At 71.5% G+C, this 57671-nt stretch carries 54 protein-coding genes and 1 riboswitch (1 of these 55 running past the window's edge); of the genes, 39 read left to right on the top strand and 15 right to left on the bottom strand.

The annotated features are described in order from the left end of the window. The first annotated feature begins 57 nt into the window (after nt 1-57). Genes D7044_RS14845 through D7044_RS14855 form a run of 3 tightly spaced genes read left to right on the top strand, consistent with a single transcriptional unit; the run spans nt 58 to nt 3079 of the window. Nucleotides 58-1518, top strand: coding sequence for a menaquinone biosynthesis decarboxylase (locus tag D7044_RS14845; protein WP_120689300.1), 1461 nt, complete (start codon nt 58-60; stop codon nt 1516-1518). Then, complete coding sequence (gene mqnP / locus D7044_RS14850) at nt 1518-2429, top strand: menaquinone biosynthesis prenyltransferase MqnP (protein ID WP_120673755.1); 912 nt, start codon at nt 1518-1520, stop codon at nt 2427-2429. Before D7044_RS14845 ends, mqnP begins: the two co-directional genes overlap by 1 nt. Before the next feature lie 5 nt (nt 2430-2434). Further along, on the top strand, nt 2435-3079 hold the full coding sequence (locus D7044_RS14855; RefSeq protein ID WP_120673989.1) for a UbiX family flavin prenyltransferase: 645 nt from the start codon (nt 2435-2437) through the stop codon (nt 3077-3079). Between the two features lie 81 nt (nt 3080-3160). Here D7044_RS14855 and D7044_RS14860 read toward each other — a convergent pair whose 3' ends face one another. After that, the gene (locus D7044_RS14860) at nt 3161-3427 is read right to left on the bottom strand and encodes a BldC family transcriptional regulator (RefSeq protein ID WP_120673754.1); all 267 of its coding nucleotides are present in this window, start codon (nt 3425-3427) and stop codon (nt 3161-3163) included. Nucleotides 3428-3695: 268 nt separating this feature from the next. Between D7044_RS14860 and D7044_RS14865 the strand changes: the two genes are divergently transcribed. Further along, nucleotides 3696-4154: an Lrp/AsnC family transcriptional regulator gene (locus tag D7044_RS14865; protein WP_120673753.1), complete on the top strand. Its 459-nt coding sequence runs from the start codon at nt 3696-3698 to the stop codon at nt 4152-4154. Nucleotides 4155-4272: 118 nt separating this feature from the next. On the opposite strand, the gene D7044_RS14875 is transcribed toward D7044_RS14865, so the two are convergent. The 4 genes from D7044_RS14875 to D7044_RS14895 form a co-directional block, all read right to left on the bottom strand. Continuing rightward, nucleotides 4273-4902: a putative glycolipid-binding domain-containing protein gene (locus tag D7044_RS14875; RefSeq protein WP_233562887.1), complete on the bottom strand. Its 630-nt coding sequence runs from the start codon at nt 4900-4902 to the stop codon at nt 4273-4275. A gap of 127 nt (nt 4903-5029) precedes the next feature. Beyond that, on the bottom strand, nt 5030-6793 hold the full coding sequence (locus D7044_RS14880; RefSeq protein WP_120689301.1) for a DEAD/DEAH box helicase: 1764 nt from the start codon (nt 6791-6793) through the stop codon (nt 5030-5032). A gap of 259 nt (nt 6794-7052) precedes the next feature. Further along, nucleotides 7053-8297: a hypothetical protein gene (locus tag D7044_RS32995; protein WP_158610009.1), complete on the bottom strand. Its 1245-nt coding sequence runs from the start codon at nt 8295-8297 to the stop codon at nt 7053-7055. A 163-nt stretch (nt 8298-8460) separates the two neighbouring features. Further along, nucleotides 8461-10008, bottom strand: coding sequence for a C40 family peptidase (locus D7044_RS14895; RefSeq protein WP_120673987.1), 1548 nt, complete (start codon nt 10006-10008; stop codon nt 8461-8463). Nucleotides 10009-10339: 331 nt separating this feature from the next. On the opposite strand from D7044_RS14895, the gene mqnE reads away from it, so the two are divergent. The 4 genes from mqnE to D7044_RS14915 all read left to right on the top strand — a co-directional run bounded on the left by mqnE (nt 10340) and on the right by D7044_RS14915 (nt 12866). Further along, nucleotides 10340-11509: an aminofutalosine synthase MqnE gene (mqnE, locus tag D7044_RS14900; protein WP_120673751.1), complete on the top strand. Its 1170-nt coding sequence runs from the start codon at nt 10340-10342 to the stop codon at nt 11507-11509. 24 nt (nt 11510-11533) lie between these two features. After that, nucleotides 11534-11956: a hypothetical protein gene (locus D7044_RS14905; RefSeq protein WP_120673750.1), complete on the top strand. Its 423-nt coding sequence runs from the start codon at nt 11534-11536 to the stop codon at nt 11954-11956. A 64-nt stretch (nt 11957-12020) separates the two neighbouring features. After that, a complete protein-coding gene (locus D7044_RS14910) occupies nt 12021-12305 on the top strand; it encodes a DUF4229 domain-containing protein (protein WP_120673986.1) in 285 nt (94 codons plus the stop codon). A 78-nt stretch (nt 12306-12383) separates the two neighbouring features. Then, nucleotides 12384-12866, top strand: coding sequence for a hypothetical protein (locus tag D7044_RS14915; RefSeq protein ID WP_120673749.1), 483 nt, complete (start codon nt 12384-12386; stop codon nt 12864-12866). A gap of 54 nt (nt 12867-12920) precedes the next feature. On the opposite strand, the gene D7044_RS14920 is transcribed toward D7044_RS14915, so the two are convergent. Further along, on the bottom strand, nt 12921-14282 hold the full coding sequence (locus tag D7044_RS14920; RefSeq protein WP_120689303.1) for a C39 family peptidase: 1362 nt from the start codon (nt 14280-14282) through the stop codon (nt 12921-12923). A gap of 212 nt (nt 14283-14494) precedes the next feature. Between D7044_RS14920 and D7044_RS14925 the strand changes: the two genes are divergently transcribed. From D7044_RS14925 to D7044_RS14940, 4 genes are all read left to right on the top strand, one after another. Beyond that, a complete protein-coding gene (locus D7044_RS14925; RefSeq protein ID WP_120689304.1) occupies nt 14495-16369 on the top strand; it encodes a M14 family zinc carboxypeptidase in 1875 nt (624 codons plus the stop codon). A 141-nt stretch (nt 16370-16510) separates the two neighbouring features. After that, nucleotides 16511-16649: riboswitch (cobalamin riboswitch) on the top strand. 81 nt (nt 16650-16730) lie between these two features. Next, the gene (locus D7044_RS14930; protein WP_120689305.1) at nt 16731-17669 is read left to right on the top strand and encodes an ABC transporter substrate-binding protein; all 939 of its coding nucleotides are present in this window, start codon (nt 16731-16733) and stop codon (nt 17667-17669) included. Between the two features lie 52 nt (nt 17670-17721). Next, a complete protein-coding gene (locus tag D7044_RS14935; protein WP_120689451.1) occupies nt 17722-18798 on the top strand; it encodes a FecCD family ABC transporter permease in 1077 nt (358 codons plus the stop codon). Between the two features lie 41 nt (nt 18799-18839). After that, entirely contained in the window at nt 18840-19577 is a 738-nt protein-coding gene (locus D7044_RS14940) for an ABC transporter ATP-binding protein (protein WP_120673984.1), read from the top strand. A gap of 140 nt (nt 19578-19717) precedes the next feature. Here D7044_RS14940 and D7044_RS14945 read toward each other — a convergent pair whose 3' ends face one another. From D7044_RS14945 to D7044_RS14965, 5 genes are all read right to left on the bottom strand, one after another. Continuing rightward, nucleotides 19718-20485, bottom strand: coding sequence for a VOC family protein (locus tag D7044_RS14945; RefSeq protein ID WP_120673745.1), 768 nt, complete (start codon nt 20483-20485; stop codon nt 19718-19720). Nucleotides 20486-20578: 93 nt separating this feature from the next. Beyond that, nucleotides 20579-21316, bottom strand: a complete 738-nt coding sequence (locus tag D7044_RS14950; protein WP_120673744.1) for an ABC transporter permease — start codon at nt 21314-21316, stop codon at nt 20579-20581. A 28-nt stretch (nt 21317-21344) separates the two neighbouring features. Then, nucleotides 21345-22253, bottom strand: coding sequence for an ABC transporter ATP-binding protein (locus D7044_RS14955; RefSeq protein WP_120689306.1), 909 nt, complete (start codon nt 22251-22253; stop codon nt 21345-21347). Nucleotides 22254-22380: 127 nt separating this feature from the next. After that, on the bottom strand, nt 22381-24462 hold the full coding sequence (locus D7044_RS14960) for a HelD family protein (RefSeq protein WP_120689307.1): 2082 nt from the start codon (nt 24460-24462) through the stop codon (nt 22381-22383). A gap of 207 nt (nt 24463-24669) precedes the next feature. Further along, on the bottom strand, nt 24670-25470 hold the full coding sequence (locus tag D7044_RS14965; protein WP_120689308.1) for a carbon-nitrogen hydrolase family protein: 801 nt from the start codon (nt 25468-25470) through the stop codon (nt 24670-24672). Between the two features lie 124 nt (nt 25471-25594). Between D7044_RS14965 and D7044_RS14970 the strand changes: the two genes are divergently transcribed. Genes D7044_RS14970 through D7044_RS14980 form a run of 3 tightly spaced genes read left to right on the top strand, consistent with a single transcriptional unit; the run spans nt 25595 to nt 28421 of the window. After that, on the top strand, nt 25595-26176 hold the full coding sequence (locus tag D7044_RS14970) for an ArsR/SmtB family transcription factor (protein WP_120673740.1): 582 nt from the start codon (nt 25595-25597) through the stop codon (nt 26174-26176). A 43-nt stretch (nt 26177-26219) separates the two neighbouring features. After that, nucleotides 26220-27536, top strand: a complete 1317-nt coding sequence (locus tag D7044_RS14975; protein WP_120689309.1) for an MFS transporter — start codon at nt 26220-26222, stop codon at nt 27534-27536. Between the two features lie 33 nt (nt 27537-27569). Continuing rightward, nucleotides 27570-28421 (top strand): menaquinone biosynthetic enzyme MqnA/MqnD family protein, encoded by an 852-nt coding sequence (locus D7044_RS14980; protein WP_120673738.1) that lies wholly within the window; start codon nt 27570-27572, stop codon nt 28419-28421. 103 nt (nt 28422-28524) lie between these two features. Here D7044_RS14980 and D7044_RS14985 read toward each other — a convergent pair whose 3' ends face one another. Further along, nucleotides 28525-29460 carry a serine hydrolase gene (locus D7044_RS14985; RefSeq protein ID WP_120689310.1) on the bottom strand — a complete coding sequence of 312 codons (936 nt, stop codon included), beginning with the start codon at nt 29458-29460 and terminating at the stop codon, nt 28525-28527. After that, nucleotides 29460-30449 carry a hypothetical protein gene (locus D7044_RS14990; protein WP_120673736.1) on the bottom strand — a complete coding sequence of 330 codons (990 nt, stop codon included), beginning with the start codon at nt 30447-30449 and terminating at the stop codon, nt 29460-29462. Before D7044_RS14990 ends, D7044_RS14985 begins: the two co-directional genes overlap by 1 nt. 382 nt (nt 30450-30831) lie before the next feature. Here D7044_RS14990 and paaA point away from each other — a divergent pair, with 382 nt between their 5' ends. The 5 genes from paaA to paaE all read left to right on the top strand — a co-directional run bounded on the left by paaA (nt 30832) and on the right by paaE (nt 34611). After that, nucleotides 30832-31902, top strand: a complete 1071-nt coding sequence (gene paaA / locus D7044_RS14995; protein WP_120689311.1) for a 1,2-phenylacetyl-CoA epoxidase subunit PaaA — start codon at nt 30832-30834, stop codon at nt 31900-31902. After that, the gene (paaB, locus tag D7044_RS15000) at nt 31899-32183 is read left to right on the top strand and encodes a 1,2-phenylacetyl-CoA epoxidase subunit PaaB (protein ID WP_120673734.1); all 285 of its coding nucleotides are present in this window, start codon (nt 31899-31901) and stop codon (nt 32181-32183) included. Before paaA ends, paaB begins: the two co-directional genes overlap by 4 nt. A gap of 76 nt (nt 32184-32259) precedes the next feature. Beyond that, a complete protein-coding gene (gene paaC / locus D7044_RS15005) occupies nt 32260-32985 on the top strand; it encodes a 1,2-phenylacetyl-CoA epoxidase subunit PaaC (RefSeq protein WP_120689312.1) in 726 nt (241 codons plus the stop codon). A 46-nt stretch (nt 32986-33031) separates the two neighbouring features. Continuing rightward, the gene (gene paaD / locus D7044_RS15010) at nt 33032-33505 is read left to right on the top strand and encodes a 1,2-phenylacetyl-CoA epoxidase subunit PaaD (RefSeq protein WP_120673732.1); all 474 of its coding nucleotides are present in this window, start codon (nt 33032-33034) and stop codon (nt 33503-33505) included. Further along, a complete protein-coding gene (paaE, locus tag D7044_RS15015) occupies nt 33502-34611 on the top strand; it encodes a 1,2-phenylacetyl-CoA epoxidase subunit PaaE (protein ID WP_120673731.1) in 1110 nt (369 codons plus the stop codon). Before paaD ends, paaE begins: the two co-directional genes overlap by 4 nt. Nucleotides 34612-34735: 124 nt before the next feature. Here the strand turns inward: paaE and D7044_RS15020 are convergent, their stop codons facing one another. Further along, nucleotides 34736-35263: a hypothetical protein gene (locus D7044_RS15020; RefSeq protein ID WP_147434671.1), complete on the bottom strand. Its 528-nt coding sequence runs from the start codon at nt 35261-35263 to the stop codon at nt 34736-34738. A 38-nt stretch (nt 35264-35301) separates the two neighbouring features. Further along, on the bottom strand, nt 35302-35697 hold the full coding sequence (locus tag D7044_RS15025; RefSeq protein ID WP_120689314.1) for a hypothetical protein: 396 nt from the start codon (nt 35695-35697) through the stop codon (nt 35302-35304). A 187-nt stretch (nt 35698-35884) separates the two neighbouring features. Here D7044_RS15025 and mqnC point away from each other — a divergent pair, with 187 nt between their 5' ends. The 19 genes from mqnC to D7044_RS15120 form a co-directional block, all read left to right on the top strand. Then, on the top strand, nt 35885-37075 hold the full coding sequence (mqnC, locus tag D7044_RS15030; protein WP_120689315.1) for a cyclic dehypoxanthinyl futalosine synthase: 1191 nt from the start codon (nt 35885-35887) through the stop codon (nt 37073-37075). A 267-nt stretch (nt 37076-37342) separates the two neighbouring features. Beyond that, the gene (locus D7044_RS15035; RefSeq protein ID WP_120689316.1) at nt 37343-38551 is read left to right on the top strand and encodes a hypothetical protein; all 1209 of its coding nucleotides are present in this window, start codon (nt 37343-37345) and stop codon (nt 38549-38551) included. Nucleotides 38552-38768: 217 nt separating this feature from the next. After that, nucleotides 38769-39992: an LPXTG cell wall anchor domain-containing protein gene (locus tag D7044_RS15040; protein WP_120689317.1), complete on the top strand. Its 1224-nt coding sequence runs from the start codon at nt 38769-38771 to the stop codon at nt 39990-39992. A 102-nt stretch (nt 39993-40094) separates the two neighbouring features. Continuing rightward, complete coding sequence (locus D7044_RS15045) at nt 40095-40802, top strand: demethylmenaquinone methyltransferase (protein WP_120673724.1); 708 nt, start codon at nt 40095-40097, stop codon at nt 40800-40802. A 76-nt stretch (nt 40803-40878) separates the two neighbouring features. Continuing rightward, on the top strand, nt 40879-41103 hold the full coding sequence (locus D7044_RS15050) for a hypothetical protein (RefSeq protein ID WP_120673723.1): 225 nt from the start codon (nt 40879-40881) through the stop codon (nt 41101-41103). Between the two features lie 206 nt (nt 41104-41309). Next, nucleotides 41310-42587, top strand: a complete 1278-nt coding sequence (locus D7044_RS15055; RefSeq protein WP_120689318.1) for a geranylgeranyl reductase family protein — start codon at nt 41310-41312, stop codon at nt 42585-42587. A gap of 133 nt (nt 42588-42720) precedes the next feature. Beyond that, nucleotides 42721-43086 (top strand): NADH-quinone oxidoreductase subunit A, encoded by a 366-nt coding sequence (locus D7044_RS15060; protein WP_076469129.1) that lies wholly within the window; start codon nt 42721-42723, stop codon nt 43084-43086. A gap of 14 nt (nt 43087-43100) precedes the next feature. After that, the gene (locus D7044_RS15065) at nt 43101-43781 is read left to right on the top strand and encodes a NuoB/complex I 20 kDa subunit family protein (RefSeq protein ID WP_120673721.1); all 681 of its coding nucleotides are present in this window, start codon (nt 43101-43103) and stop codon (nt 43779-43781) included. Further along, a complete protein-coding gene (locus tag D7044_RS15070; RefSeq protein WP_120673720.1) occupies nt 43778-44515 on the top strand; it encodes an NADH-quinone oxidoreductase subunit C in 738 nt (245 codons plus the stop codon). Before D7044_RS15065 ends, D7044_RS15070 begins: the two co-directional genes overlap by 4 nt. A gap of 55 nt (nt 44516-44570) precedes the next feature. Then, entirely contained in the window at nt 44571-45899 is a 1329-nt protein-coding gene (locus D7044_RS15075; RefSeq protein WP_120673719.1) for an NADH-quinone oxidoreductase subunit D, read from the top strand. A gap of 109 nt (nt 45900-46008) precedes the next feature. Next, nucleotides 46009-47175: an NADH-quinone oxidoreductase subunit NuoE gene (nuoE, locus tag D7044_RS15080; RefSeq protein ID WP_120673718.1), complete on the top strand. Its 1167-nt coding sequence runs from the start codon at nt 46009-46011 to the stop codon at nt 47173-47175. Continuing rightward, nucleotides 47172-48488, top strand: a complete 1317-nt coding sequence (nuoF, locus tag D7044_RS15085) for an NADH-quinone oxidoreductase subunit NuoF (RefSeq protein WP_120673717.1) — start codon at nt 47172-47174, stop codon at nt 48486-48488. The genes nuoE and nuoF overlap by 4 nt, the downstream gene beginning before the upstream one ends. Nucleotides 48489-48545: 57 nt before the next feature. Continuing rightward, a complete protein-coding gene (locus D7044_RS15090; RefSeq protein ID WP_120689319.1) occupies nt 48546-51053 on the top strand; it encodes an NADH-quinone oxidoreductase subunit G in 2508 nt (835 codons plus the stop codon). A 52-nt stretch (nt 51054-51105) separates the two neighbouring features. Next, entirely contained in the window at nt 51106-52458 is a 1353-nt protein-coding gene (gene nuoH / locus D7044_RS15095; RefSeq protein WP_120673715.1) for an NADH-quinone oxidoreductase subunit NuoH, read from the top strand. 1 nt (nt 52459) lies between these two features. Next, entirely contained in the window at nt 52460-53101 is a 642-nt protein-coding gene (gene nuoI, locus D7044_RS15100; protein WP_120673714.1) for an NADH-quinone oxidoreductase subunit NuoI, read from the top strand. Further along, nucleotides 53098-53868: an NADH-quinone oxidoreductase subunit J gene (locus D7044_RS15105; RefSeq protein WP_120673713.1), complete on the top strand. Its 771-nt coding sequence runs from the start codon at nt 53098-53100 to the stop codon at nt 53866-53868. The genes nuoI and D7044_RS15105 overlap by 4 nt, the downstream gene beginning before the upstream one ends. After that, nucleotides 53865-54164, top strand: coding sequence for an NADH-quinone oxidoreductase subunit NuoK (nuoK, locus tag D7044_RS15110; protein ID WP_120689320.1), 300 nt, complete (start codon nt 53865-53867; stop codon nt 54162-54164). The genes D7044_RS15105 and nuoK overlap by 4 nt, the downstream gene beginning before the upstream one ends. A gap of 11 nt (nt 54165-54175) precedes the next feature. Further along, nucleotides 54176-56134, top strand: a complete 1959-nt coding sequence (nuoL, locus tag D7044_RS15115) for an NADH-quinone oxidoreductase subunit L (RefSeq protein ID WP_120689321.1) — start codon at nt 54176-54178, stop codon at nt 56132-56134. Between the two features lie 64 nt (nt 56135-56198). After that, nucleotides 56199-57671, top strand: the 5' portion of a protein-coding gene (locus D7044_RS15120; protein WP_120673711.1) for an NADH-quinone oxidoreductase subunit M. 63 nt of this gene lie beyond the right edge of the window; the window shows 1473 of its 1536 coding nt (coding positions 1-1473); it begins with the start codon at nt 56199-56201; its stop codon lies beyond the right edge, outside the window.

Raw genomic sequence — 57671 nt, forward strand, 5'->3', positions numbered from 1 at the left:
GCGACATCACCGACCCGGTGGCGGCGGTCGGAGCGCCGGTGCGGGAGACTGGCGGGCATGGCGGCTCGTGGCTTCCCGTACACCGACCTCAAGGACTTCCTCGCGGCGCTGGAGCGCGCGGGCGAACTACGGCGGGTGAGCGTCCCGGTCGACCCGACCCTGGAGATCAGCGAGGTCGTCACCCGGACGGTACGTGAGGGCGGGCCGGCGCTGCTCTTCGAACGCCCGACGCGCGGTGAGATGCCGGTGGCGATCAACCTCTTCGGCACCGAGAAGCGGATGGCGATGGCGCTGGGCGTCGAGTCGCTCGACGAGGTCGGCGCCCGCATCGGCGAGCTGATCAGGCCGGAGCTGCCGGTCGGCTGGTCGGGCATCCGCGAAGGGCTCGGCAAGGTCATGCAGCTCAAGTCGCTGCCGCCGCGCAAGGTGAAGACCGCGCCGTGCCAGCAGGTGGTCTACCGCGGCGACGACGTCGACCTGAACCGGCTCCCCGGCCTCCAGGTCTGGCCCGGCGACGGCGGGATATTCCACAACTTCGGGTTGACCCACACGAAGCACCCGGAGACCGGCAAGCGCAACCTGGGCCTCTACCGGCTCCAGCAGCACTCGCGCAACACGCTCGGCATGCACTGGCAGATCCACAAGGACTCCACCGCGCACCACGCGGTCGCGGAGCGGCTCGGCCAGCGCCTGCCCGTCGCGGTCGCGATCGGCTGTGACCCGGTGGTGTCGTACGCGGCCTCGGCGCCGCTCCCCAGTGACATCGACGAGTACCTGTTCGCCGGCTTCCTGAGCGGCGAGCGGGTCGAGATGGTCGACTGCCTCACCGTCCCGCTCCAGGTGCCGGCGAACGCGCAGGTGGTGCTGGAGGGCTACCTGGAGCCCGGCGAGCGGCTGCCGGAGGGCCCGTTCGGCGACCACACCGGTTTCTACACCCCGGTCGAGCCGTTCCCCGTGCTGCACATCGAGGCGATGACCATGCAGCGCGACCCGGTCTACCACTCGATCGTCACGTCGAAGCCGCCCCAGGAGGACCACGGCCTGGGCAAGGCCACCGAGCGGATCTTCCAGCCGCTGCTCAAGCTGCTGATCCCGGACATCGTCGACTACGACCTGCCGGCCGCCGGCGTCTTCCACAACTGTGCGATCGTGTCGATCCGCAAGCGCTACCCGAAGCACGCGCAGAAGGTGATGAACGCGATCTGGGGAGCGCACCTGATGTCGCTGACCAAGCTGATCGTGATCGTCGACGAGGACTGCGACGTGCACGACTACAACGAGGTGGCGTTCCGCGCCTTCGGCAATGTCGACTACGCTCGCGACCTGCTGCTCACCGAGGGCCCGGTGGACCACCTCGACCACTCGTCGTACCAGCAGTTCTGGGGCGGCAAGGCGGGCGTCGACGCGACGCGGAAACTGCCCGAGGAGGGCTACAGCCGGGGCTGGCCGGAGGAGATGCGGATGTCGCCCGAGGTGGTCTCCCTGGTCGACAAGCGCTGGAAGGAGTACGGGATCTGATGGCGGTTCTCGACGCGCCGGTGGAACGCCCGGGTCGGGTCAAGTCGTTCCTGCGCCTGGTCACCATCGAACACTCGGTCTTCGCGCTGCCCTTCGGGTACCTCTCCGCGCTCACCGCCATGCAGGTGAACGGCGGGCGGGTGCGCTGGCTCGACCTGCTGCTGATCACCGTCGCGATGGTCGGGGCGCGGACGTTCGCGATGGCCGCCAACCGGATCCTCGACCGGCGCATCGACGGGCGGAACCCGCGTACGGCCCGGCGGGAGCTGGTCACCGGTGCGGTGAGCGTACGGACGGCCTGGACCGGCGCCGCCGTCGCGCTCGTGGTCTTCCTGGCCGCCGCAGCGCTGCTCAACCCGCTCTGCCTGGCGCTCGCCCCGCTCGCGGTGGTGCCGCTGGTCGTCTACCCGTACGGCAAGCGGTTCACCAACTGGCCGCACGCCATCCTGGGGATCGCCCAGGCGGTCGGGCCGGTCGGTGCGTGGCTCGCCGTCACCGGCACCTTCGCCGGCTCCGGGCCGGCCTGGCTGCTCGGCGCGGCAGTCGGCCTCTGGATCGGCGGCTTCGACCTGATCTACGCCTGCCAGGACATCGAGATCGACCGGCAGATCGGGGTGCACAGCGTCCCCGCCCGGTACGGCGCACGCTTCGCGCTGCACGCCTCGACCGTCGCGCACGTGGTGACGTTCGCGCTCTTCCTGTGGTTCGGTGCGCTCGTCGGCTTCGGTTGGCTCTGGTGGATCGGCCTGGCGCTGACCGCGGTCGCCTTCGCGTACCAGCACGTGGTGGTCAGCCCGACCGACCTCAGCAAGGTCAACCGGGCGTTCTTCACGGCGAACGGGTTCGTCGGTATCGCGCTCTTCGTCTTCGCCCTGCTCGACCTGGTGGTCCGGCTCGGCCTGCGGCCGTGACCGGGGTGCGGCGCGACGGCGTACGCGAGCCCTGGGTTGTCGGTGTCTCCGGCGCGTCCGGGACGCCCTACGCGGCCGCCGTCATCTCCGGGCTGCTCGACGCGGGTGAGCCGGTCGACCTGATCGTGTCCCGGGCCGCCCGGCTCACGCTGCTCGACGAGACCGGGCGACCGTTCCGCGACGCGCACTGGGTCGACGACCTCGCCGGCTGGCTCGGCCGGGACCTCGGCGACGCCGACGTGCGGCACTGGCCCGCGGGGGACCTGGCGGCCGGGCCGAGCAGTGGCTCGTACCGGGTGCGCGGGATGGCGGTGGTGCCGGCGAGCACCGCGGCGTGCGCGGGCATCGCGATCGGCCTGTCGAAGGATCTGCTGCAACGGTCGGCGGAGGTGAACCTCAAGGAACGCCGTCCGGTGGTGGTGGTGCCCCGGGAGACCCCGGTGACCCGTAGCCACCTCGAGCACCTGATCTCGTTGCACGACGCCGGTGCGGTGGTGCTGCCCGCCAGCCCTGGCTTCTACGGGGCCGGGGCGTCCGCCTCGGCGCAGCAGCTCGTCGACTTCATCGCGGGAAAGGTGCTGGACGCCCTGGGCGTGCCGCACACGCTGTTCCGCCGCTGGTCGGGTGAGCTCGGCGCGGCCCGGGACTGACGTCGCCGGCCACCGGGCCGCGGGTGGTACGCGAACCGGGCACCGTCGGGCCCCGGCTCACGTTGTGACCTCGCACCAAACTCAGTACATGCCGGCGTTCGCCGGACCGGGACCGGTCGCGGCAGCCGGGCCGGTGTTGCGTGGCTTGCCCGCCTCGTCGGTCTCCTCCAGCATGCCCTCCCCTTCAAGCAGGGCCCGCACCTCGGATTCCCGAAACCGGCGATGCCCGCCTGGAGTCCGGATGCTGCCGATCCGGCCCGCCGCCGCCCATCTCGTCACAGTTTTCGGGTCTACCCGAAACAGCGCGGCGACCTCACCCGGTGTCAGCAGGCGATCTCCAGTGTCCACAGCCCCCTCCTCGCGTCGACGAAGCCCCCGGCTGAACACACTGCCCCCGGCTGGTGCGAGCCCAGAGCCGTCATGAGGGACGTATGGCAATTACAGCACCAGCGACCTGGCCTGTCCGCCAAACGCGAAAAACGCACTGAGTGGGAAGTTAGTCAATGGTACCGGCGATGCGCTCCTTTAACCCTGCGTACGTGAACTGTTACCTACTGTCATGTCCAACGGATGCCGAAGTCCTCGCGTTACGCCCGACGAGCTAGGGTCACCTTCCGTGGACGCGATCGACCTCAACCTCGTGGACCTGCTGCGCACCAACGCCCGGCTCTCGTACGCCGAACTCGCGCGCCAGGTCGGCCTCTCCGCGCCGGCCGTACACGAGCGGGTCGGCAAGCTGGAGACCAGCGGTGTGTTGCGGGGCTACCGGGCCGACGTCGAGCCGGAGGCGGTCGGGCTGGGCGTGACCGCGCTCATCGGCATCGTGGAGGACTCCGGCGCCGACACGGACGACGTGCTGGCGGCGTTCCGGAAGATGCCCGAGATCGAGTCCTGCTACTTCATGGCCGGCGTCGAGTCGTTCCTGCTCAAGGCGCGGGTCGGCACCATCGCCGAGCTGGAGCAGCTGATCGTGCGGCTGAACCGGACACCCGGCGTGGCCTCCACCCGGACCGGCATCGCGCTCTCCACGAAGTGGGAGAACCGCCCCCGGCCGGTCAGCCCGCCCGCCGCCTGACCCCGCCCCGCCCGAACCCGTCTCGCCTGACCCCGCCCCGCCCGAACCCGTCTCGCCCGACCCCGCCCAGCGGGAACCGCCGGGGACGCCGGCCCCGCCGGGGAGCGCCGCGCCCGCCTCAGCGCGGGTCGATCCGCTCGGCGAGCCCCGGGTAACGCAGCACGTACCCCTCGCCGTCGAGCTCCACCTCGGCGCTGTAGGTGTCGCTCGCGAACCGGACCCGTCCCGGCCCGAGCGAGGTGTAGACCTGCTCGGCGGCGACCACCATCAGGCTCGGCACCAGCACCCAGGCGACCGTGATCCGGTGCGACCGGTCGGCGGGTGCGCCGGCCAGCCCGAGCCGGTGCACCGGCAGCGCGTTGAAGAGCGGGGAGCCGCCGAGGTCGACGTCGAGCGCGTCGGCCAGCCGGTCCGGGTCGTCGGTGCCGGGCAGCCCGGCCGGGGCGTACCCGGCCGCCGCCAGCGCCCCGTCCAGGTCACCCTGCTCGGCGGTGGTCACGCGCCACCTGTCGGCCGCCCGTTCCAGCCGTACGCTGCGCAGCCAGCCGGTGCCCTCCACCTCGACCTCGACCCGGGTGGTGGCCCACGCCGGATCGGTGCTGACCTGGTAGCGGCCGGTCCACGGGACGGGGTCGACGGCGAGCATCGTGCCCCTGGCCGCCAGCCCCTGACCGTCGTCGAAGAGGGCGTGCTCGGCCCCGGCTGTGTCCGTCCGGGTCCAGAAGAGCGACTTCGGCATGCTCGGCATGAGCCGACGTTACGCGACCGGACCGTCACCGGCAGCGCATGCGCGAACGCCGCCGCGGAGCGGAAACTCCACGGCGGCGTTCGGGTGCGTCGATGCCGGCGGTGAATCCCGTCCGGCTCGACGACGTTCAGTGGGTGCGGGCCGGTGCCCGGTCGCCGTAGCCACGGTCGTCACGACCCCGGCCCTCCGTCCGGAAAGCACCCCGGCGCTCACCCCGGGCGTCACCGGCGCGGTCGGCGTACCGGCGCTCGCCGTACGGGCGGTCGCCCTGTGGCCGGTCGCCGAAGCGCCGTTCGTCGCGCTCGCCCTGCGGCCGGTCGCCGTGACGACGCTCGCCGTATCCGCGGTCGCCCTGCGGCCGGTCGCCGTGACGCCGCTCGCCGTACCCGCGGTCGCCCTGCGGCCGGTCACCGTAGCGCCGTTCGTCGCGAGGCCCGTCCGTCGTGCGGTACCCCGCCCGGTCGTCGGAGCGGCGCTCACCGCGCGGGCGGTCGCCGTAGCGCCGCTCACCGCCGCGCTCGCCGAAGCGGCGCTCCGGACGGTCACCGAAGCGGCGCTGGCCACCGGAGCGAGCACCCGGACGGCGCGGCTCCTCCGGCTCCTCGCGCACCGGTACCCCGCTCGGCTCCCGCGCGCCCGTCAGCTCGGCGAGCGTGGCGTCACCGGCCCGGACCCGGGTCTCCGCCGGCTCGACGCCGGCCTTCTCCAGCATCGCGAGGGTGGTCCGGCGCTGCTTCGGCAGCACCAGCGTGGCGACCGCGCCGGACTCACCCGCGCGGGCGGTGCGGCCCGCCCGGTGCAGGTAGTCCTTCGGGTCCTTCGGCGGGTCGACGTGCAGCACCAGGGAGACCCCGTCGACGTGGATGCCGCGGGCGGCCACGTCGGTCGCGACCAGCACGTTCGTCCGACCCTCGCGGAACTCGGCGAGGGTGCGCGTACGCATCCGCTGGGTCTTGCCGCCGTGCAGGCCACCGGCGCGTACGCCCACGGCGGCGAGCTGGCCGACCAGCCGGTCCACCCCGAGCTGGGTACGGGCGAAGACCATGGTCCGGCCCTTGCGGGCGGCGATCGACGCCACCACCGGGAACTTGTCCTGCGGCGGGATGAGCAGCACGTGGTGGTCCATGGTGGAGACCGCGGCGGTCGGCGGGGCGGTGGAGTGGGTGACCGGGTCGGTCATGAACCGCTTGACCAGCGTGTCCACGTCGCCGTCGAGGGTGGCCGAGAAGAGCAGCCGCTGTCCGCCCGCCGGAGTCTTCGCGAGCAGCTCGGTGACCTCGGGCAGGAAGCCCATGTCGGCCATCTGGTCGGCCTCGTCGAGCACGGTGGTCTCGACGTCGTCGAGCCGGCAGACCCCCCGCTCGATCAGGTCGCCGAGCCGGCCCGGGGTGGCGACGATGATCTCCACCCCGCGACGCAGCGCGTCGATCTGCCGGTCGTACGGCACACCGCCGACAGCGGTCTTGAGGAAGACGCCGACCGCCTTGCCCAGGGGCAGCAGGGCGTCGTTGACCTGCATGGCCAGTTCCCGGGTCGGAACCAGGACGAGGGCGCGCGGGTGCAGCGGCCGGGCCCGGTCCCCGGCGGCGACCCGGGCGAGCAGCGGCAGGCCGAAGGCGAGGGTCTTGCCGGAGCCGGTCTGCCCACGGCCGAGCACGTCCCGGCCGGCGAGCGCGTCCGGGACGGTGGCGCGTTGGATCTCGAACGGGGTGGTGATGCCCTGCCGGGCGAGCGCGCGGACCAGCGGCTGAGGCAGACCGAGCGCGGCGAAGTCCGGCACGGCGGTGGCCGGGGCGGTCTGCTCCGCGGTCTCCTCGCGGCTGGGCTGGTCGTCGACGGGTGGGGCGGTGAAAGCGGACGGAAACGTGCTGGGATCAGCAAACGTGGACAAGAAGTGCCTTTCGAGCGGGGCGCATCTTCGCGATGGCCCGCCGCAGCTCTACGCCGCGCGAATCGCCCGCAAGACCGCCCATGGGGTGCGCAGTGCGCGCACCGGGTGAATGAACCCAACAAGTGTACGGCGACCACGGCGAGTCGCCACCCGTGCGGAAACCGCAGTGGGCGGACTCACCGTCCGGCCGCCCCGGCCCGGGCTCATCGATCAGGGGTTCGGCGCACGCCCGTCGCGCACCGGCGGAGAGCCGGGGCGGTCAGCTGTTGAGCACGTTGCCGATGAGACCGTCGACCGCGTCGCCGGCGACCAGTACGACCAGCACGCTGATCAGCACGAGCAGGCCGAGGGCGGTGGCGAGCACCACCACCACGCGGGTGTTGCGGGACCGTTCGGTCGGGGTCTCCGCCCAGCCCTGGGCCAGGATGTGCCCGGTCAACGAGCCCGAGTTCTCGACCGCGTTGTTCGGCAGCGCGACCGTGGTGAAGCCGGCGCCCTCGGTGGCGTTGCCGCCGTAGACCGTGCCGGCCAGGTCCGGCCCGCCGTCGTACCGCCCGGCGTGGGTCGTGCCCGTACCGCCGCTTCCCGGGGCGCGGCCGGTGCGACTGCCCGAGCCGGGCTGCGCCGGAGCCGGTGTGGCGGACGTCGTCGGCCACGAGGTCGACGGGGGCGGGGGGAACGGCGGTGCCGGCGTGGGGCCGGGTGGCGGCGGTGGCGGAGGGACGGGCGGCCCCGGCGGCGGGGCGGGCGGTCCCGGCACAGGTGGCACCGGTCCGGGCGGCACCGGTCCGGGCGGCGGCCCGGGGCGCGGCCCCGGGGGGTAGGGGCCCGGCGTCGGCGGGGCCGGCGTCGGCACCGGCGGGTTGGGTGACGGCGGGGTCGGCCCGGGCAGCGGAGGGGTGGGCGCGGGTGCCGGCTCCGGTTCCGGGATCGGTGGCTTCGGCGGCTGTGCGGGCTGGGGCGGCTGCGCCGGCGCGGGTGGCTCCGGCTCGACCGGTCCGGACCGGTACACCGCCGCTGCGCCGGAGCGGGCCCCGCCGGCGGCCTGCGCCTCCGACGCCGTCACCCGGCCGGTCGCGGGCACGGCGGCACTGGCTCGGGCGGCCGCCGACTCGTCGGTCGTGGCCCGCACGGTCGGTACGGCGGCGCTGGCCCGGGCGGCCGGCGCCGCGTCGGCGGTGGCCCGGGTCGGCTCCGGGACGGTGGCGTCGGCCCGGGCGGTCTCGCCCGAGCTGTCCCGCTGGCTTGGCAGCTCCCCGGCCGGGCCGGAGGGGGTCGCCGTCGGCGTGGCGGAGCTCGTCGCCCGGTAGGTCGTGCCGGGGCCCGGGTTCGCCACCGGCGTTCCGCCCGAGGTCGGCGCGGCAGCACCGGCGACGCTGGCCCGCGCCCGAACCGGGCTCGCCACAGGAGCGGAGTCGCGCTGCTCACCCGGCGGGCTGCCGGCCCGGTCGACGGGCGCTGTCTCGGGCTCCGCCACCTCCGCCGGATCGTTCTGCTCGGCCATCTCCGCCCCTCCGCCCCCACGCCTGCGCACCCGCACCCGGCCGGGACCGGGTTTCTGGGTGTCACGGTGCCACATCACACCCGGGTGGGACACCCGGAGTCCGGGCTTGCGGTTCAGAGACTGTCGAGAAACCCTGCTCGCCCCGGGGTTTCCCGACAGTCTCTCAGCCGATGCTGCTCGGGCTCTTCGAACCGCTCGCGGACGGGCTGCCGCTCGTCTCCGAGCTGCGGCTGGGTGAGGGGGAGTTCGAGGCCGAGGAGCTCGGCGTCGGACTGGTGGACGGTGTGGTATCCGGCGTCTCGCTCGGGCTCGGGTCCGTGGAGGGCGTCGGGCTCGTCGTGGGCGAACCGGTGGGCGTCGGCGTCGTGGACCCGGTCGGCGTCGGCGAGCCGGTCGGCTTGGGTGAGCCGGTGGGCTTTGGCGAACCGGTGGGCTTCGGCGTGGTCGACGGGGTGGGCGTCGGCGTCGTCGGCGGCCGGGGGGTCGTCGGGGGAGTCGGCACAGCGCCGATCACCCGGGTCGCCGCGTAGAGCCGGGACCAGGAGACCGTGGAGATCTTGACGACGTCGCCGGTGGTCGGCGCCTGCACCATCTTGCCGTTGCCGATGTACATCGCGACGTGGTGGATCGTCGTCCAGCTGCTGCCGGAGGCGAAGAAGAGCAGGTCGCCCGGGAGCAGCGCGTTGCGCGACACAGTGCGGCCGCGGGTCGCGTAGTACTGGTCGCGGGAGACGCGGGGCAGGTCGAAGTAGTCGGCGCCCTTCGACCGGTACGCCGCCCACATCAGACCCGAGCAGTCGAACCGGTCCGGTCCCTCCGCGGCCCAGACGTACGGGTCGCCGAGCTGGGCGAGCGCGTAGCGCACGGCGGCCAGGGCGCGCGGGTGGGCGGTCAGCCCGTTGGCGCTCTGGCCGTCCAGGTACTGGGCGCCGAGCTGCTGCTCGCTCGCCTCCTGCTGGCGTTCGAGCTGGAGGAGCTGCGCCTCGTTGTTCTTGCGCAGCGTGAGGAGCTTCGTCTCGGCGGTGCGCAGGGCCGTCTCGCCGGTGCTGAACTCCGTGGCCACGCCGCGCAGCTGCGCCTCGGCCGTCGTGTAGGCCTGGTAGGCCGCCTGCTCGGCGGCCTGCGCCCGGGCCAGCTCACCGGTCGCCGCGGTGGTCGAGCCCTCGACCTTCTCGCCGCGGGTGATCCGCTGGAGCCGGCTCAGCCCGTCGAGCTCCTCGGCGAACTCGGCGGACGGCAGCGCCGCGGCGGCCTTGAACGCGTCGGCGGCCGCCTGGTCGGCGGTCACCTGCGCCTGGGCCAGTGCGTCGCGGGCGAGCTTCAGCTCCCGGTCGGCGGTGGTGAGCTGCGTCTGCGCTTCGGTGCGTTTCTGTCGTACTTGGAGCAGGTTCTCGCCGAGCGTGCCGACCTGGGTCTCGGCGGCGTAGATCTGACTGGCCAACGGGCCGTTGCCGAGGTTGCCGCCCGGTACGCCGGTCGTCGGGGGAGTCGTGCCGGACGTGCCCGGAGGCAGTTGAAGGGTGCCGGTGACGGTGGGGCGGGCCCCGGAGTCCGGCACGGCGGCGGGCGGTGCGGGGTCGGCGTAGACCGGGGTGGCCAGCACCGCGGCGGCTATCGCGCCCAGTAGCGCGGCCCAGAGCCGTGGCCGCAGTACCGGCGAGACCACCGGGCTCCGTCGCCGTCGCCGTCGCCCATGCCCGCTGTCGACCATGCCGCTCCCCATCTGCCGTGCAGTCACCGCGCCGGGGTAGGCGCGGCCGTGGGGACGCTACCAGTGGACCCTGGGCGGCCGTGGCCGCGCGTTGTCCACGCCCCGGAGCCTCCTCCCGCGGCCACGATGGACCGATCGGGGTGAGCAAGGGTGCGGTGTGTCCCTCCCCACCCTGTCTTACCTCAGTCGGCGCAGCCTTGTCGATGTGTGGTCGGGTTACGGATGGCTGAGAATGCGGTTAACCGGTCGTCCTGCTCGTGACCGTGCCGGCGGAGTCGTCGGCCGCCCGACGTACGCTCGATCGGGATCGCGGGTGTGGAAGGGACGTGCCATGGACGCCGGACTCAAGCGTGAGCTCGAGGCGAAGGTCTACGCCGGGGAGCGGCTGACCCGGGAGGACGGGATCGCGCTCTACGAGAGCGACGACCTCGTCTGGCTCGGGCGGCTGGCGCACCACCGGCGTACGGAGCTCAACGGCGAGCGGGTGATGTTCAACGTCAACCGGCACCTGAACCTGACCAACGTCTGCTCCGCGTCGTGCGCGTACTGCTCGTTCCAGCGCAAGCCGGGCGAGAAGGACGCCTACACGATGCGTATCGACGAGGCGGTCCGCAAGGCGAAGGAGATGGAGGACGAGCAGCTCACCGAGCTGCACATCGTCAACGGCCTGCACCCGACGCTGCCGTGGCGCTACTACCCGAAGGTGCTGCGCGAGCTGAAGGCGGCGCTGCCGAACGTCAAGCTCAAGTGCTTCACCGCGACCGAGGTGCAGTGGTTCGAGAAGATCAGCGGGTTGAGCGCCGACGCGATCCTCGACGAGCTGATGGACGCCGGCCTGGAGTCGCTGACCGGTGGTGGTGCGGAGATCTTCGACTGGGAGGTCCGGCAGCACATCGTCGACCACGAGTGTCACTGGGAGGACTGGTCCCGGATCCACGCGCTGGCCCACCGCAAGGGCATGAAGACGCCGGCCACGATGCTCTACGGCCACATCGAGGAGCCGCGGCACCGGGTCGACCACGTACTGCGGCTGCGGGAGCTCCAGGACGAGACCGGGGGCTTCGCGGTCTTCATTCCGCTGCGCTACCAGCACGACTTCGTCGACTCGGCGGACGGCAAGATCCGTAACCGCATCCAGGCGCGTACGACGATGGCCTCGCCGGCCGAGTCGCTGAAGACGTTCGCGGTCTCCCGGCTGCTCTTCGACAACGTGCCGCATGTCAAGTGCTTCTGGGTGATGCACGGCCTCTCGGTAGCCCAGCTCTCCCTGAACTTCGGCGTGGACGACCTGGACGGGTCGGTCGTCGAATACAAGATCACGCACGACGCGGACTCGTACGGCACCCCGAACACCATGCACCGGGAGGATCTGCTCAACCTGATCTGGGAGGCGGGTTTCCGCCCCGTCGAACGGGACACCCGGTACAACGTGGTACGCGAGTACGACCCCGCGCCGACGCTGGCGGAGCGCCGTGCCGAGCCGCAGCAGGTGTGGGCCTGAGCGGCCACGTACTCTCGTAGGGCGATGACGGAGCAGCAGAGCAGTTTTCCTCGGCGGGACGCCGACGGGCGGATACGTTTCCTCGGCGATCTGCTCGGGATCAGCCTGGCCGGCTGGGTGATCGGGGTGCTCACCCTGGTGCTCTTCGACTGGGCGTTCGCCACGTTCGGGGCGGGTGGCTTCGGGCGGGCCAACGGGTGGCTGTCGATCATCCTTCCGGTCTGGCTCTTCTGGGAGGACTTCCGCGCCTGGGAGTTCGGCGCGGCCCGGGTGGTGGCGGGAGTCTTCGCCGCCGCCGTCGGGGTGGTCGTCGGGCTGCTGGTGGCCGGTCTGGCCGCGGGCCTGCCGGGGCTGCTCTCCGGCGCGCTGGCGGCGGCCGCCTTCACCGTGGTGTACGCCGTGGTGTGGTTCACCGGCGTCCGCTGGCTGGCCCGTCGGACGGGCTGAACCGCCCCCCGCGGGCTGAGGCGTTCGCCGGACCGACCGGCGGAGCGAGAACGGAGTGGTGCAGGTGAGCGCGGCGGTCAAGTACACGCTGGGGCGGCTCGGGTTGTTCGTCGTCGTGCTGGCGGCCCTCTGGCTGGTCGACATCAACGTCTTCCTGAAGCTGATGCTGGCGTTGGTCTTCTCCGCGGCGCTCTCGTTCTTCCTGCTCAAGGGCTGGCGGGACGAGATGGCCGAGGAGATGGCCGGCGCGTCGCAGCGTCGCCGGGCGGAGAAGGAGCGCCTGCGCTCCGCGCTGGCGGGCGAGGACGAGCCGAACGAGGGCGAGCGGCAGGAGGGCCAGCCTCGGTAGCGGGGCTGCTCGTGTCGGGCGGGGCCGGCGGAAAAACGGGTCATCGCGACCGGGACCGCCCCGCTAGGGTCTGCCGCCGTGGGAATTTCCAGCAAGATCAGTGACTGGCGGGCCAAGTTCTTCCTCTGGGTCGGCCTCCCGATCATCGCCGTCATCGGGTTCGTGGCGGGCACCGGTGACCTCGTGCCGGCGTGGCAGGCGCACGGCGGTGGGGGCACCTCCGGCAGTTTCACCGCGGAGCGCCAGGAGTGCTCCCGGCGTAGCTGCACCTGGTACGGCGACTTCACGACCGACGCGGGCGCGACGCGCACCGACGTGATCCTCTATGACGCGCCGGACGGGCTCTCGGCAGGTGAGACCGCTCCGGCCCGGGACACGGGCGCGGGTGACGGCGTCTTCTCCACCAGCGGCGGCTCCACCTGGCTGCTCGTCACCGGGCTCACCCTCGCCGGGCTGGTGGCCGCGGTGGCCTGGGTGATCGTCATCCTGCGGGAGGTCCGTCGGCGCCGCGAGCGGAGGGCGACGGACGAGGCCTTCCTCGCCGCCACCGGGCTGAACTGAACGTAACGGTGAGCCCGGCACGGTCGACTGCGACCGCGCCGGGCTCGCTCGTTCTCACCAGTTGGTCGAGCCGGGCACCCGTGGCCAGGGCTTGTTGACCGGCTTGATCAGGTACGCGACGCCGCCGGAGCCGCCGGAGACGCCGCCGCTCGCGTTGATCCGCTTGGTGCGCAGCCAGATCTGCTCGAACTGCTCCCGCTGGTAGACGTTGCGCACCACGTCGTTGCTGGACGAGGCGGGGTCGTTGACGATCACGTCCCCGTCCGCGGTGAAGCCGACCACCACGAAGAGGTGACCGGAGGTGCCGTAGTTCGCCCCGTCCAGCTCGCTGGCGAGGAAGGACTGGCTGGTCACGACCGGGATGCCGGCGGCGATGAAGCGCTCCACCTCGTCCAGGGAGTGCAGTCGGGTGACCCGACCCTCCAGGCCCGGGAAGCTGGCGGCGTACGCGGTGTTGAACGGCCAGTTGCCCGCGCCGTCGTACGCGTAGTCGTAGGTCATCCGGGCCGCGTGGTTGACCGTCGGATCCGGGTAGGTCGGGTCGACCCAGGCGGTGTCCGCCGCGGAGGGCTGCCGTCCCCAGTACTCGACTACCATCTCGGTCGAGGTGGGGGAGCACCAGGCCTCGCCGCCGCCGTCGTACTCGGGGTAGTGCCCGGAGTGCACGTTCTGCGAGTAGCGGGGCACCGGCAGCTCGACGCCCCAGGCGATGTGCCCGGCGCTCGGCGTGACGGTGAACCGGTCCGGCACGTTCGAGCTCATCGCGCCGAGCATGTGCACCACCGGAGCGGCGGCCTGCCCGGGCGCCCGGTAGAGGGTCAGCCGCAGCTGGTACGAGCGCAGCAGCACCCCGGCGGAGGCGTCGTCGATGCTGAACGTGTCGGTCCAGATCGTCGACCACGGGTCGCCCTGGCTGTTGACCGTGGTCCGCTTGACGTCCGCGTCCCCGGAGGCCCACCGGCCCATCACGTACCACGGCGTCCTGTCGCCGGTGTTGTACCTGCCCTGGAGCTCGACCTGGACCCAGGTGCCGGCCGGGGTCTTCGCGTTCCAGGAGGCGACCAGCTCGGTCGCGTCGAAGCCGACCGCGGTGACCGGGGAGGTCCAGGTGCCGTACTCCCAGCTGCGGGTGACCCCGGTGTGCGGATCGGTGTATTCGGTGGTGCCGGCGGGTCGGGCCAGGGTCAGGCCGGGGCGGGGACCGGGAACCGCCCGGGTGCCGGAGTGGCTGCCCCGCCGCCAGTCGGGGTAGCGGGACCAGTCGTGGAAGGTGACCTGTTCGTCGTGGTTGACCGGCCGGGTGGCCTGGTGGGCCGCCGCGGCGGGGGTGGCCGCGTACGCCGGTACGGCGGTGCCGAGGAGGGTGAGCGCGGTGACGCCGGCGAGGGCGGCCACGCTCAGACGTGATCTGGCCATGGGTGCTCCGCGGGGGTGTGGTCGGGCATCGTCGCCGGTCAGTGTCCCGCTTGCAGGGAAGTTTCGCCATATCTGGATGGATGGAAAATCATTGCCGGGATGATGATCCGCTTGGCATGGAAGAGGCAGTGATCAATATTGATATGACCATGTGACGGGTGGTGGAGTGTGCTCCACCGAGCGGGATCTCCCGCCCTCCGAGGAGGTTGTCCATGGCCTTCCGTACCTCCATCCCCCTCCGTCGCGCCCTGGCGCTCGCCGTCGCCGCCGGCCTGGCGTTCGTCACCGTCACCACCGGCCCGGCCGCCGCCCGACCGGGCACCGGACCCGGCGGATCGGCCGCCGCCGAGTACCGGGTGCTCGGCCCCCGTACGCTCGCCGACCGCAACGCGGTGGCCCGCACCGGCGCGGCGATCGACTACAGCGAGCACGGCGTGCTGCACGTCTCGGCGACGCCGGCCGAGGCCGCGGCGATCGGCCGCCTCGGCTTCCGGCTGGAAGCGGTCCCCGCGCCACCGTCCACCCCGCACACCCACGGCGACGTCGGCACCCTCGCCTTCCCACCCGCCGACTCGAACTACCACGACTACGCCGAGCTGACCGCGGTGGTGAACCAGGTCGTGTCCAGCCACCCGACGATCGCCCGCAAGCTCAGCATCGGCAGCTCCTACGAGGGCCGCGACCTGATGGCCGTGAAGATCTCCGACAACGTCGCCACCGACGAGAACGAGCCGGAGCTCCTCTTCAACGCCCAGCAGCACGCCCGCGAGCACCTGACCGTGGAGATGGCGATCTACCTGCTGAACCTCTTCACCGACGGGTACGGCAGCGACTCCCGGATCACCAACCTCGTCAACGGGCGGGAGATCTGGATCGTGCCGACGGTCAACCCGGACGGCAGCGAGTACGACATCGCCACCGGGTCCTACCGGTCCTGGCGGAAGAACCGGCAGCCGAACAGCGGCTCGTCGGCGATCGGCACCGACCTGAACCGGAACTGGTCCTACCAGTGGGGCTGCTGCGGCGGCTCGTCGGGCTCGACCTCGTCGGAGACCTACCGGGGCCCGTCGGCGTTCTCCGCGCCGGAGACACAGGCGCTGCGGAACTTCGTCAACAGCCGGGTGGTCGGCGGTGTGCAGCAGATCAAGGCCAACATCGACTTCCACACCTACTCGCAGCTCGTGCTCTGGCCGTTCGGCTACACGACCGCCAACACGCCCAGCGGGATGACGGCCGACCAGTACAACACCTTCGCCACCATCGGCCAGCAGATGGCCGCCACCAACGGCTACACGCCGGAGCAGTCCAGCGACCTCTACATCGCCGACGGCACCAGCATCGACTGGATGTGGGCGGCGCACGGCATCTGGGCCTACACCTTCGAGATGTACCCGGGGTCGGCCGGTGGCGGCGGCTTCTACCCGCCCGACGAGGTGATCCCGGCGCAGACCTCCCGCAACCGGGAGGCGGTGCTGATGCTCAGCGAGTACGCCGACTGCCCGTACCGGGCGATCGGCAAGCAGACCCAGTACTGCGGTGGCGGTGGCGGCACCACTGTCTGGTCGGACACCTTCGAGACCGCCACCGGCTGGACGGTGAACCCGAACGGCACGGACACCGCGACCCTCGGGGCCTGGGAGCGGGGCGCCGCCCAGGCGACCACGTCCAGCGGCGCCAAGCAGCTCACCCCGTACGCGGGCGGCAACGACCTGGTCACCGGCCGGCTGGCCGGCGCCGGGGCCGGTGACTACGACCTCGACGGCGGGGTGACCAGCGCCCAGTCGCCGGCGGTGACGCTGCCCGCCGGCGGCACACTCACCCTCTCGCTCGCCTGGTACCTGGCGCACGGCTCGAACTCCTCGTCGGCCGACTACCTCCGGGTCAGCGTGGTGCACGGCGGCGGCACCACCACCCTGCTGAACCAGGCCGGGGCGGCGACCAACCGCAACGGCTCCTGGGCGGTGGCGAACCTGAACCTCACCCCGTACGCGGGCCAGAGCGTACGGATCCTGGTCCAGGCGGCGGACGCCTCGGGCGCGAGCCTGGTCGAGGCGGCTGTGGACAACGTCACCATCACCGCCTCCTGAATCGGTGGGGCCCCGTCCCGCCCCCGACGGGGCCCCACCCTGCCCGCCACGGATCGGGGCATATCGGTAACCACCGCCCGATCGACCCGGACCCCGACCGGTCGGGTGATCGGCCACGCTGGATGGGTTCGTTCATCGATCGGGCCCGCTCGACCCGTGCGCTACCGTCTTACCGACCGTTCCACAGCGAAGCCGGTGAGAACCCGGTGCTGTCCCGCAACTGTGATACCCCGCCACGGCGGGGACGAGCCAGGTCGCCTGCGGACCGGTCGCGACCCGCGCTCTCGAGGAAGGGCGCTCGCGGACGGGCGCTCGGCCCCTGTCGGCGAAGCACCACGCTCCTCGACCGACAGGAGGACCGATGTCCAGACGTACCCCTCGGCTGCTCGCCGCGACCCTCGCCGTCGCCGCGCTCGCCCTCGGCGCCTGCGCCGAGAAGGCCGACGACGCCCCCGGCGCCGGCAGCAGCAGCCAGTCGGCTGCCGCCTTCCCGGCCACGGTCGGCAACATCACTCTCGACGAGCGTCCCGAGAAGATCGTCTCGCTCTCGCCGAGCGTGACCGAGATGCTCTTCGCCATCGGCGCCGGTCCGCAGGTGACCGCGGTCGACGACAACTCGGACTACCCGGCCGGGGTGCCGAAGAGCGACCTCTCCGGCTTCCAGCCGAACGCGGAGGCGATCGCCGGCCGCAACCCCGACCTGGTGGTGATCTCCGACGACCGCAACAAGATCGTCGACCAGCTCGGCAAGCTCAAGATCCCGGTGCTGGTGACCCCGTCGGCGACCACTCTGGACGACACCTACCAGCAGATCACCGACCTGGGCACGCTCACCGGGCACCCCACCGAGGCGGCCGACCTGACCCGGCGGATGCGGGACGACATCGCCAAGCTGGTGAAGGACCTGCCGCAGCGGTCGGAGAAGCTCACCTTCTACCACGAGCTGGGCACCGAGCTCTACAGCGCGACCAGCAAGACCTTTATCGGTTCGCTCTACGCGATGGCCGGTCTGGAGAACATCGCCGACCCCGCCGACGCCGACAACAAGAACGGCGGGTACCCGCAGCTCTCCCAGGAGATCATCGTCAAGGCGGACCCGGACTTCATCTTCCTCGCCGACACGAAGTGCTGCCAGCAGAGCGCCGACACGGTCAAGGCGCGCGCCGGCTGGTCCGGGCTCACCGCCGTGAAGAACAACCAGGTGGTCGCCCTGGACGACAGCGTCGCCTCCCGCTGGGGGCCGCGGGTCGTCGACCTGCTGCGGGCGATCGTCGACGCGGTCGCCAAGGTGCCCGCGTGACCGAGGGTCGACCGTGACCAGGGTCGCACCCGTGGCCCGCGATTCGTCGCCCATCCGGCCGGCCGAGACGCCAAACCCGTCCCGGCCGGCCGGCCTGCGACCGCGCTGGCTCGTCGCCGGGCTCGTCGCGGTCCTCGTCGCGCTGGTCGCCGGAGTGTCGCTCGGCCCGGTCACCATCCCACCGGGCAGCGTCGCCGCCGAACTGCTCAACCTGCTGCCCGGGGTGCACCTGGAGAGCGGGCTCAACGAGCGGGAGATCGCCATCGTCACCGAGCTGCGGCTGCCCCGGGTGGTGCTCGGCCTGCTCGTCGGCGGGATGCTCGCCCTCGCCGGTGGCTGCTACCAGGGCGTGTTCCGCAACCCGCTGGCCGACCCGTACCTGCTCGGCGTGGCCGCCGGGGCCGGCCTGGCGGTGACCGCGGTGATCGCCCTCGGCGGCGCCGGCTCGGAGGGCGCGCTCACCGGCCTGCCGCTGACCATCCCGCTCGCCGCGTTCGTCGGCTCGCTGGGAGCGGTGGCGCTGACCTACCTGCTCGGTGCGGCGGGCGGCCGCAGCCGCTCCCCGGCGATGCTGATCCTGGCCGGGGTGGCGGTCTCCGCGTTCCTCTCCGCCGGGCAGACCTACCTGCTCCAGCGCAACGCCGACAGCATCCAGGCGGTCTACTCCTGGCTGCTCGGTCGGCTCGCCACCGCCGGCTGGCACGACGTCCTGCTGGTCCTGCCGTACGCCGTGCTCACCGCCGTCGTGGTGCTGCTGCACGGCCGCGAGCTGGACGTCCTGTCGGTCGGTGACGACGAGGCGAGCAGCCTCGGCCTGCACCCGCAGCGCTCCCGCTACCTGCTGATCGCCGCAGCCTCGCTCGGCACCGCGGCGGCGGTCTCCGCGACCGGCCTGATCGGCTTCGTCGGCATCATCGTGCCGCACACCATCCGACTGCTCGCCGGGTCGAGCTACCGGGTGATCCTGCCGCTCTCGCTGCTCTTCGGCGCCGCGTTCCTGGCGCTCACCGACGTGGCAGCGCGCACCGTCGCCGCTCCCGCCGAGATCCCGATCGGCGTGGTCACCGCCCTGCTCGGTGGCCCGTTCTTCGTCCTGATCCTGCGCACCGCCCGACGGGTGCTGACGTGAGCGCCGCACCCGCGGTCGAGGTGCGTGACCTGCACGTCACCATGGACCGCACGCCGATCCTCGCCGGCATCGACCTGACCGTCGCCGTCGGCGAGTGGGTCACGGTGATCGGCCCGAACGGCGCCGGCAAGTCGACCCTGTTGCGCGCCGTCGGCGGCCTGCTGGCCGCGCCGGGCGCCGTGAGCCTCTTCGGTACGCCCATCGAGTCGCTGCCCCGGCGGAACCGGGCCCGGGTGGTGGCCACGGTGGCGCAGTCCCCGGTGGTGCCGCCGGGCATGCCGGTGCTCGACTACGTGCTGCTCGGCCGCACCCCGTACATCCCCCCGCTGGGACGGGAGTCGGCCGCCGACCTGGCCGCCGTGCACGAGGTGCTCGCCCGGCTGGACCTGACCGGCTTCGTCCGGCGCGAACTGGCGACCCTCTCCGGCGGGGAGCGGCAGCGGGTCTTCCTGGCCCGGGCGCTCGCCCAGGGCGCCACGCTGCTGCTGCTCGACGAGCCGACCAGCGCACTCGACATCGGCCACCAGCAGGAGGTGCTCGACCTCGTCGACCAACTGCGCCGCGAGCACGAGCTGACCGTGGTCGCCACCATGCACGACCTCTCGATCGCCGGTGAGTACGCCGACCGGATGGTGCTGCTCGCCGAGGGGCGGGTGGCCGCGGCCGGAACGCCCCGTGAGGTGCTCACCGAGAGCCTGCTCGCCGAGCACTACAAGGCCAGCGTCCGGGTCCTCGACGGCGAGCACGGTCCACTGATCGTTCCCGTCCGCCGCCGCTGACCCCCTTCCCTCGACGGGCCTCTTTCACTGAACGAGTGGTCATTCCACCCGGAATGGCCACTCGTTCAGTGAAAGTGTCGACGCTCCCGGTGCGGCGGGAGGGCGGGCGGGTTGGGCGGGTGTGGGGTGGGGTGGGCGGGTCAGGGGGTACCGATGTCGATGATCGAGAAGAGGGCGCCCTGGGGATCGCGGAGCGCCGCGAACCGGCCCGTCGGAATGTCCCTCGGCGGCACCAGGATCGTTCCGCCCAGCGCGGCGGCGCGGGCCGCCGCGGCGTCGGCGTCGGCGACCGCGAAGTAGACCGTCCAGTACGCCGGCAGGTCCGCCGGGAAGTCGTCGGCGAGCGGAGGCATCATCCCGGCCACGATCTGCGCGCCGAGCCGCCACCCGGTGTAGGTCATCGCGCCGACCACCTGGTCGTCCGGCTGCCAGCCGAAGACCAGCTCGTAGAAGACCTTCGCTCCCTCCGGGTCGGGGGTGACCAGTTCGTTCCAGGCCATCGCGCCGGGCACGTTGAAGACCTCGCCACCGGGCATCGACATCGGCTGCCAGACGCTGAACGACGCGCCGGCCGGGTCGGCGAAGACCGCCATCCGCCCCCGGTCGAAGACCTCGAACGGCGGCACCACCACCTGCCCGCCGGCCCGTTCGACCCGGCCGGCGACCAGCTCGGCGTCATCGGTGGCCAGGTACGTCGACCAGATCGGCACCTGGTCGGGGATGGCCGGTGGGCCGGCCCCGGCGACGGCCTGCCCGCGCAGCTGGAAGACCGTGTAACCGCCCGCCTCCGGCTCCGTCGCCACCCGCCCGGTCCAGCCGAACAGCTCGGGATAGAACCGCCGGGCGTCGGCGAGGTCCGGGGTGGCCAGGTCGGCCCAGCAGGGCGTACCCGGCGGGACGGTGTTCACGGTGACCCCTCTCGGCTCGGGGCGGCACGACCGCCCCCTTGCCGGAATCCTGGCACCGTCCCGCCGACGTACGGGGCGAAAACGGACGAATCGTCAGCTGAACCGGCGACCCTCGTCCCGCCGGTACGCCCAGACGGCCAGCGACGCCAGCACCACCACCCAGACGCCCAGCATGCTCAGCGACAGCGGTCGCATCGGGTAGTCACCGACGGTCGCCCACATCAGCTCGGCCGCCCCTCGGGTCGGCAGGTAGGGCGCGATCACCTCGATGAACCCCGGCGCCTCGCCCGGGGCGGAGAGCAGGCCCCCGCCGAAGGCGAGCGGGAAGAAGACGATCTGCGCGACCACGATGGCCGCCTTGCTCGGCAGCGAGTAGCCGATGGCGAGCCCCATCAGCGTGAACGGCACCGACACCACGGCGACGGTGCCGATGGCCAGCAGGAACGCCAGCGGCGTGATCCTTGCGGCGGTCAGCGTCGCGCTGATCACCAGCACCGGGAGCAGCGAGAGGTAGGTGAGCGCCAGCCCGGCCAGCACCCGGCCGGCGAGCCGTGGCCCCGGCCCCGCGGGCAGGGTCCGGGTGTACGGATTCCAGGGCTGGTCGCGGTCCTCGGCCACGCCGATTCCGTACTGGAAGATGTTGGCGCTCATCACCGAGAAGGTGACCATCGACGCGGTGGCGTAGGTCGCGCCGACCGGATCCTTCCCCGCGAACGGCACCACGAAGAAGAGCATCGCGGCGGCGGGGAAGAACGCGCTGCCGATGAGGGCGATCGGGATCCGGACGATCTCCAGCAGCTGGTAGCGGGTGTGGACCAGGGTGAGTTGCACGGCTTCCCTCTCCTGCGTCGGCGGCGGCTCAGCGGCCCGCGGTGGCGGTGACGGGTGGCTCGTCGCGCGGTCGCTCCTCGGCTGTGATGGCGAGGAACGCCTCCTCCAGCGAGGTGGGGCGGACCTCCAGCTCGCTGAAGGCGACCCCGGCGACGACCAGGTCCCGCACCAGCTGGTCGGCGTCGGTGGTGAGCAGGTGGTGCCGGCCGTCGATCAGCTCGCTGCGCACCACGCCGGGCAGCGCCGGCAGCTCGTCGGCGACGAAGCCGACCCGGCGTACGCCGACCACGGAGCGGATCGCGTCCACGCTGTCGTCGGCGAGCATCCGACCGTGCCCGATCACCACCACCCGCTCGGCCAGCGCCTCCACCTCCTCCAGGTAGTGGCTGCTCAGCAGCACCGTCCCGCCGTCGGCGTGGAACGCGCGGATGGCGTCCCAGAGGGTGCGGCGCGCCTCGACGTCGAGGCCGGTGGTCGGCTCGTCGAGCAGCACCAGCCGGGGACGGCCGACGAAGGCCAGCGCCACCGCGAGCCGTCGGCGCTGGCCGCCGGAGAGGCCACCGGTCTGCCGCCGGACCTGGTCGGTCAGCCCGAAGCGGTCGAGCAGCTCGCCGCGGGGCACCGGATCGGGGTAGTGGGCGGCCACGAAGTCCACCACCTCGCCGACGCGCAGGGTGCCGGGCAGGCCGGTCTCCTGCGGCGTCATGCCGAGCTGCCGGCGGGACGCCGGGTCGCGCGGATCGCCGCCGAAGAGTTCGATCCGGCCCGAGGTGGGGCGGCGCAGGCCGACGATCAGGTTCATCAGAGTGCTCTTGCCGGCCCCGTTCGGCCCGAGCAGGCCGACCATCTCGCCGGCCCGGACGGTCAGGTCGACCCGGTCGAGGGCCAGCACGTCACCGTAGCGGCGGGTGACCTGGTCGGCGCGCGCCAGCAACATGCGGTGCTCCTTCGCGGGGTCCCGTTAACCTGCCGGCTCTCTGTCTACTCGCCCGGCGCCACCGCCGCTGCCCCGTCGACCGTGGCTCGCCGGGGCAGCGTGCCGGTGCCGAGCGGCCGGGGTCGTCTCAGCCGGCCAAGGCGGCCGGCAGCGGGTCGTGGTGCAGCACGGCCAGCCGGGACACCGCCCGGGTCAGCACCACGTAGAGCCGGTGCAGGCCGCGTGGTTCGGCGGCCACGATCGCGGCCGGCTCGACGACCACCACGTGGTCGTACTCCAGGCCCTTGACCAGGGTCGCGGGCACCACGGTGACCCGCACGGTGGCCGCCACGTCGTCGGCGGTGGTGGTCTCGATGCCCGCCTCGGCGAGAGCCGAGCGCAGTCCCGCCACCGTGTCGTCCGCCGCGATGACGCCGACCGAGCCGTCGTGCGCCAGGGCCGCCCGCACCTCGGCCACCGTCGCCTCGGTCAGATCCGGCACCGTACGCACGTCGAGACCGCCGTCCCGGCGCAGCGACTCGGCAGGGGGCACGTTCACGGCGAGCGCCGGAAGCAACCGGTTCGCGAGGGCGACCACGGCGGCCGGCACCCGGAAACCGATGGTCAGCGGGACCACGACCGCGTCGGGCTTGCCCAGGTGGGCGAGGGTCTCCCGCCAGTCGGTGGCGGCCCAGGGGGCGGTGCCCTGGGCCAGGTCGCCGAGGAGGGTGATCGATCCGTGCTCGCTGCGTCGCGCGATGGCCCGGCACTGCATGGGGGAGAGGTCCTGCGCCTCGTCGATGACGACGTGGCCGAAGCCGGCGGGCCGTTCGATCAGCCCCGCCGCCTCGTCGACGAGGACCGCGTCGGCCGCCGTCCACTTGGTCGCCTTGGCGGTGCGCGCCGGCTTTCGCCAGAGCAGCTGCGCCTGCTCGGCCTCGGTGAGCAGACCGTCCGCGGCGGAGGCGAGCGCCGCCGGGTCGGCGAGGAGGGTGTGTACCAGGCCTTCGGGGGTGACCGCCGGCCAGGCGGTGTCGAGGAACTCGGTCACCGGTCGTGACTTCGCCATCCGGCGCAGCCAGGCGTCGCTCGGTGACTCCGCGCGCCGCGCCTCGGACTGCCGTTGCAGCAGGCTCACCACCCGTGCCCGGACCCGCTCGCGGCCGACACCGTACGGCAGCCCCTCCCGGCGCGTCTCCTCGATCACCCGGTGCAGCGGCTCCAGCCCGATCCGCCAACGGAACGAGCCGTCGGACACCATGATCGGTTCGGTCGGCTCGCCGATGTGGGCCTCGAGCGCGCGGCGCAGCAGCTCCGCCATGCGTACGTCGTGCTTGAGCGTCGCCGTGGCGGGGTCCTCGACCGCGCGTACCGGCACGCGGGTGACCAGGTCCTCGACCGTGGACTGTTCGACCTCCACCTCGCCGAGGGCCGGAAGCACCGCCGCGATGTAGGACAGGAACGCCCGGTTCGGCCCGACGATCAGCACACCGGACCGGTTCAGCCGCTCCCGGTGCAGGTAGAGCAGGAAGGCGGCGCGGTGCAGCCCGACGGCGGTCTTCCCGGTGCCGGGTGCGCCCTGCACGCAGATCGAGTCGGCGAGGTCGGCCCGGACCAGCTCGTCCTGTTCGGGCTGGATGGTGGCGACGATGTCCCGCATCGGTCCGACGCGGGGGCGCTCGATCTCGGCGGTGAGGATCCGGCTCGTGGTGCCGAGCTCCTCGCCCCGGTCCAGGTGCTCGTCCTCGAAGCTGGTGAGCACGCCGGTGCTGAAGCCGAACCGGCGGCGGACGGCGACGCCCTGCGGGTCGCGGGCGCTGGCCCGGTAGAAGGCTCGCGACACCGGGGCGCGCCAGTCGAGCACCATCGGTTCGCCCAGCTCGTCGGTGACGTGCCGCCGTCCGACGTGGTACACGCCGACGACCTCGTCGTCGGCCTCGACGTCGCCGCCGTGGCGGCGTTCGGTGGCCGCGCCGAAATCGAGCCGGCCGAAGAAGAGCGGGGTGGTCGGGTCGTCGGCCAGCTCCTTCACCCGCCGGGCCATGTGGCGGCCCAGCTGCTCGGCGGTGTACGAGTCGCCGGCGACCGTGTCGCCGGTGGCGAAGAGGGCCTCCGCCCGTTCCCGCATCCGGCGCAGCGCGGCTCGGGAGCTCTCCAGGTGGGCTCGCTCGGAGGTCAGTTCCTCGTCGAGATCGGTGGGTTCGTGGGAGGTGTGGGCAGCAAGGGTCATCCGAGGCGACCTTCCGGTGCGTTCGTGTGATCGGTGACCTGGGCCGCCCGGCGCTCCGTCGAGGCGGTGTCGGCTGTGCCCGCAGGCAGGAGTCGCGCGTCGATGCGCGCGGTCGTCCACCCTACGCCTCGGAGCCGACCGGCGGCGACGGAATTTCCGGGCGGATCCGCGGCTCGTGGCGATGTCTGTTGCTGCTCGGGGCGACCGTCAGGCCGGCTCGCAGGCGTCGGGGCGGTACTGCAGGTCGACCACGTCCCGTCGCTGCTGGTCGAGAATCCAGTCCGAGACCTGGGCCAGGTCGACGGTGACGCGGAGCGTGCCCGCTTCGCCGGGCGGCAACTCGGCGAGCACCTCGCCCCGTGGCGACACGACCATGCTCGGGCAGTGCTGGCGGGGATCGGCGAGGTTCACCGCGAAGACGAACCGCTGGTTCTCGGCCGCTCGGCTGATCAGGTGGCTGCGCCAGACACCAGGCGTCGCCTCGTGGCTGGCGGCGTTGGTGAGGTAGACGAACGCCTGCGCGCCGGAACGCGCCAGGTACTGCCACTGTTCGGGGTAGCGGATCTCCCGGCACAGCTGCACGCCGACGACGAGCTCTCCGTCGGGCTGACGTACCCGCCGCGTGGGCAGTTCGGCACCGGCCCGGAGCGCGGCCGACTGTTCGTTCACCGCCAGGTTGATCTTCCGGTAGATCCATCGCCCGTCGGACGGCGGGAAGTGCAGCGCGACGTTCCACCATGCGCCCTCCTCGGGCAGGAGTGAGCCGCAGAAGATGTGGACCCCTCGACGTCGTGCCAGTTCGGCGATCCGCTCGATCGCGTCGGCGAGGTGTGCCCGGTCGAGCGTGGCGAGCGGAGACAGGTCCGGGGCGTACCCCGAGATGGCGCCTTCGGGCAGCAGCACGAGGTCGTCCGGTTCGCTCTGGGCCACGACCGCTTCGATGGACGCGAGATTTGTACGGATGTCCCACGGCGTCGGGATCTGACCGATGGTCGCGGTGATTCGCATCGTCCCTTCCTACCCGGGTCGTCCACGAGGCGCGTCGCCGGCGTTGGGTGAGGCCGTCGAGCACGCCTTGCCGCGCCGGGCGGGGCGGGCGACGAGGTGGGGGAGCGGCCGGGATCATGGGGGTATGACCGAGCCGCCTGTCGAGCGACGTGGGCTGAGGATCAGCGACCCGCAGGTGATGCGGGCGCTGGCTCATCCGGCCCGACTCGCGATCATGGAACAGCTGAGTGCGCTCCCGGAAGGCGCGACCGCCACCGAGAGCGCTGAGATCGCCGGCCTGTCGCCGAGTGCCACCAGCTACCACCTGCGGGAGCTGGCCAAGGCCGGCCTCGTCGAGCCGGCACCGAGCCGTGGTGACGCGCGGGAGCGGATCTGGCGGACCGTCAGCCCCAGCTGGACGGTGGACGCCGGTCGGGACGCCGGGCCGGAGGCGGTGGCGGCCCAGACCGCGGTCGTTGAGGCGTTCCTCGCCGTCGAGCTGAAGCGCAGCCGCGACTGGTTGCGGCGCGCGTCGGCCGAGCCGCCCGAGTGGTACGACGTCGCCCGGCTCTTCGAGAGCCAGCTCCTGATTACCGCGGCGGAGCTCGCCGAACTGACCGATGCGGTGGATCGGCTGTTGGAGCCGTATCGCAAGCGGACGCGTACCGATCCGCCGTCTGACGCCCGGACCGTCTCGATCTACTACAAGGCGCTGCCGCTGGAGTGAATGGGGGTTGCCCGAAGCAGTTGTGAAGGATTATTTTCGAAGTATGTCCTTCACAACTGCTCCCTCGCGCTGGTCGGACGTCTGGCTCGCCACCGCCGCCCGCGGCATCTCCAGCTGCGGAGACTTCCTCGCCGCGAGCGCCCTCACCCTCGCCCTGCAGAGCGCCGGGGCCGGCGGCCTCGCCGTCTCCGGTCTGCTGCTCGCCGCCACCCTGCCGCTCGTGGTACTCGCCCCGCTGACCGGGCGGCTCGCCGACCGTGTGGACAGCCGCACACTGCTGGTCATCGCCGGGCTGGCCCAGGCAGGCATCTGTCTCGCCCTGGCGTACGCCGAGCGACCGGCCATGATGATCGCCCTGGCCGGGCTGCTCGCGGTCGGTCTGGCCGTCACCCAACCGGTGCTGGCCGCCCTGGTCCCCGCCATGGTGCGACCGGCGGACCTGCCCCGCGCCAGCGCACTTCAGCAGTCGGCGGGGACGCTCGGCGTGCTCGCCGGCCCCGCGCTCGCCGGCGTCCTGGTGGGCGGCTTCGGCACCCGCCTCCCGCTGCTCCTCGACGCGGCCAGCTACCTCGCCCTGGTGGCGGCCGGGCTGCTCATCCGTACCCGGCGGGGCGGTCGTCGGGTACCGGAGAAGGTGTTGGCCGACGGTGGGATCGAGCCACGCACCTGGCGGCTGCGCCGCGACCCGCTGCTGCTCGCCACCGTGATCGGGGTGGCCGGAGTGGTCGGCTCGGTCGGTGCCATCAACGTGGTGGAGGTCTTCTTCATCCGGGAGACCCTGCACAGCAGCACGACCATGTACGGGCTGGTCACCGGCGCCTGGACGCTGGGCGCGCTGGCCGGTTCGTGGATCTTCGCGCGGGCCGTCGGGCGGCTCCACCGCGACGGGGCGCTGGCCGGTGCCGGGCTCGCCCTGCTCGGCGGGTGCTGCCTGATGGTGCTGGTCTCCGCGGCCGTGCCGACCGCGCTGCTGCTCGTGCCGATCTGGCTGGTCGGCGGGATCTTCAACGGCGGCAACAACGTCTTCGGCACCGTGCTGATGGCCCGGCGGGTGCCGGAGGCGGTCCGGGGACGGGCGTTCGCGAGCTACGTCGGGGCGGTCCAGGGCGCGTCCATGGTGGGCTACCTGGCCGGCGGGGTCCTGCTCGAACTGGTCGACCCCCGACCGCTGGTGGCCGCCGCCGGGGTCGCCGGGCTGGCCGCGGTCGGCGTGCTGGCCGTACCCCTGTCCCGGGCGGCCCGCAGGGATCGAGCGGCGGGAACGCCGCAGCAGGCGCCCCGCACAGCGGACCCCGCGGAGCCGGCCGCCGCACCGAAGGCGGAGGCGGGGACCGCCGTCACTCCGGTGCCGGGTCGCTGAGCCGCACCCCACCGACAGCGATACGGTCGAGCCATGGCTGAGCGCATCGCCCGTCCGCGGGTTGGACACATCCAGTTCCTCAACTGCCTGCCGATCTACTGGGGGCTGATGCGCTCCGGTGCGCTGATCGACGTGGACCTGCAGAAGGACACTCCGGACCGGCTGAACGAGGCGCTGGTCGCCGGTGACCTGGACATCGGGCCGATCTCTCAGCTCGAATACCTGCGGCACGCCGACGAGTTGCTGCTCCTGCCGGGCCTCGCCGTCGGCAGCGACGGGCCGGTGCTCTCGGTGAACATCGTCTCCACCCGGCCGCTCACCGAGCTGGACGGCGCCCGGGTCGCGCTCGGCTCGACCTCGCGGACCGGCGTACTGCTCGCGCAACTGCTGCTGGGCGAGCGGTACGGGGTGCGCCCCGAGTACTTCCGCTGCCCGCCGGATCTGACGCAGATGCTGCTGGAGGCGGACGCGGCCGTGGTCATCGGCGACGTGGCGCTGCGCGCGCTCTACGAGGCGCCGCGCCGGGGCCTGGAGGTGACCGACCTCGGGCAGGCGTGGCGGGAGTGGACCGGCCTGCCGATGGTCTTCGCCGTCTGGGCGGTACGCCGGGACTTCGCGGCCGCCCATCCGGGCCGGGTGAAGGAGGTGCACGAGGCGTTCCTGCGCTCCCGCGACCTCAGCCTCACCGAGCTCGATCAGGTCGCCGAGGCCGGTGCCCGGTGGGAGCCGTTCGACGCGGAGACCCTGGCCACGTACTTCCGTACCCTCGACTTCTCGCTGGGTGAGCGGCAGGTCGCCGGCTTGCGGGAGTTCGCCCGGCGGGCCGCCGCGCTCGGCGAGGCGCCCGCCCTGCCGCCGAACGGCCCCGCGTTCTTCGCCGGCTGAGCGACTCGCCTTTTCGGAGGTCGGGGCAGCTGCGGAGCCGGAGACCCCGACCCTCCGGAGCGGAGCGAGCCGACCGGGTGCCGACCGGACGGCGCGAGCGGCGTCAGACGCCGGGGCGGAGCAACGCCTCGGTGATCTTCTGGCAGTTCTTCATGCCGTAGTCGTAGCCCAGCTCGATCGGGTACTGCACCATCACGCCCATCGTCCAGGTGTCCCCGATGGCCAGGCAGTTGATGTGCATCTCCTGCTCCTGGGTCCGGTCGATCCACCCGTTCTTGATGGCGATCTGCTTCCGCTCGGCGGCCGGGAACGCCTTCCGGATGCCGAAGTCACCCGCACCACGCACCTGGCGCATCTCGTTGAGCAGCCAGTCCGTCCACTCGGGCCCCGCGGCCTTGCCCTCGGCGATGCAGTTGCCGAGGCGGGCGACGTCCCGAGGGGAGAGGGCCGTGCGGCTCCAGCCGCCGTCGGGGGCGACGCCGCTGTCCGTGAGGCCGCACATCGAGATCGCCCGCTTGATCGAGGCGGAGCGTCCGACGTTGTTGTAGAACTGCTCGGCGCGGGTGTTGTCGCTGTCCCGGATGACCAGCGTGGCGTCGGCCAGCTTGGCGTCGCTCGGCGTCTGCCCCTTCTCGTCGGCCCGGCGCAGGTAGTCGGCGATGATCCAGGACTTGATGAGCGACGCGGTGGTGCTCGTCTTGTTCATGTCCTTCGAGCCGATGATCTCGCCGGTCCGTCGGTCCAGGACGGCCCAGCCGTACCAGCCCTCGATGTCGAGGTCGAGATCCTTGGCCTCGAACGGCAGCGGCGGCAGGGACGGGCTCGGCTCCGCCGAGGGCCGGTCGCTACGGCCGGCTGCGTCGTCCACTCGGGTGCCGTCGGCCGTGCCCGCGCCCACGTCCCACGTCGCGGCGGCCTGGTCCCCGAACGGCGAGCCGGGCACCAGGCGCAGCCCGGCGAGCACCAGCCCGATGAGGATCACCGCGATGGCGAGCAGTCGTAGCGGGGACGGCTCGCGCCTCTGCTGGTCGCCGGCCATCAGAGCTTTCCGGCCGGTTGCTGCGGCACCTTCAGCACCGCGCCGGGCTGCGGGGTCACCAGCTGGGTGGCGACGCTGGCGCAGGTCCTCGCTCCGTAGGAGAGGCTGCGACCGGCCGGGTAGCGCATCATGACGGCGAGGCTCCACTTGTCGGTGACGGCGAGGCAGTTCACGTGCCAGTTGCCGTCGTAGCCGAGCCGGGTCCAGCCGTTCTTGATGCTGACCGGCCCCTGTGCCTTGATCGACGCCGGCAGGCCGTCGACGATCCCCCACTTGCCGCCGCCGTACGTCTCGTGCTGGTCGGAGACGCTGCCGCTGACCTTGCTCATCTCGTCGAGCACCCACTTGGTCCACTTGGGCCCGGCCGCCTTGCCGTCGGCGATGCAGTCACCGAGCCGGACGGCGTCCCGGGGGGACATTTGGGTGAAGCTCCAGTAGCCCTCGTACTTCTTCACGGCGCCGCGCTCGGTGTCGGTGAGGCCGCAGATCTTGATCGCCCGCTGGATCACCGGGTTCGGCGCGCCGCCGGCACTGACTCGGTACGAGCCGCCGGCGGCGAAGTAGATCTTGTCGGCCGCGCCGTCGTCGCTCTTCCGGATGGCGGCGCTCGCCATCGCCAACATGCCGGCCGACGGCTTCTTCTTGTCGCCGAACTGGCGCAGGTAGTCGCTGACGATCCACGCCTTGATCATCGACTCGGTCGAGCTGGTCGAGGTCATGTTCTTCGCGCCGGAGATGTTGCCGGTCTTCCGGTCCATCAGGGCCCACGAGAAGAAGTCACCGTCGAAGTCCACCGAGACCGGGCCGGCGGCCAGGGTTGGCGGCGGTGGTGGGCTGGGCGCGGGCGCGGCGACGTCGGCCCCGCCACTGCCGCCACTGCTGCCGCCGCCGTCTCCGCCGGAGAGGCGGGCGTACGCGGTCGGAACGAGCAGGGCGCTACCGAGGACTACTGCTGCGACGGCGAGCACCATGGTCACGCGGGAACGCATGAGTCGGTGAACTCCAGGTGTCAGGGCCGGGGGGACCGGCTTGCTGTCCGCACGGACCGGCTGATCGCCCAGGTCGGGAAGGCCCACGACCTGTTGGGGACGGTGATCGTCGCCGGCCGATCGGTGTGACGTCGAAAGTCTACGTCCGCAAATGCGATATGCCAGTGCTGGCGCCTGGCAAGTTGCGGTGAAGACGGGATATCGAACGGTTATGCGGCTTCTGCGAATGTTCATGTTTGTTTCGACACGCAGGTTATCCCGACTGTCCGTAAAAGTTCCGTAAGCGCGTCCCGGCGGAGGAGGCGATTCGATTCGGAAGTCGTCCTCGGATTCCTGTTACACCCCCTGGTGTCTTCGGGCGCGAGCTGTAACACTTGTCGTCATGTATGGCAACGACTTCGGCGCCCCGGAGGAGGCATCCGGCGGCGGCCTGCTCGGAGAGGTCGAGGCGGCCGAGGCCGCGCTGCGGGAGGCGGCGGCCCGGCAGCGGCGGGGCCTGCCCGCGTCCGACGACGACCTGGCGGGGTTCTTCGCCGAGATCGTCGAGGCCGACCAGAAGATCGAGCCCCGCGACTGGATGCCGGAGGCGTACCGCAAGACGCTGATCCGGCAGATCGCCCAGCACGCCCACTCCGAGATCATCGGCATGCAGCCCGAAGGAAACTGGATCAGCCGGGCACCGTCGCTCAAGCGCAAGGCGATCCTGCTCGCCAAGGTCCAGGACGAGGCCGGGCACGGGCTCTACCTCTACGCCGCCGCCGAGACCCTCGGAATCAGCCGCGACGAGCTGGTCGACCTGCTCCTCGACGGCCGGCAGAAGTACAGCTCCATCTTCAACTACCCGACGCTCACCTGGGCCGACGTCGGCGCCATCGGCTGGCTTGTCGACGGCGCGGCGATCGTCAACCAGGTGCCGCTGTGCCGGTGCTCCTACGGGCCGTACGCCCGGGCGATGATCCGCATCTGCAAGGAGGAGTCGTTCCACCAGCGGCAGGGCTACGAGATCCTGCACACGCTGGCGCACGGCACCCCCGAGCAGAAGGCGATGGCCCAGGACGCGCTGGACCGCTGGTGGTACCCGTCGCTGGCGATGTTCGGCCCGCCCGACGGTGAGTCGACGCACTCCACGCAGTCGATGGCCTGGAAGATCAAGCGCTTCTCGAACGACGAGCTGCGGCAGCGCTTCGTCGACATGTGCGTGCAGCAGGCCGAGATCCTCGGCCTGACCATCCCCGACCCGGGCCTGCGCTGGAACGACGAGCGGCAGGCGTACGACTACACCCAGCCCGACTACGACGAGCTGATGCGGGTCATCAAGGGCGACGGACCGTGCAACCGGGAGCGGATGGCGCACCGCCGGCGAGCCCACGCCGACGGCGCCTGGGTACGTGAGGCCGCCGCGGCGTACGCCGGCAAGCGGGCCGCGGAGAAGAAGGAGAAGGTGGCAGCGTGACCGATCCGTCGCCTCTGTGGGAGGTCTTCGTCCGGGCCCGGCGGGGGTTGTCGCACACCCACGTCGGCAGCCTGCACGCCCCCGACGCGGAGCTGGCCCTGCGCAACGCCCGGGACCTCTACACCCGGCGGCAGGAGGGCGTGTCGATCTGGGTGGTGCCGGCGAGCGCGATCACCGCGTCGAGCCCGGACGAGAAGGACGCCTTCTTCGACCCGGCGGCCGACAAGGTCTACCGCCACCCGACCTTCTACGACGTACCGGACGGGGTGGCTCACCTGTGAACGAGCGGAGCGAGCGAACCGGTCGGCTCAGCAGCGGAGCCCTTCACGCCGGCGCCGAGCGAAGCGAGGTGGCAGCGTGAACGGGCCGTTCGAGTTCGCGCTCCGGCTCGGCGACGACGCGTTGATCGCCGCGCAGCGGCTGGCCGAGTGGACCACCCGCGCCCCGGAGATGGAGGAGGACATCGCGCTGGCGAACATCGCCCTCGACCAGCTCGGCGCGGCCCGGCTCCTGCTGACGTACGCGGGCGAGCTGGAGGGCGCCGGCCGGGACGAGGACGCCCTCGCCTACCTGCGCGACGACCGGGAGTTCCGCAACTGTCTCCTGGTCGAGCTCCCGAACGACGACTTCGCGGTCACCATGGCGAAGCTGCTCTTCCTGTCGGCGTACCAGCTGCCGCTCTACACCGCGCTCGCGGAGTGCGCCGACGAGCGGCTCGCCGCCATCGGGTCCAAGGCGCGCAAGGAGTCGGCGTACCACCTGGACCACGCCTCGCTCTGGGTGAAGCGGCTCGGTGACGGCACCGAGGAGTCGCACCGCCGGATGCAGGCGGCCGCCGACCAGGTGTGGCCGTACGTGGCGGAGCTCTTCACCCCCGACCCGGGCGCGCCCGTCGACCCGGCCACCCTGCGGGCGGAGTTCGACGCCACCGTGACGGCGGTGCTGACCGAGGCCACGCTCGCCCGGCCCGAGTCCGGCTGGGCGCCGGCCGGCGGGCGGGACGGCCTGCACACCGAGCACCTGTCGTACCTGCTCGCCGAGATGCAGGTGCTGCACCGCGCCCACCCCGGAGCGAAGTGGTGACCACGGCGACGCGCGGCGCCGCCCTCACCCGCCGTGCGGGGCACCGGTGAATCCGAGGGAGGCGGCGGCCGCGGTGGTGGATCCGGAGATCCGGGTGCTCACCATCGACGAGCTGGGCATCCTGCGGTCGGTCGAGGAGGATCCGGCGACCGGCCGGGTGGTCGTCACCATCACCCCCACGTACACGGGCTGCCCGGCGATGGACGTGATCCGCGCCGACATCCGCCGCGCGCTGAACGTGGCCGGGCACCCGGACGCCGAGGTCCGCACCGTCCACTCCCCGGCGTGGAGCACCGACTGGATCTCCGAGTCCGGCCGGTCGAAGCTGGCCGCCGCCGGGATCGCGCCGCCGCAGCCGGTGCGTCGGCCCGGGGTCGTACCCCTCACCCTCACCCTGCGCTGCCCCCGCTGTGGCTCGCCGGAGACCGAGCAGCTCAGCCGCTTCGGCTCCACCGCGTGCAAGGCGCTCTGGCGATGCCGCTCCTGCTCCGAACCCTTCGACCACCTGAAGGCGCTGTGACTGTCACCATCACCCGACCGGTCCGTCGCCGGCCCGTCTTCCACCCGCTCCCGGTCGCCGCGGTCGACCGGCTCAGCGACGACGCCGTGGCGATCACCTTCGCCGTGCCCGAGGAGTTGCGGGACACCTTCGCGTTCCGGGCCGGGCAGCACCTGACCGTCCGGCGGATCGCCGAGGACGACACCGACGTGCGCCGGTCGTACTCCATCTGCTCCACCCCGGACGACCTGGCCCGGCACGGCCGGCTGCGGATCGGCGTGCGGGAGGTCCCCGGTGGGGCCTTCTCCACCTTTGCCTGCGGGGAGCTGCGGCTCGGCGAGACCGTCGAGGTGCTGCCCCCGCTCGGTCACTTCACGTCGGCGTTCGACCCGGGTCGCGCCCGCCACTACGGCGCAGTGGTCGCCGGCTCCGGCATCACCCCGGTGCTGGCGCTGGTCGCGACGGCGCTCGCCGTGGAGCCGGCCAGCACCTTCACCCTGGTGTACGGCAACCGGCGGACGAACACCGTGATGTTCGCCGAGGAGCTGGCCGACCTGAAGGACCGGTACCCCAGCCGGCTGCACCTGGTGCACGTGCTCTCCCGGGAGCAGGGCGAGTCGCCGCTGCTCTCCGGCCGGATCGACGCCGACCGGATGGGCCGGTTGCTGGAGACGATCGTGCCGGGTGGCCACATCGAGGAGTGGTTCCTCTGCGGCCCGTACGGCATGGTGCTCGACGTCCGGGAGACGCTCGGCGCGCGTGGCGTGCCGGAGTCGGCGGTACACACGGAGCTGTTCCACGTCGACGCGCCGCCGGAGCCGCCGCGCCGCCCCGCCGACGAGGCGGGCGCGGGCACGGAGGTGACGATCGTGCTGGAGGGGCGCTCGTCGAGCCTCACCATGCGCCGCGACGAACGGGTGCTGGACGCCGCGTTGAAGGTTCGCGGCGAGCTGCCGTACGCCTGCAAGGGCGGCGTCTGTTCGACCTGCCGGGCGAAGGTGGTGGAGGGCGAGGTCGAGATGGCCCGCAACTACGCCCTGGAGCCGGACGAGATCGCGGCCGGCTACGTGCTGACGTGTCAGTCGAGCCCGGTCACCGACAGGCTCGTGGTCGACTACGACGCGTGAGGACGATGTCTCGCGCAGGTTGTAGGCCACGATGAGTGCAGGTAGGCTTTAACCGCCAGGAGCAGTAGCCCTTGGAAGTGGACCCGGCAGCCTTCCGGACGGTGGGTGGGCCGGGTTTCGCGTTTCACAGCCGATATGACTCGACGACCGTCCGCTGAACGGCCGCCCTCCAGCGTCCACGCTTGGCCCAGCACCACGCCAGCGCGTCGGGGATCGCGAGCAGACACTCCTCGTGGGCGCGTAGGTGGTCGTACCGGACCGTGTCGGACAGCCCAGCCTTCTGAACCTCATCGAACAAGAGTCGGCGATCGGCCTTGATAGTCGAGTCGTCCTGCTCAATGACCAGCCGTGCTGCGCCAATCTTGCCGGCGTAGGCGACAAGTCGCACCAGGCTGGCGTCGCGCGCGGCTTTCATGTTCGGGTGGTCACTTGCATCCAGGATCACCGCTTGTGCACCGATCCCGTTGATCGCACCGACGATCTGCCGGCGTCTGTCGTCACGTTCTTTGTGGAAGTGAATTCGGCGCTGGTTGGGCAGGATGAGGCTGCGCATCACCTTGCGGGCGGGTGCGAGATCTCGTGTGAGGACGACGGCGGCGGCGACGAGAAGTCCCCGCTCCTTGGTCTCGTCCACGAATATGTGAGCGCTCATCATCCGCCTCCTTTCGTCAGGTCTTGGCTGTCGGTCGCTCAGGCGTTGACGATCTCGCGAATGCGACTGAGGCGTTCTGCGGGGCTGAGCGCTGTCAGGTTGCCAGCTCCGAGCCCGTCCAGTACGCCTCGCACATCACATTCGTCGGGCTGAAGAACGGCGTCGATCACCCTCGCTCGTGCCCCGCCATCACGTTGGTAGATCCAGACCGTCTGCCACTGGCGTGGCTCGGCGTTCAGTTCGGCGTTGAGCCGGTCGGGAGGAAAGAATCCGAGCCCCGCTGCTTTGAGCGCGTCCGCGATCTCGGCGAGTACCCAACGGCCCAGCTTCTTGTAACCGAGTTCGTCTCGCAGTTCGCCGAGAGTTGCCTCAGTAAGGCCTCCAGCCTCCCGGCACCGAGTCGTGATGCTCAGGGCCAGCTCGTCGTCGCCCATTGCTGCCTCCGAGGGATGAGCGGAGTTTGTAAATATGATAGAGATGAATGTCGCCTAAGTTTGTCAACGAGGCGAGTACATCTTGTTTCTGATCTTGAAATTGATTTGCTGGCCGCCCGGCTCGGGGCACTCATCGGCCGGAACGCCCGTCCAAGGCCGTATCCGCCGGTCGGCGTAGGCTCGGGGGGTGATGGTGAGCCGGGAGATCGACGACATCCTGCAGCGCGGTGCGGACGGCGGGCGGATCACGCCCGAGGAGGCTCTGCTCCTCTACACCGACGCGCCCTTCCACGCCCTCGGTGAGGCGGCCGACGCCGTGCGCCGTCGCCGCTATCCGGACAACATCGTCACGTACCTGATCGACCGCAACATCAACTACACGAACGTCTGCGTGACGGCGTGCAAGTTCTGCGCCTTCTTCCGCGCGCCGAAGCACAGCGAGGGCTGGAGCCACTCGACGGAGGAGATCCTGCGTCGCTGCGGCGAGGCGGTCGACCTGGGCGCCACCCAGGTGATGCTCCAGGGTGGGCACCACCCGGAGTACGGCGTGGAGTACTACGAGGAGCTCTTCTCCGCGGTCAAGCAGGCCTACCCGCAGCTGGCGATCCACTCGATCGGCCCGAGCGAGATCCTGCACATGGCGAAGGTCTCCGGGGTGAGCCTGGACGAGGCGATCGCCCGGATCAAGGCGGCCGGTCTCGACTCCATCGCCGGCGCGGGCGCGGAGATGCTGCCCGAGCGGCCGCGTAAGGCCATCGCTCCGCTGAAGGAGTCCGGCGAGCGCTGGCTGGAGGTCATGGAGCTGGCGCACCGGCAGGGTCTCGAGTCGACCGCGACGATGATGATGGGCACCGGCGAGACGAACGCCGAGCGGATCGAGCACCTGCGGATGATCCGCGACGTGCAGGACCGCACCGGCGGCTTCCGCGCCTTCATCCCGTGGACGTACCAGCCGGAGAACAACCACCTGAAGGGGCGTACCCAGGCGACCCGGCTGGAGTACCTGCGCCTGATCGCGGTGGCCCGGCTCTTCTTCGAGACCGTGCCGCACCTGCAGGCCTCCTGGCTGACCACCGGCAAGGACGTCGGCCAGCTCGCGCTGCACATGGGGGTCGACGACCTCGGCTCGATCATGCTGGAGGAGAACGTCATCTCCTCGGCCGGCGCCCGGCACCGGTCCAACCTGCACGAGCTGATCGAGATGATCCGTACGGCCGGCCGGATCCCGGCCCAGCGAGACACCCTCTACCACCGGCTCGCCGTGCACTGGACGCCGGAGGACGACCCGACCGACGACCGGGTGGTCTCGCACTTCTCCTCGATCGCCCTGCCCGGTGGGGGCGTCGGCAAGTCCCTGCCGCTGGTCCAGGCGAACTGACGCGTTCCGCGGTCCGCCACGCCGGTACGGCGAGGCGTGGCCGGGAGGGCAGGTCCCGCTTCTGGGGTCGTTCAGATCGGCCGGGGTGCAGTGGGCGGTGCGGGTGACAGTTGCGCCCACACCGCCCGAGGCGACCGGTACGGACGGACGAATTCCCCGCCTCGCGCTGGCGTAACGCATCGACGTTCGATAACGTCCGCTCGGTCCGAGGCTGCTCCTCTCCTTCCCGGCCCAGGGGGACCGATGACACCCTTCCGCCGTTCACCCGTGGCAGGCGTCGTCGTCCTGCTGGCCGCCGCCGGTCTCGTCGTTCCGGCGCTGCCCGCGTACGCCGAGGAGCCGGTCGTCGACGTTGGGGTCACCGTCGTCGGCACCCGGCTCGCCGCGAACCGCACCGACAAGATCGCCGTGGTGAAGGTCAGCAATCACGGCACGGTGACGCCCGACCTCCTCGCGCTCGACTACGACGCCGGGGACGTCGACTCCGGCAAGGTGCGGATCGACCCGCTGCTCGACGAGTGCGATGTCGACGGTGACGAGCAGGACGAGCGCTGGAGCTGCCCGCTGCGCGGGGAGCAGATCCCCGGGCCGGGGGAGACGGTCGAGCTGCCGCTGCTGGTCATCAAGACCACCGACCAGCTCACCGAGGCGTACCGGGCGACGCTGGCGGTCTCCGTCACGCCGTGGAGCGACGGGAAGCCGTTGACCGACGCCGATCCGGCGAACAACGGTGCCGAGCACGTGATCGAACTCGCCACGGTGAGCGGCGGCGACCTGACGATCGTGGCGCCGGACATCACCCGCGAGATCGATCCGGCCGACGCGTTCGACGACGACCCGCAGTCCGCCCCGCTCAATCCGGGCGATCGGACGGTGGCCTCCGCGTACGTCGTCAACCAGGGCGACTGGTTCGCGATGACGCTGTCGCTGCGCATGACGGTGCCGGCGGGCCTCACCTTCGAGGAGCGCGACGGTGACTGCGGGACCAGCGCCGATCTGCGGACGATGACCTGCCTGATCGAGCCCGGCAACCTGACGTCGCGGGAGGGCGTGCAGATCGTCTTCCCGGTCCGGGTCGCCTCCGATCTGGACGCGCCGGCGACCTACTCCGGTGGCACGGTGACGGTGTCGGGAACCAACTTCACCCGCCCCCCGGATGAGGAGGCGGCGCGTCGGGCTGCCGCCCTGCCCTCGTACGTGCGCAAGGTGTCCAACCTGCCGCCGATCCCGGACGATGTCGATGCCAGTGACAACACCGACGAGTTCGCGGCGGTGGTCACGGCCGCCGCCGGCGGCGGACCCGGCGAGGGTGGCGGCGGTGGTGACGTCGGCGGTCTGCCGGTGACCGGTCCGCAGGCCCGACTCATCGGGGGGATCGGGGTGTCCGTGCTGTTCGCCGGTGTCGTGCTGATCCTGGTCGCACGCCGGCGCCGGGTGGTGCTGGTCGCGCCGCAGGATGAGCAGCCGGCGGCCTGAGGCCCGGCACCCGCAGCCGCGGGGACGGCTCGGCGGATGCGGGTGGCGCGGCGGGATGGGTGATCATCCCTGCCGCACCGTTCGTCCCACCCCGGACGGACGGATGAATTCGCAGCGGCGATGCTGGCGCGGCACATCGGCGTTCGATAACGTCCGCTCGGGTTCGTGAAGCCACCTCTATTTACTTTCTTCTTTTCTCCTCACCCCCGGGGGACCAATGAGACCGTTCCACCGCTCCGCCCTGGCGCGCGCCGGGGCCGTGGCCCTGATCGTGGCCGGCGGCCTGGCCGCCGTGGCCGCCCCGGCCCACGCCGACGACCAGGCAGAGCTCGCCCTCGTCCCGCTCAGCTACGACCTGGCCAAGGGCGTCAAGGAGGCCAAGGCCAAGCCGATGAAGTTCCAGGTGGCCAATTCGAGCGCGGTCGACGCGAAGAGTGTCACGGTCAAGGTCGAGACGGCGGGGCTGAAGCCGAAGAAGGTCGGTTTCGTCGTGCCGGAGGGCTGCGACCTGACCGGTACCGCCTTCACCTGCGTCCTCGGCGACCTGCGCGGCGGGACCACCGAGGACTTCGGCATCCCGCTCTTCTCCAAGGGCGGCAAGGGCGCTGCCGGAACGTTGACGGTCGAGGTCATCGCCGCCAACGCGACCGGTGACAAGGTCGAGCACGACCTCACCGTGACGAAGCCCGGCTACGACCTGACCTCCTGGGTGCAGGACGTGCAGGCGAACGTCGTGGTGAACGGCGCGGTCCAGGACGAGCCGAATCTGAAGCCGGTGCCGCGCGGCGAGACGGTGCCGCTGGACTGGGCCGTCTACAACGACGGCAGCCGCAAGGCGACGGGCATCTCGTACGTCCTGACCGTGCCGGCGGGTGTGAGCTTCGTGCAGAAGCCGGAGGGCTGCCTCGAACAGCAGGTCGTCGGCAAGGCCCAGCTGCTCTGCGAGGACACCGGTGCGGTGCTCAAGCCGGGCGAGTACTACACCGCGGACGTCCGGGTGAAGGTCGGCGAGGACGTCACCGAGCCGGTGCTCAAGGAGGGTGAGCTCTTCGCGCAGGGGCTGGACGCGGCCGAGGGCCCGGCGGCGGAGCAGCCGCGGCTCGCCACCGCGCAGCAGCGCAGGACCTTCACCGAGGTGGACCTCGGCGACAACCAGGCCATCTTCGAGGCGTTCGTGGAGCTGCCGGGGCAGCCCACCCCGACCCCGACCCCGACGCCCACGGTCACGCCGACCGGGACCCCCACGCCGGGCGCCACCGCGACCCCGTCGCCGGGCGGTGGCGGTGGCGGTGACGGCGGTCTGCCGGTGACCGGTGTGCAGGTCAGCCTGATCGGCGGCATCGGCGGGGCGATCCTGCTGGCCGGTGGCGCGCTGCTCTTCGCGGCGCGGCGGCGCCGGGTCGTGCTGGTGGCGCCGGGCGACGAGAAGTCGACCGACTGACGCGTACCACTGAAAGGGGCGGGGTGGCGCAGGCCACCCCGCCCCTTCGTGTACGCCGAACCCACCGGCCGCCGGGCCGAGGGTGGCTGGCAGAGTGGAGGGGTGAGCACCCCACACGGCCGGCGCGCCAGCCTGGACAAGCAGCCGCACGAGGTCGCCGCGATGTTCGACGGCGTGGCGGCGCGCTACGACCTGACGAACACGGTCCTCTCCTTCGGGCAGGACCGGCCCTGGCGGCGGGCCACCCGGGCCGCGCTCGGGCTGCGCCCCGGCGAGCGGGTGCTCGACGTGGGCGCCGGCACGGGGGTCTCCACCGAGGAGCTGGCCCAGTCCGGGGCGTACGCGGTCGGTGCTGATCTCTCGCTCGGCATGCTCTACGCCGGCAAGCGCAGCCGGCCCAGCGTGCCGCTGCTGGCCGGGGACGCGCTGCGGCTGCCGTTCGCCGACGGGAGCTTCGACGCGGTGACCATCTCCTTCGCGCTGCGCAACGTCACCGACCCTGATGCCGCGCTGCGTGAGCTGGCCCGGGTCACCCGGCCGGGCGGTCGGCTGGTGGTCTGTGAGTTCAGCACCCCGGTCAACCCGGCGTTCCGCACCGTCTACCTCTCCTACCTGATGCGCTCGCTGCCGGCGGTGGCGCGCACGGTCTCCAGCAACCCCGACGCGTACGTCTACCTGGCCGAGTCGATCCGGGCCTGGCCGGATCAGGCGGCGCTCGCCGCGAAGGTCGGTGCGGCGGGTTGGCAGAAGGTGGCCTGGCGCAATCTGACCGGCGGCATCGTCGCCCTGCACCGGGCGGTCCGCGAGTAACTCGCCGCGTCGCACGCCTCGGCAGATTTTCGTGAACATCCGTTTTTAGTCCACTTTGCGCCGTAAGCTCGCCCCCATGACGGGACCAGAGCCGGCGGACCGGGTGCAGGCCACCGACGACGACGCGGCCGAACTCATCGCGCAGCTGCGGGAGTTGGCCGGCGCCGATCCGGCGGACGTCCGTCAGGTGGTGGCCGAGGTCCTCGCCGCGCTCGACCGCGCCGCGGGCGGCGCGCTGCGCGACCACCTCCCCGAAACGATCCGTGTCGACGCGGGCCTCGACGCCCCCAGCCGCGCCTAGGTCCGGTGGCCGGATCGCCGCCGGGTGCGCGCCCCGGTTCGACGGGATTCACGTCGAGCCGCCCTGACACCGAGCGCGCTCGATGCGCTCCCAGGTGTCACATCCGCAACTTAGGCACCCCTGGTCAAGCGCGGATGAGACGTCGGTCATAGACTCCCAGCGGTTGGCTTGTGAAGCATTTCACGAGCAGGCGGGAGGAGGCGCGGATGTCCGCGGTGGAGCATGACGCCGACGTGATCGTCGTGGGCGCCGGTCCCGGTGGCTCGGCCACGGCGTACCACCTGGCCCAGCACGGGGTGCGGGTGTTGCTGCTGGAGAAGACCGAGTTTCCCCGGGAGAAGGTCTGCGGCGACGGGTTGACCCCGCGCGCTGTGCGCCAGCTGCTCAGGATGGGCGTCGACACGTCGCCTGAGGCGGGTTGGCTGCACAACCGGGGCCTGCGGGTGATCGGCGGCGGCATCCGGCTGGAGCTGGACTGGCCCGATCTCGCGAGCTTCCCCAACTACGGCCTGGTCCGCACCCGGATGGACTTCGACCAGCTGCTCGCCGAGCGGGCCATCGCCGCCGGCGCCACGCTGCGCACGGGCACCAACGTCATCGGCCCGGTGCTCGACGCCGACGACCGCGTGATCGGCGTGCAGGCCGAGGTGGGCCCGGAGAAGGCCCCCGCCACCTTCCACGCCCCGCTCGTGGTCGCGGCCGACGGCGTCTCCGGCCGCTTCCCGCTCGCGCTCGGGCTGGCCAAGCGCGAGGACCGGCCGATCGGGGTGGCCGTGCGGCGCTACTACCGCTCGCCGGCCAAGCACGACGACGACTACCTGGAGTCCTGGCTCGAACTGCGGAGCAAGGAGAGCGGGGAGAACCTGCTGCCCGGCTACGGCTGGATCTTCGGCCTCGGCGACGGCCGGGTGAACGTGGGCCTCGGCGTGCTCAACTCGTCCTCCGCGTTCGGGAAGACCAACTACCGTCGCCTGCTCACCGACTGGCTGGCGAACACCCCGGAGGACTGGGGGATGACCGACGAGGCCAATGCGGACGGTCCGATCCTCGGCGCCGCGCTGCCGATGGGCTTCAACCGCGTGCCGCACTACACCCGTGGGGTGCTGCTGGTCGGTGACTCCGGCGGCATGGTCAACCCGTTCAACGGCGAGGGCATCGCGTACGCCATGGAGTCCGGCGAACTCGCCGCGGAGGTCGTCGTGCAGGCGCTGGCCCGGCCGGCCGGCGTCGAACGCGAGCGGGCGTTGCAGGCGTACCCGGCCGAGCTGAAGGCGCGCTTCGGCGGCTACTACCGGCTCGGTGGCGTCTTCGTGAAGCTCATCGGTCGCCCCGAGATCATGCGGCTGGCGACGAAGCACGGCATGCCGCATCCGACGCTGATGCGCTTCGTACTCAAGCTGCTGGCCAACCTGACCGACCCGCGCGGCGGGGACGCGATGGACCGGGTCATCAATGCGATGACGAAGGTGGCCCCAGCGGTGTGACATCGACGGCCGGTGACCTGCGAAGGGACCGGACGGGATGGACGGACCCGCCCCCCGGCGGCGAAGGCTTCGGGGGACGTGAATAGTGTGATTCTCGTCAACGAGGGCAGGGAAGGACGAGCAGGAGAAGAAGATGTCGCTCTCGCCTTACGCACCCATCATCGGGCTGTTCGCCCTCGCCGCGGCGTTCGCGCTGTTCTCCGTGGCCGCCGCCCGCTTCGCCGGCCCCCGGCGTTACAACAAGGCCAAACTCGAGGCGTACGAGTGCGGCATCGAGCCCAGTCCGCAGCCGGTGGGCGGCGGGCGTTTCCCGATCAAGTTCTACCTGACGGCGATGCTCTTCATCGTCTTCGACATCGAGATCATCTTCCTCTACCCCTGGGCGGTCTCGTTCGACGCCCTGCCGATCTTCGGCTTCGTGGAGATGGTCCTGTTCATCGTCGCGGTCTTCGTCGCGTACGCCTACGTGTGGCGGCGCGGCGGCCTGGACTGGGACTGAGGAAGGAACGTCAGATGGGCATCGAGGAGAAGCTCCCCGCCGGCATCCTGCTGACCTCGGTGGAGAAGCTCGTCAACTGGTCCCGCAAGTCGTCCGTCTGGGGCGCCACGTTCGGCCTCGCCTGCTGCGCCATCGAGATGATGGCGGCCGGCGGCCCGCACTACGACATGGGCCGCTGGGGCATGGAGGTCTTCCGCGCCTCGCCCCGCCAGGCGGACCTGATGATCGTGGCCGGTCGGGTCAGTCAGAAGATGGCCCCGGTGCTGCGCCAGATCTACGACCAGATGGCGGAGCCGCGCTGGGTGCTCTCCATGGGCGTCTGCGCCAGCAGCGGCGGCATGTTCAACAACTACGCGATCGTGCAGGGCGTCGACCACGTGGTGCCGGTGGACATGTACCTTCCCGGCTGCCCGCCTCGGCCGGAGATGCTCATCGACGCGATCCTCAAGCTCCGCGAGAAGATCATGCACGAGCCGCTGGGTCCGAACGGCCGCCGGATGCTCGAGGCGCGCAAGGAGCGCGGCGACGTCCCGGTCGTCCCCTACGGCTCGATGCCGTCGTCGTACCGCAGCGACAAGACCCGCCGTGCCGAGTGGACGAAGGCCGTCCGTGAGGGCCGCGAGGAGCAGCTGCGGATCGAGAACTGGATGCAGACCCAGAACCATCTTCAGCAGTACGGGGGCATGAAGAAGTGACCTCACCTCACGACAAGCCGAACGGCGGCGGTGTGCCCGTGCCGGTGACCCCCGCCGGGGCCACCAGCGGCGCCCCCGCCGAGCACCCGCCGTCCAGCCCGGCCGGGCGCGGCATGTTCGGCAACCAGGGCTCCGGCGACGTCTCCGGCTTCGGCGGCCTGGTCCGCCCGCGCCAGCCGATCACGGGCGCGTCGCGGCCGTTCGGGAGCTACTTCGACGAGGTCCACGACGCGCTGGAGGAGGCGTACCCGGGCTTCGCCGACGCGATCGAGAAGGTCGTGGTCGACCGGGGCGAGCTGACCCTGCACGTCCGCCCCGAGCGGATCGCCGAGGTCTGCCAGGTGATGCGCGACGACCTGGCGCTCCGCTTCGAGCTCTGCTCCTCGGTGTCGGGCGTGGACTACCTCGGCGCGGACGAGCGCCGGCTGCACGTGGTCTACCAGCTCACCTCGATGACGTACCGCCGCCGGGTCCGGCTGGAGGCCGCCGTACCCGCCGAGAACCCGCACCTGCCCAGCGTCACCGCGACCTACCCGACGGCGGACTGGCAGGAGCGCGAGGCCTACGACATGTTCGGGATCGTCTTCGACGGTCACCCCAACCTGACCCGGATCCTCATGCCGGACGACTGGGAGGGGCACCCGCAGCGCAAGGACTACCCGCTCGGCGGTGTGCCGGTCGAGTACAAGGGCGCCGAGATTCCACCGCCGGACAAGCGGAGGTCGTACCAGTGACGGGCGCCGAGATTCGCAGTACCGCCAGCGGCCCGGACAAGTGGAGGTCGTACCAGTGACCACTTCCAACTACGCGACCGAGCGGGAGACCACCGAGGGCAAGGTCTTCACCGTCACCGGTGGAGACTGGGACTCGGTAGTCTCCGGCACCGACCCGATCAACGACGAGCGGATCGTCGTCAACATGGGTCCGCAGCACCCGTCCACGCACGGCGTGCTGCGGCTGGTCCTGGAGCTGGAGGGCGAGACGGTCCGGGAGGCCCGTTCCGTCATCGGCTACCTGCACACCGGGATCGAGAAGAACCTCGAGTACCGCACGTGGGTCCAGGGCAGCACCTTCGTGACCCGGATGGACTACCTCGCGCCGCTGTTCAACGAGACGGCGTACTCGCTCGCGGTGGAGAAGCTGCTCGGCATCACCGACGACATCACCGAGCGGGCCAACACCATCCGCGTGCTCATGATGGAGCTCAACCGGATCTCCTCGCACCTGGTCTGGCTGGCCACCACGGGCATGGAGCTCGGCGCCATCTCGATCATGCTGTACGGCTTCCGCGAGCGGGAGTACATCCTCGAGATCTTCGAGCTCATCACCGGCCTGCGGATGAACCACGCGTACGTCCGCCCCGGCGGCGTGGCGCAGGACGTGCCGGACGACGCGATCATCAAGATCCGCGAGCTTCTCGCACTGCTGCCCAAGCGGCTCAAGGAGTACGAGGACCTCCTCTCCGGCCAGCCGATCTGGACCGAGCGTACGAAGAACGTGGCGGTGCTCGACGTGACCGCCTGCCTGGCGCTCGGCGTGACCGGCCCGGTGCTGCGCTCCGCCGGTCTCGCCTGGGACCTGCGCAAGACCATGCCGTACTGCGGCTACGAGACGTACGAGTTCGACGTCCCGACGCACACCGGCGGCGACGTGTGGGGCCGCTACCAGGTGCGCCTCGCCGAGATCCGCGAGTCGATGAAGATCGTCGAGCAGGCGGTGGACCGGCTGGCCAAGCCGGGACCGGTGATGGTCGCCGACCGGAAGATCGCCTGGCCGGCCCAGCTGGCCATCGGCGTCGACGGGATGGGCAACTCGCTCGAGCACGTCGCGAAGATCATGGGTCAGTCGATGGAGTCGCTGATCCACCACTTCAAGCTGGTCACCGAGGGCTTCCGCGTCCCGCCCGGCCAGGTGTACGTGGGCATCGAGTCACCCCGCGGCGAGCTGGGCGTGCACGCGGTCTCCGACGGTGGGACCCGGCCCTACCGGGTGCACTACCGGGAGCCGAGCTTCGTCAACCTCCAGGCGCTCCCGGCGATGGCCGAGGGCGGCCTGATCGCCGACGTGATCGCCGGTGGCGCCTCGCTGGACCCGGTAATGGGAGGTTGTGACCGGTGAGCGCGAGGAGTGAGCTTGCGAGCCCCAGCCGCCCGCGCGAGGAGCGAGCGGAGCGAGCCCCGCAGTCGCGGGCAGAGGATCACGCAGTCGCGAACGAAGGGCGGCGCTGATGACTGTCTTCACCGAACAGACCCGCGAGCGGGCGAGGGAGATCGTCTCCCGCTATCCGGCTGACCGGTCCCGCTCGGCGCTGCTGCCGCTGCTGCATCTGGTGCAGGCCGAGGAGGGTTACGTCTCCCCGGCCGGCGTGGAGTTCTGCGCCGAGGTGCTGGGCCTCAACAAGGCCCAGGTCGGCGCGGTGGCCACCTTCTACACGATGTACAAGCGCAAGCCGACCGGTGACTACCTGGTCAGCGTCTGCACCAACACGATGTGCAACGTGCTCGGCGGCCAGGACGTCTACGACACCCTCGCCGAGCACCTCGGCGTCGGGCACGACGAGACCACCGCCGACGGGAAGATCACCCTGGAGCACGCCGAGTGCCTGGCGGCCTGCGACTACGGCCCGGTCATGACGGTCAACTACGACTTCTTCGACAACGTCGACCCGCGGGGCGCGGTCGGTGTGGTGGACGAGCTGCGGGCCGGCGGCCGGCCGATGCCGACGCGGGGCGCCCGGCTCTGCACGCTCAAGGAGATGGCCGTCCAGCTCGCCGGGTTCGCCGACGAGCGGGAGGGCGCGGTCGCCGACGGCGGCCCGGGCGAGTCGAGCCTGCGCGGGCTCCGCCTCGCCCAGCAGCACGGCATCTCGGCTCCGGGCTTCGACCCGAACACGCCGATCCGGAGCAAGGCCGAAGCCGACCGGGTCGCCGCGGAGGCGAAGGCCAAGGCGGAGGCGGCGGAGAAGGCCAAGGCCGACGCGGCCGCGAAGTCGGCCCCCGACGCCCCGGTCAAGGGCGGCGACGGCGCCTCGGCCCCCACCGGGGTCGAGCCGGCGCAGCCGGAGCGGGCGACCGGCAGCACCACGCCGGACGTGAAAGCGCCGGACGACAAGTCGCCGCAGGTGCGTACCGCCGAGACGCGGCAGCCCGACGCGGCCACGGCCGTGCCGGACGCGCCCGGCACCAAGGTGCCCGCCGACTCGGTGCCGCCGGCACCGCGTGACGCGCAGGAGGCGGAGGTTGCCGGGGTGGCGGCCAACCCGCCGGCCAGTGACGGCAAGCCCGCCGGCGACGACGCCGGGGCGCAGGAGCGCAATCTCAAGGAAGCGGAGGCCGGGGCCGGCGGGAACGGCGCGGACCCGGCGGTCGCGAGCGAAACGGGGGTCCAGAAGTGACCACTCCTCGGCCGGAGACGCTGGCCAAGCTCACCCCGGTCCTGACCAAGCGCTGGCTCTCGCCGGACGCCTGGCGGATCGGCACCTACGAGAAGCTGGACGGCTACGCGGCGCTGCGCAAGGCGCTCAAGTCCCACCCGGACGACCTGATCCAGTTGGTCAAGGACTCCGGGCTGCGGGGTCGCGGCGGGGCCGGGTTCCCCACGGGTCTCAAGTGGGGCTTCATCCCGCAGGGGGACGGCAAGCCGCACTACCTCGTGGTCAACGCCGACGAGGGTGAGCCGGGCACCTGCAAGGACCTGCCGTTGATGACGCACGATCCGCACTCGCTGGTCGAGGGCGTCATCATCGCCTCGTACGCGATCCGGGCCAACCGCGCGTACATCTACATCCGGGGTGAGGCGGTGCACGCCGCCCGGCGACTGCGCAACGCGGTGCGGGAGGCACAGGCCAAGGGCTACCTCGGCCGGAACATCCTCGGCTCCGGATTCGACCTGGAGTTGGTGGTGCACTCGGGCGCCGGGGCGTACATCTGCGGTGAGGAGACCGCGTTGCTGGACTCGCTGGAGGGCTTCCGCGGCCAGCCTCGGCTCCGCCCGCCGTTCCCGGCGACCCACGGCCTGTACGCGAGCCCGACCGTCGTCAACAACGTCGGCACCATCGCGAGCGTGCCCTACATCGTGCTGGGCGGTGCCGCCTGGTGGAAGACGATGGGCACGGAGAAGTCCGCCGGCCCGATGATCTACTCGCTCTCCGGCCGGGTCGCCAACCCGGGCCAGTTCGAGTGCTCGTTGGGCGTCACGCTGCGGGAGCTGCTCGAACTCGCCGGCGGGATGCAGCCCGGCCACAATCTGAGGTTCTGGACCCCGGGCGGGTCCTCGACCCCGCTGCTCACCGCCGAGCACCTGGACGTGCCGCTGGACTTCGAGTCGGTGGCGGCGGCGGGCTCGATCCTCGGCACCACGGCCACCCAGATCTTCTCGGACCAGGACTGCCCGGTCTACGCGACGTACCGGTGGCTGGAGTTCTACCACCACGAGTCGTGCGGCAAGTGCACCCCGTGCCGGGAGGGCAACTACTGGATGGTCCGGGTGTACCGGCGGATCCTCTCCGGCCAGGGCACCCACGAGGACCTGGACACCCTGCTCGACACCTGCGACAACATCCTCGGCCGGTCGTTCTGCGGCCTGGGTGACGGCGCGACCAGCTCGGTGACCTCCTCGCTGCAGTACTTCAAGCAGGACTACCTCGACTACATCGAGGGGCGCACCGCGCCGAAGCTGTCCGACAAGCAGCTAGTGGGAGCCCACTGATGCGAGCGCGAGGAGCGAGCGGAGCGAGCCCCGCAGTCGCGAGTGAAAGGCCGGCACATGACTGACGTCGTCAAGGCCCCGGAAACCGTCACGCTCACCATCGACGGCGTCGAGGTCACCGCTCCGAAGGGAGCGCTGCTGATCCGGGTCGCCGAGCAGATGGGCACCGAGATCCCCCGGTTCTGCGACCACCCGCTGCTGGCCCCGGCCGGCGCGTGCCGGCAGTGCCTGGTGGAGGTGGAGGGGCAGCGCAAGCCGGTCGCCTCCTGCACCCAGACCGTCGCCGACGGCATGGTGGTCCGCACCCAGCTCAGCTCCCCGGTCGCCAAGAAGGCGCAGGAGGGGGTCATGGAGCTGCTGCTGCTCAACCACCCGCTCGACTGCCCGATGTGCGACAAGGGCGGCGAGTGCCCCCTGCAGAACCAGGCGATGTCCACCGGGCGGAGCGACTCCCGGTTCCACGAGCACAAGCGGGAGTACCCGAAGCCGCTGCCGATCAGCAGCCAGGTGCTGCTCGACCGGGAGCGCTGCGTGCTCTGCCAGCGGTGCACCCGCTTCTCCGAGGAGATCGCCGGGGACAAGTTCATCGACCTGATGAACCGGTCCTCCGCCGAGGAGATCAACATCTACCGGGACGAGGCGTACGGCGAGGAGGGCGACGCCGGTGACGTCCCCTTCAACTCCTACTTCTCCGGCAACACCGTGCAGATCTGCCCGGTCGGCGCGCTGACCGGCGCCCAGTACCGGTTCCGGGCCCGCCCGTTCGACCTGGTCTCCAGCCCGAGCGTCTGCGAGCACTGCTCGGCCGGGTGCGCCCAGCGCACCGACTGGCGGCGGGGCAAGGTGCTGCGCCGGCTGGCCGGCGACGACCCGGCGGTGAACGAGGAGTGGAACTGCGACAAGGGCCGGTGGGGCTTCCAGTACACCCGGGCGCACGACCGGCTCAGCACGCCGCTGGTCCGCGACGCGCGTACCGGTGAGCTGCGCGAGGCGTCCTGGAGCGAGGCGCTCACCGTCGCCGCCGAGGGGCTGCGGGCCGCCCGGGACTCCGGGCAGGGCGCCGCGGTGCTCACCGGCGGCCGGTTGACCGTCGAGGACGCCTACGCGTACGCGAAGTTCGCCCGGGTCGCGCTCAACACCAACGACGTCGACTTCCGGGCCCGGCCGGTCTCCCGCGAGGAGGCCGACTTCCTGGCCAGCTCGGTCGCCGGGGTCACCGACGTGACCTACGCCGACGTGGAGAAGGCGCCGGCGGTGGTGCTGGTCGGCATCGAGCCGGAGGAGGAGTGCCCGATCCTCTTCCTGCGGCTGCGCAAGGCCCACACCAAGGGCGGCCTCCGGGTGTACGCGATCGCCCCGTTCGCCACCCGCGGCCTGGAGAAGCTCGGCGCCAAGCTGGCCCGGGTGGTGCCGGGCGAGGAGGCGAGCGTGCTCGCCGAGCACGCCACTGTCGCCGAGGCGCTGAGCGCCGAGGGCGCGATCCTGATCGTGGGTGAGCGGCTCGCCGAGGTGCCGGGCGGCCTCTCCGCCGCCGCGGACGTCGCCCGGCGTACGGGTGCCAAGCTGGCCTGGGTGCCGCGGCGCGCGGGTGACCGCGGCGCGGTCGACGCCGGCTGCCTGCCGAACCTGCTCCCCGGTGGTCGCCTGGTCACCGAGCCGGCGGCCCGTGCCGAGCTGGGTGAGGCGTGGGACATCGCGGCCGGGGTCATCCCGAGCCAGGCCGGTCGGGACACCGACGGCATCCTCACGGCGGCCGCGAACGGTCGGCTCGGCGCCCTGGTGGTCGCCGGGGTCGACCCGGCCGACCTGGCCGATCCGCGCCTCGCCGAGCAGGCCCTGGAGCAGGTGCCGTTCCTGGTGAGCCTGGAGCTGCGCGGCAGCGCGGTGACCCGCCGGGCCGACGTGGTCTTCCCGGTCGCCCCGGTGGACGAGAAGGCGGGCAGCTTCGTCGACTGGGAGGGGCGGCTGCGCACCTTCGAGGCGGTGCTGCAGACCGCCGCGATGACCGACGGCCGGGTGCTGGATGCGCTCGCCGCGCAGCTCGACGTGCGGCTCGGCACCGGAGACGTGCTCAGCATCCGCCGTGAGCTGGGCTCGCTGCCGCCCACCCGGACGGCCCGGCCGGCCGCCCCGTCGGTGGAGCCGGCGGCCGTGCCGCAGCCGGGCGCCGGCGAGGCGGTGCTCGCCACCTGGCACCAGTTGATCGACCTGGGCAGCCTCCTCGACGGCGACGAGCACCTCGTCGGCACCGCCCGCCCGCCGCTGGTGCGGCTGGGCAAGGGCACCGCCGAGGCGCTGGGGGTCGCGGACGGCGACGCGGTGACGGTCGGGACGGACCGGGGCGCGGTGACGCTGCCGGCCGCCATCACCGAGATGCCGGACGGGGTGGTCTGGGTGCCCACGAACTCGCCCGGCGCGACCGTCCGGCGCAGCCTCGGCGCGCTCTCCGGCCGGGTGGTCCGGATCTCCGTTCCGGCCCCGACGGCGGCCGTGCCGGCCGGCCGGTCGGCGGCGGACGAGGCCGGCGTCCCGGGCCCGCTGCTCAACTCCGGGGGTGCCCAGTGAGCGCGAGGAGCGCGCGAGTGAGCCCCGCAGTCGCGAACGAAAGGTGGGCACGATGAACGCGGTCTACCTGGCCCAGGACCCGACCCTGGCCGACTTCGGCCGGGATCCGTGGTGGCTGGTCCTCATCAAGATCGTCTTCGCCTTCGTCTTCGCGGTGCTGGCCACCCTGCTCGGCGTCTGGTTCGAGCGGCGCGTGGTCGGCTACATGCAGGTGCGGCCCGGCCCCAACCAGGTCGGCCCGCTCGGCCTGCTGCAGACCCTGGCCGACGGCCTGAAGATGGCCTTCAAGGAGGACATCCTCCCGCGCGCCGCCGACAAGGTCGTCTTCTTCTTCGCCCCGACGATCTCGGTGATCTGCGCGGTCACCGCGCTCTCGGTGGTGCCGTTCGGCCCGATGGTGAGCATCTTCGGCCACTGGACGCCGCTGCAGGTCACCGACGTCTCGGTGGCGGTGCTGGTGCTGCTGGCCTGCTCGTCCATGGGCATCTACGGCATCGTGCTCGGCGGCTGGGCCTCCGGATCCACCTACCCGCTGCTCGGCGGTCTGCGCTCCAGCGCCCAGATGATCTCGTACGAGGTCGCGATGGGGCTGAGCATCGTGGCGGTCTTCATGACGGCCGGCACCATGAGCACCAGCGGGATCGTCGCCGCGCAGGGGGACGCCACGCAGCTGACCCTGTTCGGCACCGACATCCCCGCGCCGGGCTGGTACGCGATCCTGCTGCTGCCGAGCTTCGTCATCTTCTTCATCGCCACCGTCGGCGAGACCAACCGCGCGCCGTTCGACCTGCCCGAGGCGGAGTCCGAGCTGGTGGCGGGCTTCATGACCGAGTACAGCTCGCTGAAGTTCGCGCTCTTCATGCTCTCCGAGTACGTCTCGATGGTGACCATGTCCGCGGTCACCACGACGCTCTTCCTCGGCGGCTGGCGGGCACCCTGGCCGATCACGCTCTGGGAGGGCGCCAACTCCGGTTGGTGGCCGATGCTCTGGTTCTTCGGCAAGGTCATCGCGCTGGTCTTCGTCTTCGTCTGGCTCCGCGGCACGCTGCCCCGGCTGCGCTACGACCAGTTCATGCGCTTCGGCTGGAAGGTGCTGCTGCCGATCAACCTGGTCTGGATCCTGGTCCTCAGCGGCCTGCGGTCGATCGAGGACTGGGACACCCGGGGCAAGCTGATCGCGGTCGGCATTCCGGCCGGCGTACTGCTGCTCGTCACGCTGCTCTGGCCCGGCCGGAAGCCACGGCCGAAGGTGAGCGTCCAGGAGCAGGTCAACAACCGTCCGCACGGCAGCTTCCCGCTGCCGCCGCTGGACCTTCAGATCCCACCGAGCCCGCGCACCAGGCGCGTGGTCGCCGAGCGGGAGCCGGCGAACGTCACCGCCGGCTCGGAGTCAGGGGAGGTGTGACGTGGGCGCGATCACCGGAACGTTCAAGGGCTTCGGGGTCACCTTCTCGCACATGTTCAGGAAGGTGGTCACCACCGACTACCCGTTCAAGCCGCCGGTCTCGGCGCCGCGCTACCACGGGCGGCACATTCTGAACCGGCACCCGGACGGGTTGGAGAAGTGCATCGGGTGCGAGCTGTGCGCCTGGGCCTGCCCGGCCGACGCGATCTACGTGGAGGGTGGCGACAACACCGAGGAGCAGCGCTTCTCCCCGGGTGAGCGGTACGCCAGCATCTACCAGATCAACTACGCGCGGTGCATCTTCTGCGGACTCTGCATCGAGGCCTGCCCGACCCGCTCGTTGACCATGAGCAACGAGTACGAGCTGGCCCGGGACAGCCGGCAGGATCTGATCTTCACGAAGGAGCAGCTGCTCGCGCCGCTGCTGCCGGGCATGGAGCAGCCGCCGCACGCGATGCGGCTCGGCGAGAGCGAGAAGGACTACTACGTCGGCAGCCTGACCAACCCGGGCACCTCGGCCGGCGCGGAGCGCGCCGCCAACAGCCCGGGCCGGTACCAGGTGGAGGAGCACCCCGGGGTGACCTTCCCTGGCGCGGAGCAGCACGCCCAGCGGGCCGCCGCGGGCAAGGGGGACAAGGCATGACCACGCAGACGGTGCTCGCCGCCGCGGGCGGGGTGTCCGGCGGCGAGCAGGTCACCTTCTGGATCCTCGCCCCGCTCGCGCTGATCGGCGCGATCGGGATGGTGGCCGCCCGCAACGCGGTGCACTCCGCGCTCTGGCTGGTGCTGACCATGCTCTGCCTGGGCGTCTTCTACGTGCTCCAGGCCGGGCCGTTCATCGGCATGGTGCAGATCATCGTCTACACCGGCGCGATCATGATGCTCTTCCTCTTCGTGCTGATGCTGGTCGGGCGGGACGCGTCCGACTCGCTGATCGAGACGCTGCGCGGGCAGCGGGCCGCGGCGATCCTGCTCGGCCTGGGCTTCGCCGGGCTGGTCGGCGGCGGCGTCTACCGGGCGATGGAGGGCACCACGGCGGCCGGCCTGACGCAGGCCAACGCCGAGGGGAACGTCCAGGGCATCGCCCGGCTGCTCTTCACCAAGTACGTCTTCGCCTTCGAGCTGACCTCGGCGCTGCTGATCACGGCGGCCGTCGGCGCGATGGTGCTGGCGCACGTCGAGCGGCGCAAGCAGGACAAGATGGACCAGATCGCCACCATGAAGGCGCGCTTCCGGCCCGGCAACTACCCCGGCCCGAAGCCCGGCCCGGGCGTCTTCGCCACCAGCAGCTCGGTCGCCACGCCGGCCCGGTTGCCGGACGGCCGGCTCAGCGAGCGGAGCACGCCGGACATCCTGCCGGTCCGTGAGCTGACCGCCCAGGAGACTTCGCTGAAGGGCACCGAAAAGTGACTCCCGACTACTACCTCGTGCTCGCGGCGATCCTCTTCACCATCGGCGCGTCCGGGGTGCTCATCCGCCGCAACGCGATCGTGTTGTTCATGTGCGTCGAGCTGATGCTCAACGCGGCGAACCTGACGCTGGTCACCTTCAGCCGGATCAACGGTGACCTCAACGGCCAGATCATGGCGTTCTTCGTGATGGTGGTGGCTGCGGCCGAGGTCGTGGTCGGCCTCGCGATCATCATGGCGATCTTCCGAACCCGGCGCTCGGCGAGCGTCGACGACGCCAACCTGCTCAAGTACTAGAGGGGCCTGCGGTGGGAGAGATACTGACGAACGCCCCGGCGGAGCCGGCGGGGGCCGTCACGTACGCGACGGCGGACGGCCTGCTCACCAGCGTCTGGCTGCTGGTGGCGATCCCGCTGGTCAGCGCGGCGGTCCTGCTGCTGCTCGGCCGGCGCGCCGACCGCTGGGGGCACTGGCTCGGGGTGAGCGCGATCGGTGTGTCGTTCGTGCTCGGCCTCGCGTCGTTCTTCCAGCTGCGCGGCCTGGAGAACAAGTCCGTCGAGCTGAGCCTCTGGGACTTCATCACGGTCGGCGACCTCCGGGTGGACTTCGGTCTGCTCTTCGACCCGCTCTCCGCGCTCTTCGTCCTGCTGATCACCGGGGTGGGTTTCCTGATCCACCTCTACGCGGTCGAGTACATGTCGCACGACGGGGGCCGGCGGCGGTTCTTCGGCTACTTCAACCTGTTCGTCGCCGCCATGCTGCTGCTGGTGCTCGGCAACAACTACGTGATGCTCTACGTCGGCTGGGAGGGCGTCGGTCTGGCGTCGTACCTGCTGATCTCCTTCTGGCAGGATCGGCCGAGCGCGGCCACCGCCGGCAAGAAGGCGTTCCTGATGAACCGGGTCGGTGACGCCGGTCTGGCCATCGCGATCTTCATCATGTTCGCCACCCTCGGCACCACCCAGTACGACGAGGTCTTCTCGAACGTCGGCGCGCTGACCGGCGGCACCGTGCTCGTGCTCGGCCTGCTGCTCCTGCTCGGCGCGGCCGGCAAGTCCGGCCAGTTCCCGCTCCAGGCGTGGCTGCCGGACGCGATGGAGGGCCCGACCCCGGTGTCGGCGCTCATCCACGCGGCCACCATGGTCACCGCGGGCGTCTACCTGATCGCCCGCTCCAACCCGGTCTTCTCGGCGAACACGACGCTCCAGCTCGTGGTGGTGAGCGTCGGCGCGCTGACCCTGCTGATGGGCTGCATCATCGGCGCGGCCAAGGACGACATCAAGCGGGTGCTCGCCTGGTCGACGGTGAGCCAGATCGGCTACATGTTCCTCGGCGTCGGCCTCGGCGGTGGGGCGTACGCGCTGGCCATCATCCACCTGCTGGCGCACGGCTTCTTCAAGGCCAACATGTTCCTCGGCGCCGGTTCGGTCATGCACGGGATGAAGGACCAGGTGGACATCCGCCGCTTCGGCGGGCTCGCCAAGCACATGAGGATCACCTGGATCACGTTCATGATGGGCTGGCTGGCCATCATCGGCATCCCGCCGCTGTCGGGCTACTTCTCGAAGGAGCCGATCATCGCGGCCGCGTTCGGTCGGGAGGACTGGACGGCCTGGCTCTTCGGTGGGGCCGCGCTGCTCGGCGCGGGGCTGACCGCGTTCTACATGACCCGGCTCTTCGTGCTCACCTTCCACGGGCCCAAGCGCTGGACCGAGGAGATCGAGCACCCGCACGAGTCGCCGAAGCTGATGACCGTCCCGCTGATCCTGCTGGCGATCGGCTCGATCGGGGCGGGCTTCCTGCTCTCCACCTCGGTGCCGGACTGGCTGACCGCGACCGCGGGCCTCGGCGGGGAGCACGCGGAGCACCATCCGGTCCTGTCGCACGCCGTGATCACCGCCCTCTCGCTGCTGGTGACCGTGCTCGGCGCCGGGCTGGCCTGGTTCCTCTTCCGGCGCGGTACGGCCACCGCACCGCAGCCGGCCGGGGTGCTGGTCACCGCCGCCCGCCGCAACCTCTACACGGACGCCTTCAACGAGACGGTCTTCGAGAAGCCGGGCATCTTCCTCACCCGGGCGCTGGTCTTCCTGGACAACCGGGGCGTGGACGGGCTGGTCAACGGCCTCGCCGCCGCGGTCGGCGGTGGTTCCGGCCGGCTCCGGCGGCTGCAGACCGGCTTCGTCCGGTCGTACGCGACCTCGATCCTGACCGGCGCGCTGCTCGTGGTGGCGGCGTTCCTGGCCGTACAGGCGGGGTGGCTGGCGTGATCGACCTCTTCCCGGCCGCCCCCGCCGGCGGACCACGCAGTGACGACGGAGGTAAGGCCGCATAATGTCCAACTTCCCGTTCCTCTCGGTGCTGACCGTGGCGCCACTGGTGGGTGCCCTCGTGGTCGCCCTGCTGCCACGCCGGCGGCCGGACCTGGCCAAGCAGGTGGCGTTCGGCTGGTCGCTGCTGGTGCTGGTGCTCTCGGTGCTGATGTGGATCGCCTTCCAGGTCGACGGTGACCGCTTCCAGTTCCGCGAGTCGTACCCGTGGATCCCGAACTGGGGCGTCCACTTCACCTTCGCCGCCGACGGCATCGCGCTGGTCATGCTGATGCTGATCGCGGTGCTGGTGCCGCTGGTGATCCTCGCGTCCTGGCACGACGCTGAGTCGTCGAAGCGCTCGGTGCCCACCTACTTCGCGCTGCTGCTCGTCCTCGAGTGCACGATGATCGGCGTCTTCGCCGCCGCCGACGTCTTCCTCTTCTACGTGTTCTTCGAGGTCATGCTGGTGCCGATGTACTTCCTCATCGGCAGCTACGGCGGCCACCAGCGGCAGTACGCGGCGGTGAAGTTCTTCCTCTACTCGCTGGTCGGCGGCCTCTTCATGCTCGCCGCGGTGATCGGCCTCTGGGTGGTCGGCGGCAAGACCTTCGACTGGCAGGCGCTGTCGCAGGTGGACATCTCCACCGGCACCGAGCGCTGGCTCTTCCTCGGCTTCTTCGTCGCGTTCGCGATCAAGGCGCCGTTCTTCCCGTTCCACACCTGGCTTCCGGACGCCGGTGGCGCAGCGCCGGCCGGCGCGGCGGCGCTGCTGGTCGGCGTGCTCGACAAGGTCGGCACCTTCGGCATCCTGCGGTACTGCCTGCCGCTCTTCCCCGACGCGGCCAAGTGGTTCGCGCCGTGGGCGCTCGCGTTGGCGCTGATCGGCATCATCTACGCCGCGCTCCTCGCGGTCGGGCAGAACGACCTGAAGCGGTTGGTGTCGTACACCTCGATCGCGCACTTCGGCTTCATCGGCGTGGGCATCTTCGCCTTCACCACCCAGGCCGGCACCGGCGCGGTGCTCTACATGGTCAACCACGGCCTCGCCACCGGCCTGCTCTTCCTGGTGGTGGGCATGCTGATCGCGCGCCGGGGCTCGTCGCTGATCAGCGACTTCGGTGGGGCCGGCAAGCTGGTCCCGGTGCTCGCCGGGGTGCTCTTCTTCGCCGGTCTGGCGTCGCTGGCGCTGCCCGGCACCGCGCCCTTCGTCTCCGAGTTCCTGGTGCTGGTCGGCTCGTTCACGGTGAACAAGCCGGTCGCGGTGATCGCCACCCTCGGCATCATCCTGGCGGCGGCATACGTGCTGTGGATGGTGCAGCGCACCACGCAGGGCACGCTCAACCCGGCACTGACCCAGATCGACGGGATGCGGCGTGACCTCAACCTGCGCGAGAAGGTGGTGATCGCGCCACTGATCGCGCTGATCGTGGTGCTGGGCTTCTACCCGAAGCCGGTCACCGACGTGATCAACCCCGCCGTCCAGGCGACCATGGAC

Source organism: Micromonospora musae, assembly GCF_003626635.1.
Classification (GTDB): Bacteria; Actinomycetota; Actinomycetes; order Mycobacteriales; family Micromonosporaceae; genus Micromonospora; species Micromonospora musae.

Bases quoted from the DNA above. Each gene is read 5' to 3' on its own strand.
- D7044_RS14845 (WP_120689300.1), top strand. From the start codon at position 58: ATGGCGGCTCGTGGCTTCCCGTACACCGACCTCAAGGACTTCCTCGCG.
- mqnP (WP_120673755.1), top strand. From the start codon at position 1,518: ATGGCGGTTCTCGACGCGCCGGTGGAACGCCCGGGTCGGGTCAAGTCG.
- D7044_RS14875 (WP_233562887.1), bottom strand. From the start codon at position 4,902: ATGCCGAGCATGCCGAAGTCGCTCTTCTGGACCCGGACGGACACAGCC.
- D7044_RS32995 (WP_158610009.1), bottom strand. From the start codon at position 8,297: ATGGCCGAGCAGAACGATCCGGCGGAGGTGGCGGAGCCCGAGACAGCG.
- D7044_RS14895 (WP_120673987.1), bottom strand. From the start codon at position 10,008: ATGGTCGACAGCGGGCATGGGCGACGGCGACGGCGACGGAGCCCGGTG.
- mqnE (WP_120673751.1), top strand. From the start codon at position 10,340: ATGGACGCCGGACTCAAGCGTGAGCTCGAGGCGAAGGTCTACGCCGGG.
- D7044_RS14905 (WP_120673750.1), top strand. From the start codon at position 11,534: ATGACGGAGCAGCAGAGCAGTTTTCCTCGGCGGGACGCCGACGGGCGG.
- D7044_RS14920 (WP_120689303.1), bottom strand. From the start codon at position 14,282: ATGGCCAGATCACGTCTGAGCGTGGCCGCCCTCGCCGGCGTCACCGCG.
- D7044_RS14925 (WP_120689304.1), top strand. From the start codon at position 14,495: ATGGCCTTCCGTACCTCCATCCCCCTCCGTCGCGCCCTGGCGCTCGCC.
- D7044_RS14930 (WP_120689305.1), top strand. From the start codon at position 16,731: ATGTCCAGACGTACCCCTCGGCTGCTCGCCGCGACCCTCGCCGTCGCC.
- D7044_RS14940 (WP_120673984.1), top strand. From the start codon at position 18,840: ATGGACCGCACGCCGATCCTCGCCGGCATCGACCTGACCGTCGCCGTC.
- D7044_RS14955 (WP_120689306.1), bottom strand. From the start codon at position 22,253: ATGTTGCTGGCGCGCGCCGACCAGGTCACCCGCCGCTACGGTGACGTG.
- D7044_RS14960 (WP_120689307.1), bottom strand. From the start codon at position 24,462: ATGACCCTTGCTGCCCACACCTCCCACGAACCCACCGATCTCGACGAG.
- D7044_RS14965 (WP_120689308.1), bottom strand. From the start codon at position 25,470: ATGCGAATCACCGCGACCATCGGTCAGATCCCGACGCCGTGGGACATC.
- D7044_RS14970 (WP_120673740.1), top strand. From the start codon at position 25,595: ATGACCGAGCCGCCTGTCGAGCGACGTGGGCTGAGGATCAGCGACCCG.
- D7044_RS14975 (WP_120689309.1), top strand. From the start codon at position 26,220: ATGTCCTTCACAACTGCTCCCTCGCGCTGGTCGGACGTCTGGCTCGCC.
- D7044_RS14980 (WP_120673738.1), top strand. From the start codon at position 27,570: ATGGCTGAGCGCATCGCCCGTCCGCGGGTTGGACACATCCAGTTCCTC.
- D7044_RS14985 (WP_120689310.1), bottom strand. From the start codon at position 29,460: ATGGCCGGCGACCAGCAGAGGCGCGAGCCGTCCCCGCTACGACTGCTC.
- D7044_RS14990 (WP_120673736.1), bottom strand. From the start codon at position 30,449: ATGCGTTCCCGCGTGACCATGGTGCTCGCCGTCGCAGCAGTAGTCCTC.
- paaA (WP_120689311.1), top strand. From the start codon at position 30,832: ATGTATGGCAACGACTTCGGCGCCCCGGAGGAGGCATCCGGCGGCGGC.
- D7044_RS15020 (WP_147434671.1), bottom strand. From the start codon at position 35,263: ATGAGCGCTCACATATTCGTGGACGAGACCAAGGAGCGGGGACTTCTC.
- D7044_RS15025 (WP_120689314.1), bottom strand. From the start codon at position 35,697: ATGGGCGACGACGAGCTGGCCCTGAGCATCACGACTCGGTGCCGGGAG.
- D7044_RS15040 (WP_120689317.1), top strand. From the start codon at position 38,769: ATGAGACCGTTCCACCGCTCCGCCCTGGCGCGCGCCGGGGCCGTGGCC.
- D7044_RS15050 (WP_120673723.1), top strand. From the start codon at position 40,879: ATGACGGGACCAGAGCCGGCGGACCGGGTGCAGGCCACCGACGACGAC.
- D7044_RS15055 (WP_120689318.1), top strand. From the start codon at position 41,310: ATGTCCGCGGTGGAGCATGACGCCGACGTGATCGTCGTGGGCGCCGGT.
- D7044_RS15060 (WP_076469129.1), top strand. From the start codon at position 42,721: ATGTCGCTCTCGCCTTACGCACCCATCATCGGGCTGTTCGCCCTCGCC.
- D7044_RS15065 (WP_120673721.1), top strand. From the start codon at position 43,101: ATGGGCATCGAGGAGAAGCTCCCCGCCGGCATCCTGCTGACCTCGGTG.
- nuoE (WP_120673718.1), top strand. From the start codon at position 46,009: ATGACTGTCTTCACCGAACAGACCCGCGAGCGGGCGAGGGAGATCGTC.
- D7044_RS15090 (WP_120689319.1), top strand. From the start codon at position 48,546: ATGACTGACGTCGTCAAGGCCCCGGAAACCGTCACGCTCACCATCGAC.
- nuoH (WP_120673715.1), top strand. From the start codon at position 51,106: ATGAACGCGGTCTACCTGGCCCAGGACCCGACCCTGGCCGACTTCGGC.
- D7044_RS15105 (WP_120673713.1), top strand. From the start codon at position 53,098: ATGACCACGCAGACGGTGCTCGCCGCCGCGGGCGGGGTGTCCGGCGGC.